General features: G+C 72.0%; 51 protein-coding genes, 1 tRNA gene and 1 pseudogene (1 of these 53 only partly in view). 26 read left to right on the forward strand and 27 right to left on the reverse strand.

The features are described from left to right. From ACH35V_RS35225 to ACH35V_RS35235, 3 genes are all read left to right on the forward strand, one after another. A protein-coding gene (locus ACH35V_RS35225; RefSeq protein ID WP_395979192.1) for an arpA protein crosses the window boundary here: on the forward strand, positions 1–664 show its 3' portion. 200 nt of this gene lie to the left of the window's left edge; 664 of the gene's 864 nt are visible here — the last part of the coding sequence; its start codon lies beyond the left edge, outside the window; it ends in the stop codon at positions 662–664. A 73-nt stretch (positions 665–737) separates the two neighbouring features. After that, positions 738–1,550 carry a class I SAM-dependent methyltransferase gene (locus ACH35V_RS35230; RefSeq protein WP_395979193.1) on the forward strand — a complete coding sequence of 271 codons (813 nt, stop codon included), beginning with the start codon at positions 738–740 and terminating at the stop codon, positions 1,548–1,550. Positions 1,551–1,585: 35 nt separating this feature from the next. Next, positions 1,586–3,385, forward strand: coding sequence for a choline/carnitine O-acyltransferase (locus ACH35V_RS35235; protein ID WP_395979194.1), 1,800 nt, complete (start codon positions 1,586–1,588; stop codon positions 3,383–3,385). Between the two features lie 15 nt (positions 3,386–3,400). Here ACH35V_RS35235 and ACH35V_RS35240 read toward each other — a convergent pair whose 3' ends face one another. Genes ACH35V_RS35240 through ACH35V_RS35260 form a run of 5 tightly spaced genes read right to left on the reverse strand, consistent with a single transcriptional unit; the run spans position 3,401 to position 7,563 of the window. Beyond that, positions 3,401–3,976, reverse strand: a complete 576-nt coding sequence (locus ACH35V_RS35240) for an antibiotic biosynthesis monooxygenase (protein WP_395979195.1) — start codon at positions 3,974–3,976, stop codon at positions 3,401–3,403. 38 nt (positions 3,977–4,014) lie between these two features. Further along, positions 4,015–5,190 (reverse strand): ABC transporter permease, encoded by a 1,176-nt coding sequence (locus ACH35V_RS35245; RefSeq protein ID WP_395979244.1) that lies wholly within the window; start codon positions 5,188–5,190, stop codon positions 4,015–4,017. A gap of 50 nt (positions 5,191–5,240) precedes the next feature. Next, positions 5,241–5,921 (reverse strand): ABC transporter ATP-binding protein, encoded by a 681-nt coding sequence (locus ACH35V_RS35250; RefSeq protein ID WP_395979196.1) that lies wholly within the window; start codon positions 5,919–5,921, stop codon positions 5,241–5,243. Continuing rightward, positions 5,918–7,048 (reverse strand): peptidoglycan-binding protein, encoded by a 1,131-nt coding sequence (locus tag ACH35V_RS35255; protein ID WP_395979197.1) that lies wholly within the window; start codon positions 7,046–7,048, stop codon positions 5,918–5,920. The genes ACH35V_RS35250 and ACH35V_RS35255 overlap by 4 nt, the downstream gene beginning before the upstream one ends. After that, a complete protein-coding gene (locus tag ACH35V_RS35260; protein ID WP_395979198.1) occupies positions 7,045–7,563 on the reverse strand; it encodes a hypothetical protein in 519 nt (172 codons plus the stop codon). Before ACH35V_RS35260 ends, ACH35V_RS35255 begins: the two co-directional genes overlap by 4 nt. A 182-nt stretch (positions 7,564–7,745) precedes the next feature. Here ACH35V_RS35260 and ACH35V_RS35265 point away from each other — a divergent pair, with 182 nt between their 5' ends. From ACH35V_RS35265 to ACH35V_RS35280, 4 genes are all read left to right on the forward strand, one after another. Next, entirely contained in the window at positions 7,746–8,402 is a 657-nt protein-coding gene (locus tag ACH35V_RS35265) for a response regulator transcription factor (RefSeq protein WP_395979199.1), read from the forward strand. After that, positions 8,399–9,634: a sensor histidine kinase gene (locus tag ACH35V_RS35270; protein WP_395979200.1), complete on the forward strand. Its 1,236-nt coding sequence runs from the start codon at positions 8,399–8,401 to the stop codon at positions 9,632–9,634. The genes ACH35V_RS35265 and ACH35V_RS35270 overlap by 4 nt, the downstream gene beginning before the upstream one ends. A 232-nt stretch (positions 9,635–9,866) precedes the next feature. Beyond that, positions 9,867–10,439 (forward strand): papain-like cysteine protease family protein, encoded by a 573-nt coding sequence (locus ACH35V_RS35275; RefSeq protein WP_395979201.1) that lies wholly within the window; start codon positions 9,867–9,869, stop codon positions 10,437–10,439. 1 nt (position 10,440) lies between these two features. Beyond that, the gene (locus ACH35V_RS35280) at positions 10,441–11,238 is read left to right on the forward strand and encodes a hypothetical protein (protein WP_395979202.1); all 798 of its coding nucleotides are present in this window, start codon (positions 10,441–10,443) and stop codon (positions 11,236–11,238) included. On the opposite strand, the gene ACH35V_RS35285 is transcribed toward ACH35V_RS35280, so the two are convergent. Together ACH35V_RS35285 and ACH35V_RS35290 are read right to left on the reverse strand one after the other, a co-directional pair. Next, positions 11,235–12,278 (reverse strand): LysR substrate-binding domain-containing protein, encoded by a 1,044-nt coding sequence (locus tag ACH35V_RS35285; RefSeq protein ID WP_395979203.1) that lies wholly within the window; start codon positions 12,276–12,278, stop codon positions 11,235–11,237. The genes ACH35V_RS35280 and ACH35V_RS35285 overlap by 4 nt on opposite strands. 139 nt (positions 12,279–12,417) lie before the next feature. After that, complete coding sequence (locus tag ACH35V_RS35290) at positions 12,418–13,290, reverse strand: helix-turn-helix domain-containing protein (RefSeq protein WP_395979204.1); 873 nt, start codon at positions 13,288–13,290, stop codon at positions 12,418–12,420. A gap of 283 nt (positions 13,291–13,573) precedes the next feature. Here ACH35V_RS35290 and ACH35V_RS35295 point away from each other — a divergent pair, with 283 nt between their 5' ends. The 5 genes from ACH35V_RS35295 to ACH35V_RS35315 are packed head-to-tail and all read left to right on the forward strand — an operon-like array spanning position 13,574 to position 17,501. Continuing rightward, positions 13,574–14,926: an ATP-binding protein gene (locus ACH35V_RS35295; RefSeq protein WP_395979205.1), complete on the forward strand. Its 1,353-nt coding sequence runs from the start codon at positions 13,574–13,576 to the stop codon at positions 14,924–14,926. Between the two features lie 20 nt (positions 14,927–14,946). Continuing rightward, positions 14,947–15,357: a roadblock/LC7 domain-containing protein gene (locus ACH35V_RS35300; protein ID WP_395979206.1), complete on the forward strand. Its 411-nt coding sequence runs from the start codon at positions 14,947–14,949 to the stop codon at positions 15,355–15,357. Next, a complete protein-coding gene (locus ACH35V_RS35305) occupies positions 15,354–15,710 on the forward strand; it encodes a DUF742 domain-containing protein (protein WP_395979207.1) in 357 nt (118 codons plus the stop codon). The genes ACH35V_RS35300 and ACH35V_RS35305 overlap by 4 nt, the downstream gene beginning before the upstream one ends. Continuing rightward, positions 15,688–16,287 carry a GTP-binding protein gene (locus ACH35V_RS35310; protein WP_395979208.1) on the forward strand — a complete coding sequence of 200 codons (600 nt, stop codon included), beginning with the start codon at positions 15,688–15,690 and terminating at the stop codon, positions 16,285–16,287. Before ACH35V_RS35305 ends, ACH35V_RS35310 begins: the two co-directional genes overlap by 23 nt. Next, positions 16,284–17,501, forward strand: coding sequence for a cytochrome P450 (locus ACH35V_RS35315; protein WP_395979209.1), 1,218 nt, complete (start codon positions 16,284–16,286; stop codon positions 17,499–17,501). Before ACH35V_RS35310 ends, ACH35V_RS35315 begins: the two co-directional genes overlap by 4 nt. Here the strand turns inward: ACH35V_RS35315 and ACH35V_RS35320 are convergent. Further along, positions 17,470–18,888, reverse strand: a complete 1,419-nt coding sequence (locus ACH35V_RS35320) for an SPFH domain-containing protein (RefSeq protein WP_395979210.1) — start codon at positions 18,886–18,888, stop codon at positions 17,470–17,472. The genes ACH35V_RS35315 and ACH35V_RS35320 overlap by 32 nt on opposite strands. 494 nt (positions 18,889–19,382) lie before the next feature. Here ACH35V_RS35320 and ACH35V_RS35325 point away from each other — a divergent pair. Next, positions 19,383–20,711, forward strand: a pseudogene (locus tag ACH35V_RS35325) (cytochrome c oxidase assembly protein); the annotation flags it as partial. A 53-nt stretch (positions 20,712–20,764) separates the two neighbouring features. Here ACH35V_RS35325 and ACH35V_RS35330 read toward each other — a convergent pair. The 5 genes from ACH35V_RS35330 to ACH35V_RS35350 form a co-directional block, all read right to left on the reverse strand. Beyond that, complete coding sequence (locus tag ACH35V_RS35330) at positions 20,765–22,114, reverse strand: HD-GYP domain-containing protein (protein ID WP_395979211.1); 1,350 nt, start codon at positions 22,112–22,114, stop codon at positions 20,765–20,767. A gap of 39 nt (positions 22,115–22,153) precedes the next feature. Then, entirely contained in the window at positions 22,154–23,518 is a 1,365-nt protein-coding gene (locus tag ACH35V_RS35335; RefSeq protein WP_395979212.1) for an HD-GYP domain-containing protein, read from the reverse strand. A 589-nt stretch (positions 23,519–24,107) separates the two neighbouring features. Then, positions 24,108–25,037 carry an NAD-dependent epimerase/dehydratase family protein gene (locus ACH35V_RS35340; RefSeq protein WP_395979213.1) on the reverse strand — a complete coding sequence of 310 codons (930 nt, stop codon included), beginning with the start codon at positions 25,035–25,037 and terminating at the stop codon, positions 24,108–24,110. 19 nt (positions 25,038–25,056) lie between these two features. Beyond that, positions 25,057–25,359: a mycothiol system anti-sigma-R factor gene (gene rsrA / locus ACH35V_RS35345; RefSeq protein WP_395979214.1), complete on the reverse strand. Its 303-nt coding sequence runs from the start codon at positions 25,357–25,359 to the stop codon at positions 25,057–25,059. Next, entirely contained in the window at positions 25,356–26,111 is a 756-nt protein-coding gene (locus ACH35V_RS35350; RefSeq protein WP_395979215.1) for a sigma-70 family RNA polymerase sigma factor, read from the reverse strand. Before ACH35V_RS35350 ends, rsrA begins: the two co-directional genes overlap by 4 nt. Before the next feature lie 178 nt (positions 26,112–26,289). Here ACH35V_RS35350 and ACH35V_RS35355 point away from each other — a divergent pair, with 178 nt between their 5' ends. After that, positions 26,290–27,060 carry a class I SAM-dependent methyltransferase gene (locus tag ACH35V_RS35355; RefSeq protein WP_395979216.1) on the forward strand — a complete coding sequence of 257 codons (771 nt, stop codon included), beginning with the start codon at positions 26,290–26,292 and terminating at the stop codon, positions 27,058–27,060. Here the strand turns inward: ACH35V_RS35355 and ACH35V_RS35360 are convergent. Then, entirely contained in the window at positions 27,057–27,392 is a 336-nt protein-coding gene (locus ACH35V_RS35360) for a TraR/DksA family transcriptional regulator (RefSeq protein WP_395979217.1), read from the reverse strand. The two genes, ACH35V_RS35355 and ACH35V_RS35360, sit on opposite strands and share 4 nt — an antisense overlap. Positions 27,393–27,472: 80 nt before the next feature. Continuing rightward, positions 27,473–28,324, reverse strand: coding sequence for an SOS response-associated peptidase (locus ACH35V_RS35365; RefSeq protein WP_395979218.1), 852 nt, complete (start codon positions 28,322–28,324; stop codon positions 27,473–27,475). Here ACH35V_RS35365 and ACH35V_RS35370 point away from each other — a divergent pair. The 7 genes from ACH35V_RS35370 to ACH35V_RS35400 all read left to right on the forward strand — a co-directional run bounded on the left by ACH35V_RS35370 (position 28,323) and on the right by ACH35V_RS35400 (position 36,051). Next, entirely contained in the window at positions 28,323–29,141 is an 819-nt protein-coding gene (locus ACH35V_RS35370) for a DoxX family membrane protein (RefSeq protein ID WP_395979219.1), read from the forward strand. The genes ACH35V_RS35365 and ACH35V_RS35370 overlap by 2 nt on opposite strands. Positions 29,142–29,261: 120 nt before the next feature. Beyond that, positions 29,262–29,864, forward strand: a complete 603-nt coding sequence (locus ACH35V_RS35375; RefSeq protein ID WP_395979220.1) for a sigma-70 family RNA polymerase sigma factor — start codon at positions 29,262–29,264, stop codon at positions 29,862–29,864. Beyond that, positions 29,861–30,556, forward strand: a complete 696-nt coding sequence (locus ACH35V_RS35380) for a zf-HC2 domain-containing protein (RefSeq protein WP_395979221.1) — start codon at positions 29,861–29,863, stop codon at positions 30,554–30,556. The genes ACH35V_RS35375 and ACH35V_RS35380 overlap by 4 nt, the downstream gene beginning before the upstream one ends. Before the next feature lie 48 nt (positions 30,557–30,604). After that, positions 30,605–31,888 (forward strand): 3-phosphoshikimate 1-carboxyvinyltransferase, encoded by a 1,284-nt coding sequence (gene aroA, locus ACH35V_RS35385; protein WP_395979222.1) that lies wholly within the window; start codon positions 30,605–30,607, stop codon positions 31,886–31,888. Positions 31,889–31,905: 17 nt separating this feature from the next. Then, the gene (gene rsgA / locus ACH35V_RS35390; RefSeq protein WP_395979245.1) at positions 31,906–32,913 is read left to right on the forward strand and encodes a ribosome small subunit-dependent GTPase A; all 1,008 of its coding nucleotides are present in this window, start codon (positions 31,906–31,908) and stop codon (positions 32,911–32,913) included. 59 nt (positions 32,914–32,972) lie between these two features. Then, positions 32,973–34,547, forward strand: a complete 1,575-nt coding sequence (locus tag ACH35V_RS35395; protein WP_395979223.1) for a serine/threonine-protein kinase — start codon at positions 32,973–32,975, stop codon at positions 34,545–34,547. A gap of 4 nt (positions 34,548–34,551) precedes the next feature. Beyond that, a complete protein-coding gene (locus tag ACH35V_RS35400; RefSeq protein ID WP_395979224.1) occupies positions 34,552–36,051 on the forward strand; it encodes an FAD-binding oxidoreductase in 1,500 nt (499 codons plus the stop codon). Positions 36,052–36,074: 23 nt separating this feature from the next. Here the strand turns inward: ACH35V_RS35400 and ACH35V_RS35405 are convergent, their stop codons facing one another. Continuing rightward, on the reverse strand, positions 36,075–36,926 hold the full coding sequence (locus ACH35V_RS35405) for a hypothetical protein (RefSeq protein ID WP_395979225.1): 852 nt from the start codon (positions 36,924–36,926) through the stop codon (positions 36,075–36,077). 134 nt (positions 36,927–37,060) lie between these two features. On the opposite strand from ACH35V_RS35405, the gene hisN reads away from it, so the two are divergent. The 3 genes from hisN (at position 37,061) to lhgO (ending at position 39,389) form a co-directional block, all read left to right on the forward strand. Next, entirely contained in the window at positions 37,061–37,864 is an 804-nt protein-coding gene (gene hisN, locus ACH35V_RS35410) for a histidinol-phosphatase (protein ID WP_395979226.1), read from the forward strand. 123 nt (positions 37,865–37,987) lie between these two features. Then, the gene (locus ACH35V_RS35415; RefSeq protein ID WP_131963353.1) at positions 37,988–38,179 is read left to right on the forward strand and encodes a hypothetical protein; all 192 of its coding nucleotides are present in this window, start codon (positions 37,988–37,990) and stop codon (positions 38,177–38,179) included. Positions 38,180–38,201: 22 nt separating this feature from the next. Beyond that, on the forward strand, positions 38,202–39,389 hold the full coding sequence (gene lhgO / locus ACH35V_RS35420; RefSeq protein WP_395979227.1) for an L-2-hydroxyglutarate oxidase: 1,188 nt from the start codon (positions 38,202–38,204) through the stop codon (positions 39,387–39,389). 4 nt (positions 39,390–39,393) lie between these two features. On the opposite strand, the gene ACH35V_RS35425 is transcribed toward lhgO, so the two are convergent. The 8 genes from ACH35V_RS35425 to ACH35V_RS35460 all read right to left on the reverse strand — a co-directional run bounded on the left by ACH35V_RS35425 (position 39,394) and on the right by ACH35V_RS35460 (position 49,260). After that, positions 39,394–40,842 carry a carboxylesterase/lipase family protein gene (locus ACH35V_RS35425; RefSeq protein ID WP_395979228.1) on the reverse strand — a complete coding sequence of 483 codons (1,449 nt, stop codon included), beginning with the start codon at positions 40,840–40,842 and terminating at the stop codon, positions 39,394–39,396. A gap of 91 nt (positions 40,843–40,933) precedes the next feature. Next, positions 40,934–41,737, reverse strand: a complete 804-nt coding sequence (locus tag ACH35V_RS35430; protein ID WP_395979229.1) for an SDR family oxidoreductase — start codon at positions 41,735–41,737, stop codon at positions 40,934–40,936. Next, on the reverse strand, positions 41,737–43,092 hold the full coding sequence (locus tag ACH35V_RS35435; RefSeq protein WP_395979230.1) for a cytochrome P450: 1,356 nt from the start codon (positions 43,090–43,092) through the stop codon (positions 41,737–41,739). The genes ACH35V_RS35430 and ACH35V_RS35435 overlap by 1 nt, the downstream gene beginning before the upstream one ends. 105 nt (positions 43,093–43,197) lie before the next feature. Next, the gene (locus ACH35V_RS35440; protein ID WP_395979231.1) at positions 43,198–46,152 is read right to left on the reverse strand and encodes an AMP-binding protein; all 2,955 of its coding nucleotides are present in this window, start codon (positions 46,150–46,152) and stop codon (positions 43,198–43,200) included. 74 nt (positions 46,153–46,226) lie between these two features. Beyond that, positions 46,227–47,876: an AMP-binding protein gene (locus ACH35V_RS35445; RefSeq protein WP_395979232.1), complete on the reverse strand. Its 1,650-nt coding sequence runs from the start codon at positions 47,874–47,876 to the stop codon at positions 46,227–46,229. A gap of 92 nt (positions 47,877–47,968) precedes the next feature. Continuing rightward, positions 47,969–48,322 (reverse strand): DUF3054 domain-containing protein, encoded by a 354-nt coding sequence (locus ACH35V_RS35450; RefSeq protein WP_395979233.1) that lies wholly within the window; start codon positions 48,320–48,322, stop codon positions 47,969–47,971. A gap of 188 nt (positions 48,323–48,510) precedes the next feature. Then, positions 48,511–48,584, reverse strand: a tRNA-Met gene (locus ACH35V_RS35455). Further along, complete coding sequence (locus ACH35V_RS35460; RefSeq protein WP_395979234.1) at positions 48,562–49,260, reverse strand: TetR/AcrR family transcriptional regulator; 699 nt, start codon at positions 49,258–49,260, stop codon at positions 48,562–48,564. Before ACH35V_RS35460 ends, ACH35V_RS35455 begins: the two co-directional genes overlap by 23 nt. Before the next feature lie 57 nt (positions 49,261–49,317). On the opposite strand from ACH35V_RS35460, the gene ACH35V_RS35465 reads away from it, so the two are divergent. Then, complete coding sequence (locus ACH35V_RS35465; protein ID WP_395979235.1) at positions 49,318–50,526, forward strand: cytochrome P450; 1,209 nt, start codon at positions 49,318–49,320, stop codon at positions 50,524–50,526. Here the strand turns inward: ACH35V_RS35465 and pruA are convergent. Both pruA and ACH35V_RS35475 read right to left on the reverse strand, forming a co-directional pair. Further along, the gene (gene pruA / locus ACH35V_RS35470; protein WP_395979236.1) at positions 50,523–52,154 is read right to left on the reverse strand and encodes an L-glutamate gamma-semialdehyde dehydrogenase; all 1,632 of its coding nucleotides are present in this window, start codon (positions 52,152–52,154) and stop codon (positions 50,523–50,525) included. The two genes, ACH35V_RS35465 and pruA, sit on opposite strands and share 4 nt — an antisense overlap. 16 nt (positions 52,155–52,170) lie before the next feature. Then, a complete protein-coding gene (locus ACH35V_RS35475) occupies positions 52,171–53,079 on the reverse strand; it encodes a proline dehydrogenase family protein (RefSeq protein ID WP_395979237.1) in 909 nt (302 codons plus the stop codon). A gap of 117 nt (positions 53,080–53,196) precedes the next feature. On the opposite strand from ACH35V_RS35475, the gene ACH35V_RS35480 reads away from it, so the two are divergent. After that, complete coding sequence (locus ACH35V_RS35480) at positions 53,197–54,297, forward strand: PucR family transcriptional regulator (RefSeq protein ID WP_395979238.1); 1,101 nt, start codon at positions 53,197–53,199, stop codon at positions 54,295–54,297. Here the strand turns inward: ACH35V_RS35480 and ACH35V_RS35485 are convergent, their stop codons facing one another. Next, positions 54,298–55,872 carry an acyl-CoA synthetase gene (locus ACH35V_RS35485; protein ID WP_395979239.1) on the reverse strand — a complete coding sequence of 525 codons (1,575 nt, stop codon included), beginning with the start codon at positions 55,870–55,872 and terminating at the stop codon, positions 54,298–54,300. It lies immediately after the preceding gene. Positions 55,873–56,027: the final 155 nt, after the last annotated feature.

The raw sequence follows: 56,027 nt of genomic DNA on the forward strand, positions 1-56,027 counted from the left end.
CGCGCATTATGACGTCGAAACCGTCAACGCCTACAACATCGACGTCCGGACGCCATTGCCGGACGATCACCCGGGCCGGATCACGGCCGAGCGGGGCAACGCGTTCGTCCCCCGCGACCGCATCGGCGCGGACCTCATCGTCCACCAGCTGTATTCGAACGGGCTCTTCCAGCGGTTCGTGGCGGACTGCTTCGGGCTGCCGCGCGTGCACGAGCTCGCCGACCCGCTGTCGGGGCTGTGCCTCAACGTCGTCAACCCGGGGATGGAGCATCCCTGGCATTTCGACACCAACGAGTTCACGGTGAGCCTGCTGACGCAGGAGGCCGAGGACGGCGGCGCCTTCGAGTACTGCCCCGGCATCCGGACGGCCGAGTCGGAGAACTTCGGCGACGTCCGCCGGGTGCTGACCGGGCAGGGCGGCGACCTGATCCAGCGGCTCACGCTCCGGCCCGGTGACCTGCAGCTTTTCCAGGGAAGGTACGCACTGCACCGGGTGAGCACCGTCACCGGGCGGACCGCGCGGCACACGGCGATCTTCGCCTACAGCGAGCGCCCCGGGGTCGTCGGGAGCGTCGCCCGGACGCGGCAGCTGTTCGGCCGCGTCCTGCCCGAGCATCTGGCGGCGGAGGGACGCGCCGTCCGGGTCGACCGGCTGCTCGACTAGCCCGGGGCCCGACCGGGCCGACCGCCCGACCAGCAGCAGGACCGGCTCGACCCAACCGACTCGGAGGACCTCCGTGCGCGTCGACACGACCGGGAAGATCTCGCTCGGCCACATCTACACGCGGCCCGATCCCCGCGCCTACTTCTCCACGCTCCGCGACCTCGACTACAACATCCCGGAACTGGCCAAACCGCACTTCCGCGGGCTCATCGCCGAATACCGGGAGGCGCATCGGGTACCGGTCCCGACCGTTCTGGATATCGGCTGCTCCTATGGCATCAATGCGGCCCTGGTGAAATACGGCATCACCATGGGCGACCTGTACGATCGCTACGGCGGCCGCGACGCCCATCGGCACACGCGCGGAACGCTGCTGGCCCGCGACCGGGAGTTGGTCCGTTCCGTTGAAGGTGAAAAGCGTGTGCGGTTCCTCGGCCTGGACGCCTCGGAGGAAGCACTTTCCTATGCGCTCGAAGCCGGATTCCTGGACGGCGCCGTCCACGCCGATCTGGAGAACGGCGACCCGACCGACGAACAGCGCGCGCAACTCGCCGGGACCGACCTGGTCATCTCCACCGGCTGCCTCGGATACGTCACCGAGCGCACCATTTCCCGGGTCGTCGGCGCGCACGGGCGACGGCGCCCGTGGATGGCGCATTTCGTGCTGCGGATGTTCCCGTTCGACGCGGTCGCCGAGACCCTCGCCGCCGCCGGGTACGAGACCGTCCGGCGGGGCGGGCTGTTCAGGCAGCGGCGGTTCGCGACGCCGGAGGAGCAGTCGCTCGTCCTGGACCGCCTGGCGGACGTCGGCGTCGACCCGTCGGGCCTGGAGACCGGCGGCTGGTTCTACGCCCGGCTCTACATCTCACGGCCGACCGACAAGTGAACGACGCCGACCAATCAGTGACAACGAGGATTGATTTGAACGCCAGCGAAGAACTCTCGTCCCGCACCTTCGGCAACGAGGCCGATCTGCCGCGCGTGCCGCTGCCCACGCTCGACGCGACGTGCCGGCGGTTCATGGAGTGGTGCGCGCCGCTGCTGACCGAGGACGAGCGGACCCGGACCGAGGCGGCGCTGGCCGACTTCGCCCGCCCGGACGGGCCGGGCCGCAAGCTGCACGCGGCGCTGGAGCGCTACGACGCGTCCGAGGGCGTGCAGAGCTGGCTCGACACGTTCTGGCCGTACCGCTACCTGGGCCGCCGCGACCGGATCGCGCTGAACGCGAACTTCTTCTTCCTGTTCAAGGAGACGGCCGAAGACCAGGTCGAGCGCGCCGCCGGGCTCATCGCCGGCGCGCTGGACTACAAGCTCCGGCTGGACGACGAGGACGTCCCGCCCGTCGTGCAGCGCGGCCGCCCGCTGTCGATGGCGCAGAACAGGTTCCTGTTCTCCACGACGCGCGTCCCGGGCGTCCGGCAGGACACCGTCCGCGCCCCGTACACCGACGAGTGGCCGGGCCCGTCGGAGGCCCGGCACATCGTGGTGTTCTACCGGAACAACGTGATCCGGATGGACGTGCTCGGCCCCGGCGGGCGCCCCCACACGCTGGACGAGCTGACCGCCGGCCTCGGCACGATCATGAAGGCGGAGGCGGCGCCCGAGCCGTCCGCCGGGCACCTCACCACCAAGGCCCGCGCCGCGTGGGCGGAGAGCCGCGCGGCGCTCCTCGCCGCCGACCCCCGCAACGCGGAGGCGCTCGACGACGTCGAGACGGCGCTGTTCTGCGTCTGCCTGGAGGACTTCACGCCCAAGAACACCCTCGACGCCTGCGATCACCTCCTGCACGGCGACAGCGGCAACCGGTGGTTCGACAAGGCGGTGTCGTTCGTCGTCTTCGCGGACGGGACGGCCGGGATCAACGTCGAGCACTGCGAGCTGGACGGCACCACGATCCTCAGCTTCGTCGACGCGCTGCTCGGCACGCCGCCCGCCGTCCTCTCGCAGCGGTCGGGCGCGAAGTCGCAGGGGCTCCCCTTCATCGAGCCCATCGAGTTCGTCCTGGACGACGATCTGCGCCGCGACATCCGCGACGCCGCGTCCTCGTTCGCCGCGTACGGGGCCGCGACCGCCACGACGACCGTGTCGTTCGACGGCTTCGGCGCCGAGGCGATCAAGCGGCTGAAGATGTCGCCGGACGCGTTCGTCCAGATGGCCTACCAGCTCGCCCACAAGCGCGCGAAGGGCTTCGTCGGCGCCACCTACGAGTCGATCGCGACCCGCCAGTACCGCAACGGGCGCACCGAGGCCATGCGCGTCGTCACGCCCGAGGTGCTGCACTTCGCCGAGATCATGGACGATCCCGGCAGCGGCCGCACGATCCGCCGGGACGCGTTCCGCGCCGCCGCCGACGCCCATGTCAGGCGCGCGAAGGAGTGCCAGGCCGGGCAGGCGCCCGAGCAGCACCTGTGGGAGCTGCGGCTGATCCACGAGCGGCGCGGCGCGGAGCTCGGCGGCGCCGGGCCGCTGCCGCTGTTCGAGTCGCCCGGCTGGCTCGTCATGCGCAACGACTACCTGAGCACCAGCTCGGCGCCGTCCGCCAACATCCGGTACTTCGGGTTCGGCGCGACGAGCGAGCGGTGCATCGGCGTCGCCTACGTCCTGCTCCCGGACCGCTTCAACGTCTACCTCAGCACCCCGTGCCCGGTGTCGGACGCGATGACCGTGTTCGCCGACCGGCTCCGGGAGGCCGTCCGCGAGCTGGCCGACCTGCTCGCCTGATCGGCGAAGGCCCGGTCAGCGACCGGGCTTCGCGGGACGGTGGGTCCGCTTGACCGGGTACAGCCAGCGCCGGAACAGCCTGCTGAGCGCCGGCATGACGACCACGGTGAGCAGCGGGATCACGATGACCGGGAACGTCAGCGCCTTCAGCGGCAGCGGCCACGACGTCGCCAGCGGCGTGACGAACGCCTGCAGCAGGAGGCTCATCGGGTACACGGCGACGAACGTGACGGCGATCATCTTCAGCCTGGACGGCGCCGGCACCGACTCGCCCGGCAGGTTGAACCACGTCTCCAGGCCGGTGGTGTCCCGGTAGTGCTCGGAGGCGATCCCGTGGACCCGGTCGATCCACTCCGCGCGTTCCTCGGACGTCATCCACCGGTCGAGCCTCTCCTGGTCGGCGAAGTTCACCACGGTGTAGTACCGGTGCCGCGACCCTTCCGCGCGCAGCCATGTCGCGCCCCGGTGCCCCGGGTAGCGGGTCGCGGCCCGGTGGAGGCCCTCCGCCCATTCCTCGAAGTCGCGTTCCCGTCCCGGCTTGACGTCCCAGGTGACCACGGTCGTGACGGGCTCGCCGTCCCCTTCCTCCATAGGACGGACTCTCACCCGTTCCACCGACTCCATTCACGCTAGGTCGTGGCGAGCGCCTCGGTGGGGCTGAGGCGGGACGCCCTGATCGCCGGGTATAGCCCCGCCATCGCGCCGATGACCAGGGTGGCCGCCACGCCGCCGGCCACCGCCCACGCCGGGATCACGACCGGCCAGCCTTGGTAGAGCGCGTAGATGCTCGTCACCAGCGCCCCTATGACCGCGCCGCCCAGGCCGCCCAGCGCGGACAGCAGCAGCGACTCGGCGAGGAACTGGGTGCGGATCTGGCCGCGGGTCGCGCCGAGCGAGCGGCGCAGCCCGATCTCCGAGCGGCGCTCCAGCACCGAGATGACCATGGTGTTCGCCACCCCGACGCCGCCGACGAGCAGCGCCACCGCGCCGAGCCCGAGCAGCAGCCCGGTGAACGCCTCGCCCGCGGCCTTCCGCGCGGCCAGCGCGTCCGACGGGCGGGACACCTCGACCTCGTTCGGCGCCTCCGGGTTCGCGGTCGCGCCGAGCACGTCCCGGACGTCCTCGACGCTCGCGTCCTGCGACCGTGTGTAGATCGTCGTCGGATGCCCGTCGAAGCCGAGCCCGGCCTGCGCCGCGGGCCAGCCGACCAGCGCGGCGGTGTCCAGCTCGGGGGCGAGCGGGGCCGGGTCGAGGATGCCGATGACGGTGAACCAGCGTCCGCCGATGAGGACCTGGACGTCGGGCCCCGCATGGCCGATCCCGAGCCGTTCCGCGGCGGCCGACCCGAGGACGGTCGCCGGAAAGCTGCCGGTCGCGGCGTTCAGCCAGACGCCGCTGCGCAGCTCCGCGCCGATCGCCTCGCGCAGGTCGGTGCGGGCCGCGTAGGCGGCGATCCCCTTGGTCTCGGTCTCGGGCATCTTGCCGGTGCGGTACACCTTCGCGTCGTCCAGGAGGCCGATGGACGAGACCTCCCGGATCGGCGCGATCCGTCCGACCATCGCCTCCGATTCGAGCGGGAGCTGCGCCTCCTCGCCGGTCAGCGTGCTGCCGGGCGAGACGGTCAGCAGGTTCGTGCCGAGCGCGGCGAGCGCCCGGTCGAGGTCGGCGCGCGACGACGAGGACACCCCGACGACCGCGACCATCGCCGCGATCCCGATCGCGATGCCGAGCGCGGACAGGAACGCCCGCATCGGACGCGTCCGCAGCCCGACCGCGCCGACCTTGACGACGTCGCCCGGCCACATCCGGGCCGGCTGCAGCGGCGTGGCGCGCGTCGGAGCGCCGGGCCCGGCGGTCACAGCGCCGCCCCGGTGAGCGCCGTGTCATCCACGACGAGGCCGTCGCGCATGCGGACCTGGCGGGGCAGGCTGCCCGCGATCTCCCGGTCATGGGTGATCACCACGACGGTCGTCCCGGCGGCGTGCAGTTCGCGGAGCAGCGCCATCACGCCCTCGCCGGACGCCGAGTCGAGCGCGCCGGTCGGCTCGTCCGCGAGGAGCAGCGCCGGTTCCCCGGCCACGGCCCGCGCGATCGCGACGCGCTGCCGCTCGCCGCCGGACAGCTCGTGCGGCTCGTGGTCCAGCCGGTGGCCGAGGCCGACGCGCTCCAGCGCCGCCGCGGCCTTCCGGCGCCGCACCGCCGGACGCAGGCCGGTGTAGAGCAGGCCGTCCGCGACGTTGTCGATCGCGAGCGTCCCGGCGGCCAGGTGGAAGAGCTGGAAGACGAACCCGATGCGGGTCGCCCGCAGCGCCGAGAGCTTCGCGTCCGGCAGCCGCCCGACGTCGTGCCCGTCGATGTGGACGGTCCCCGACGTCGGCCGGTCCAGCGTGCCGAGGACGTTCAGCATCGTCGACTTGCCCGACCCGGACGGCCCGACGATCGCGACCAGCTCGCCCGCGCCGATGTGCAGCGACACCCCGGCCAGCGCGCGGACGCCGCCCGCGTACTCCTTCGTCACGTCCCGCAGCGTGATCATTTCGGCACCCCCACGAGGACGCCCTCGGCGATCCCCTGCCCGGAGACCTCGACCTTCCCGTCCGCGAACAGGCCGGTCTCGACCGGGACGTACGACGACGCGCCGCCCTTGACGACCTCGACGCCGAACCCGCCCTCCCGCAGCGCGACCAGCGCGGACACCGGCACGGTCAGCACGCCCTCGCGCTCCCCGGCGGTGAACGTGACGTCGACGGACGCGAGCGCGTACCCGGCGGCGGCCTTCTTCGCCTTGGCGGAGCTCAGCCAGATCGTGACCTCCACCTTCGTCGTCGGGTCCTCGCCCTGCTCCCCCGGCTCGATCACGGTCGTGACCTCGTCGATCTTCGCGGTCACGGCCTGGTTCTCCGGCAGCGTCACCTCGACGGCGGAGCCCTCCTTCGCCATCCGCTGGTCGGCGGTGTCGAGCTCGACCGTCACGGCCTTCGCCGTGCCGGTGTAGTCGAGGACCTTCTTGCCCGGCGCCGCCGGCTCGCCCGGATTCGCCTGGACGGTGTCGACCCGGACGGCCCCGTCCGCGTACGCGACCCGTCCGAGCTCCACGATCCCGGTCTCCGCCACGCCGATGTCGTCCTGCCATTCTCGGACGGCGTCGGCCGTGTCCTCGGTGTACTCGTCGTCCACGGTGAAGCCGTCGTAGCCGAGCGCGCTGAGGTTCGCCTCGAACCGCTTCACGTCGGAGCCCTCCGTGCCGGACCGCAGCGGCCGGTACGACGGCTTCGACCCGTACATCAGCACGACCGGGGCGCCGTCCACCTCGTACAGCTCGTGCCCCCGGGTGATCTCGTCGCCGCTCTCGGGGAGCTTGGTCAGCGTGCCCTTCGCCTGGCTCGTCACTGTGTGCGCCGGGCCGTAGCCGAGCTGGCCGTCCTCGGTCTGGGCGTCCTTGAGCGTCTGCTTGGTCACCTTCGCGGTGGCGGGCGGCAGGCCGGTCGCCGTCCCGCCGCCGGAGCCCCCGGCGTCGCCGAACGCCGCCACGGCGCCAACGCCGCCCGCCGCGACCAGCACCGCGATGCTGAGCGCGATCTTCAGCCGGGGCCGGCGGCGGCGCGCCCGCCGCTCCCGATCCTGCTTGGGCGGGGCGGGCTCCACGGTGACGTCGCCCGTCACTTCCGCCCGCCCTGGAGGATGTCCTGGCACTTCTGCTGCGCCGGCTCCAGGTCCGGGTCGTCCCCGACCGTCTTCTTGTCGATCATGATGCCGCGCTGGCCGGGCTTGGGGTCAGGGAACTTCTCGACGCCGTTCTGCCGCATGCACTCGGCGAACTTGCGGCCCCGCTCCTGCTGCTGCGGGTCCGGCGCCCCGGTGGCGTTGGCCTGCGGGTTGTACTGCCGGCACGCCTCCATCGCCTTGTCCACGGTCTCCTTCGGGACGTTCTTGATCCTGAGCTGGATGCCCTGGCCGGGCTTGGGGTCGTCCATCTGGACGCCGTTCTCGCGCATGCACTGGGCGAACTTCACGCCCATCGCGTCCAGGTCCGGCTTCGCGCCGCCGCCCCCGGCCGCGCCGGTCTGCTTCGCGCCGCCCGCCGACGCCACCCCCGAGCCGTCGCCGTCGTCGCCGCCGCACCCGGTCAGCGCCAGGGTCATCGCGAGCGGCAGCGCCGCCAGTATCCGCAGTCGCATGGACGTTCTCCTCGTCTCCGCGGCCGGAGCGGTCTCCGGCCGACGATGAGCGATGCAACCCGCCCGCGCGTTTCCCCTCCGTTTCCCCGATCCGGCCGGGCCGTCCGGCCGCGATCACTAACGGAAACGAAACAGCCGATAAGGCACCATCGCGAGCGGGACAGGTGCGGGAGGGAGCAAATATGCGGGTGCTGGTGGTGGAGGACGAGCGGCTCCTCGCCGACGCGATCGCCGAATGGCTGCGGGACGACGCGCACGCCGTCGACCTCGCCTACGACGGGGCCTCGGCGCTGGAGCGCGTCGGCGTCAACGACTACGACGTGGTCGTCCTGGACCGGGACCTCCCGCTCGTCCACGGCGACGACGTCTGCCGCGAGATCGTGGGCGGCGAGACGACGGCGCGGGTCCTGATGCTGACCGCCGCGGCGGAGATCACCGACCGGGTCGACGGCCTCGGGCTCGGCGCGGACGACTATCTGACCAAGCCGTTCGCGTTCCCCGAGCTGGCCGCCCGCGTCCACGCCCTGGCCCGGCGGTGCCGTCCCGCCGCGCCGCCGGCCCTGCACCGCGCGGGCATCACCCTCGACCCGGCGCGCCGCGAGGTGTTCCGCGACGGGCGCTACGTCCCGCTCGCGAAGAAGGAGTTCGCCGTCCTCACCGAGCTGCTCCTCGCGGACGGCGCCGTCGTGTCCGCCGAGCGGCTGCTGGAGAAGGCGTGGGACGAGCACGCCGACCCGTTCACCGGGGCGGTGCGGCTGACCGTCCTCAAGCTGCGCCGCAAGCTCGCCGACCCGCCCGTCGTCGAGACCGTCAAAGGAGCGGGGTACCGGATCCCATGAGGCTGTCGCTGCGCGCCCGCCTGACCCTCACCTACGGCGTCCTGTTCCTCGTCGCCGGGGTGGTGCTCCTCGGCGTCACCTACGCGCTGTTCAACCAGGACCTGGCCCGTTCGGGCACGAAGATCCTCACCTCCCGCGTGAACCAGCCCCCGCCGGGCAACGCCGCCGCCACCCCGACGCCCAGGACGACGCCGCCGCAGGGCCAGGGCGCACTGCCCGGGGACGCGGCGCTGATGGGCGAGGCGGAACGGCTGGCGAGGAAGCAGCGCGAAGAGCTGCACGACGCGGCCGTCACCTCGCTGATCACCCAGGGGTCCATCGCGCTCGGCGTCGTCGGCGGCGCCGCGGCCGCGTTCGGCTGGCTCATCGCCGGACGCGTCCTCGCCCCGCTCCACCGCGTCACCGAGACCGCCCGCCGCATCGCCGGCTCGCCCGCCGCCGACCGCGTCCTGCACGAGCGCATCGCCCTCGAAGGCCCGCGCGACGAGGTCAAGGAGCTCGCCGACACCTTCGACACGATGGTCGAGCGGCTCGACCGGTCCTTCGACGGGCAGCGCCGGTTCGTCGCCAACGCGTCCCACGAGCTGCGCACGCCCCTCACCCTGGGCCGCGCGCTGGTCGAGGTCGCGATGCACCGCGAGTCGGCGTCGCCGGACGTCCGCCGGCTCGGCGAGACGCTGCTGCAGATCAACTCGCGGCACGAGCGGCTCATCAGCGGCCTGCTGCTGCTCGCCCGCTCCGAGAACGAGATCACCGCCCGCGCGCCCGTCGACCTCGCGGACATCGTGGGGCATGTGACGTCCCAGACCGCCGTGGAGGCCAAGGACGCCGGCGTCGCCGTCGAGGCGGACGCCGCCGAGGCCGTGACGACCGGCGACGCCCTCCTCCTCGAACGCGTGGTGCAGAACCTCCTGGAGAACGGCCTGCGCCACAACACCGAGTCCGGCTGGGTCAGGGTGGCGTGCCGGACGCGGGACGACCGGGCCGTCCTGGAGGTGTCGAACTCGGGACCCGTCGTCCCGCCCTACGAGATCCCCGCCCTGTTCGAGCCGTTCCGCCGCCTCGACAACGACCGCATCGTCACCGCCAAGGGCGCGGGGCTCGGCCTGTCGATCGTCCAGTCGATCGTCCGCGCCCACCACGGCACGGTCACCGCCACGTCCCGGGAGACCGGCGGCCTCCACATCACCGTCGCCCTCCCCTTGGCCGCAGAACCTCTAATAGAGCCATAGAGCTTTGTTATGACCTGTTGGCATTACCCGGATTCGGCCACGAGTGAGACTTTTACTGCGTTCCCTTTGCCTCTCACGCGGGGTTCCCAGCCCGGAGTTCCCCCGGCACCGGTAGGGACCGCTCGATGCGCAGCATCCCCGCAGCGGCAGTGCACCGCTCCAGCCAGGGGATGACGGCGCACTCGCTCGCGTGAGAGGTGCACGGCATTGCCGGGAGAAAAGGCGGAAGCCAATGAGAACGCGTACCCGTCCCGCCCGGGCGCGCAGGCGATTCGCGGTCGGCGCCGCAGGCGTGGCAGCAGCCACGCTCGCGATGTCGGGCAGTGTCGCCTCGGCAGGAGAACTGCAGATCACGCAGTTGGTCCAGGAGCAGAACCAGTGGTGCTGGGCCGCCAGCGGCCTGACGATCGCCAAGTTCCACGGAAAGGGCAACGTCAGCCAGAACGAGTTCTGCAACATGGCACGGAACCGGCAGTCGGGCACCCAGTGCCCCAACCAGCCCGGTTACCTGCAGTGGGACCAGACGGCCTTCCAGAAGCTGGGGCTCTCCCCCGGCACCGTCACCGGTCCGCTGTCGTACCAGGCCGTGGTCACCGAGATCGACGCGAAGCGTCCGATCGAGACCGGCATCTACTGGACCGCCGGCGGCGGCCACGCCCAGGTGATCTACGGCTACAACGGCCAGACGCTCTCCTACGGCGACCCGTGGCCGTCCAGCCCCAGGTACGGGCAGATGAGCCACAGCAGCTACCAGAGCAACGGCCAGTTCCGCTGGGGCGAGGCCCTGTCCAAGGTTGGAGCCTGACATGCGCACTACTGCAAAGGTCACGGCTGCCACTCTGATCGGCGGCACGGTCCTGCTCGGCGGCAACGCGGCGATGGCCGCCGGACCGCCGTCGTCCGACGAGGCCGCGGCGGCCCAGGTCGCGTCGTCCCCCGCCACGAAGCAGTGGCTCGGGTCGTTCTTCGTCAACCTCGACCAGCACCAAAAGGGTCAGACGACGAGCCAGGGCGTCTCGAAGGCCGCGGCCGCGGCGAAGGCGCCGCAGCTGCAGGGCGACGTCCAGCGCGTGTACTCGCTGAACCCGGCGTTCGTGAAGGGCGCGCAGAACGCTCCCGTCGCGACGTTCGTCTACATGGCGGTCGGCGCGAAGTCGGCGTCCGGCCAGCAGGCGACGGTGTGGCTGACGAAGTCCGGCAAGGGCTGGGCCGCCTCGAACGTCATCTCCGGCAACGACGAGGCCGCCTACCCGGCGATGGCGGACGGCGGCACGGTGTTCACCGAGCCGCAGATCCGCGCCTGGTACCGGCTGAAGGACGGCCGCGTGACGGGCCTGAACGACGCGGCGAAGACGTCCGTCGGGCAGGGCGTGACGGTCGGGTCGTACCAGAAGCTCGTCAACCTCCGGTACGGAGACAAGCTCCCTGGCTCCGAGTACCAGCGGTCCGGGAAGCTCGGCGGCTACTCGCCCACCACCGGCGTCAGTGATCGGGCGCCGGACAGGGGCCCGGCGCCCGCGCTGATGGCGCTCGGCGCCGGCGGCGCGGTGATCGCCGCCGCCGGCGTCACCGTGGCGCTGCGGCGCCGCATGGGCAGCTACTAGCCGCCCGCGAGCGGGTTCCGGGAACCGCCCCCCTTTCCGGAACCCGCCTCCCGGCCCGCGGCGACCGGTCCCGCTCCGATCGGTCCCGCGGTGACCGGGAGCCCGGGGTGCGCCTCGGGATGGCCGTCCCACCAGTCGCGGAAGACGGGTTGAGCCCGGACGAGGTCCAGATAGATGTCGCTGAACACGACGCGCAGCCGTTCCGCCGCCTGCTCGGCCTCGGGACGCCACACCAGCACGACGCGCTGCACGATCGGGTCGCCGGTGATGCGCCGGAACACGATCCCCTCGCGCGCGCTCGCGGACGGCTGGTACAGGCCGATGGCGCGTCCCGACCGGATGAGGGAGGACGAGATCTGCCAGTCGCTCGACCAGAACCGCACCCGCGGCTGGAACCCGGCCCCGGCGCACACCCCGCGCACGTAGGCGGGCCACGGGCCGTCGTCGAGCGGGTCGTCGAGCCAGTCCTGGTCGGCGAGGTCCGCCAGGTCGACGGTGTCGTGGGCGGCGAGCGGGCTCGACGACGACACGCCGACGAGGATCGGCTCGCGGTCCACGATGACGAGCCGTTCGAGCTCGTCGCGCGCGTCGCGGGGCCGCGGAACGTGGTCGACCGGCTCCTGGAACAGGCCGACGTCGAGGGCGCCTGAGGCGAGGAGCGCGGGAATGCGCCCCCCGCCCTGGTCGACGCGCAGCTGCAGCCGCGACACCGGCGACAGCGCGCCGAGATGGTCGCTCAGCCGGGTCAGCGCCGGGCACGCCTGCACCCCGAGGCGCAGCAGCGGCATCGCGGACGGGTCGCGGATCCGGTGCGCGAGCGCGGCGTTCAGGTCGTCGATGCTGGCCAGGGCCGCGCGGGCGCGGGTGGCGACCTCCGCCCCGACCGGGGTCGGCGTGACGCCCTCCGGCGACCGGACGAACAGCTGAACGCCCAGATGGCTCTCGACGCGGCGGAGCATCGTGCTGACCGCCGGCTGGGTGAGGCCGAGCCGGGCCGCGGCCTTGCTGATGCTGCCGGTCGCGGCGATCGCCTCGATCATTCTGAGATGGTGGGGCCCGAGGTCCACGAAGCGCTCCTGACCGTCATCGCCCCGTTGCAGTGATCTCGACGCATGGTAACCCCGGGATCGGTCCCGGCTGAATGGAAATCCGTGCCAACCGAATCCGGTGGCCCCGCGTCTAGTGGCCCCGCGCCGCCCGCCTGCGCTCCCGCTCCCGCAGCTCACGGGGGCTGACGCCGAACCGCTGCCGGAACGCGTGGCTGAGCGCGCTCGCCGAGGAGAAGCCCGTCGCGTGCGCCAGGTCGGTGATCGTGTGCCGGTCGAACGGGTCGCGCAGCCGGTCCCGGACGAGCCGGAGCCGCTCCTCGCGGATCAGCTCGCGCGGCGTGGTCCCGGCGCGCTGCAGCGCGAGCTGGATCTGCCGCAGCGACCAGCCGAGGACCTTCGCCATCGCCGCGCCGGTGAGGCCCGGGTCGGTGGCGTGCTCGCGGACGTGCCGCCGCACGACCGCCTCCACCTCGGCGAGATGGCCGGGCGCGGGCGGCCGCTCGCGCGCCGCGCCGCCGAAGTCGGCGACGACGATGCACAGCAGCTCGGTGATCCGGTCGCAGGCGGCGTCGAACTCCCGCGCGGTGAGGGTCTCGCGCTCCTCGCCGACGGCCCGGACCATGTCGGCGACGACGCGGCCGAGCCCGGCGGACAGGTCGAGGTCGGCGGCGAACGGCGCGGCCGGGGAGGCGGGACGGCGCAGCCGCCGGTCCACCTCGTGCGCGGGGATCGTCAGGACGAGGGCGCGGGCGGGCCGGTGCGGGACGAGCCGGACCGGCGCGGTCAGCGAGATGAGCCCGCCCGTCCCCGGCCGCAGCCGCGCTTCGGAGCCGTCCCGGAGCAGGAGCATCTCGCCGTGCAGCGGCAGCAGGAACCGGTACGCGCCGTCCCGCAGGTCGGGGCCGGGCGCGTCCGCGCGGTCGGGGGCGCGGTCTGACCGGTAGTGGACGAGCCGGTAGGCGGCACTGCTCTGACGGACGGTCCCGCCGAGGAAGTCGTCCACCGCAAGGCCCTCCGCCGATCCGTCCAGCGCAGGTGAGCGTATACGATCACGGGCCCTTTTATCAGGCGAATCCTGCGTAAGGTGACGCGGTTCGGACGGCGCGTGATCATGGGATGCGTCCGGCGGCAAGTTTCCTTGCGCGCATGCACAAGCGCGCACGTGCATTCCCGTCCTACGGTGCCGAAACCGCGGCGTTTCCACACCCGCCCGGAATTCCACCCCACCCGGCCACGAGACGGCCATGCCGGTCCGTCTCGCCCAAAACGTGTGCACCGAGGATCTGATGGAGCCATTCCTCCTGGCGACGGCGTTCGTCATCGTGGCGGGCGCGGGCGCCGCCGCCGCGGTCCTGCTGGTCCGCGAGCGGCGGGAGGCCGCCGCCCTCCGCGCCCGCAACGCCGTCCTGACCCGCGGCGTCGACGTGCGCGAGTGGGAGCTGCGGCACCTGGCGGACGTCCGGCTGCCCGAGCTCATGGAATCCCTGACGAACCCGGGCATGGACGTCGCCGGCCCCCTGTACGACCTGACCCGCGAGGCCCCCGCGTACGACAAGGCACTGCGGACCGTGATGGAGCTGTTCGCCGGGGCCGCCGAGGGCGTCCGGGAACGCTCCGACCAGTCCGCGAAGTCGACGCTGCGCGCGATGATGCGCACCGTGCAGAGCCTCGCGAACGAGCAGCAGCTCGCCATCTCCGCCATGCAGGAGCGCCACGACGACCCGGACGTGCTGGAGGGCCTGCTCCGCATCGACCACATGAACGCGCAGCTCGGCCGGCGCGCCCAGGCCACCGCGGTGCTGTGCGGGTCGTGGCCGGGGCAGCAGCGGTCGGCGTCCTCGCTGAGCGACGTGGTCCGCGGCGCGACGTCCCGCATCCGCGACTACCTGCGCGTCAACCTGGAGGGGGCGATCGGCGGCGCGGTGACGAGCCGGGCGGTGGAGCCGGTCGTGCTGACGCTGGCGGAGCTGCTCGACAACGCGGCGCGGCACTCGCGTCCCGACACCATCGTCGAGGTCAACTTCCGGGCCGCGCACAACGGCGTCGCGATCATGATCGACGACGCGGGCGTCGCGATGGACGCCGAGGAGCTGCAGCGCGCGGCGGAGCTGCTGTCCGGGGAGACGTCGGTGGACGTCCACCGGCTCGGCGACCCGCCGCAGATCGGGTTCGCGGTGGCGGGCGTCCTCGCGGCCCGCTACGGGTTCCGCGTGTCGGTCGACTCCCGCTCCCCCTACGGCGGCGTGCGGGCCGTGGTGTTCGTGCCGAGCGCGCTGCTCACCACCGTCCCGGACGACCGGCGTCCCGAACCGGCTCCCGAACCGGCTCCCGCTCCGGTGCCGTCCCGGCCGTCCGAGACCACGGGCCCCGAGCCGAGCGCCTCCGCGACGGACGGCGCGTCCACCGCCGGCGGCCTGCCCAAACGCAGCCGTGTCGCGTCCCGCAGGCGTCCGGGCAGAACGACCGGCGGGGACGGCGGGGCGGAACCGGCCGCCCGGCCGGCGCGGGAGACCGCGGCGGGGCTCGGCGCCTGGCAGCGCGGGACGCGGTCCGGCCGCGCCGCGACACCGCCCGACGACACGGCCCCCGCCACCGACGACACGGACTCCGCCACCGACGACGGGGACCAGCGGCCATGACAAAGGGGCGGAAGAGCGCGATGGACGACGGTACGAACCGGCTCGGCTGGATGCTGGACGACGCGCTGCGGATGCCGGAGACGCGCTACGCGATCCTGCTGTCGGCCGACGGCCTGCTCATGGCGCACTCCGAGCGGATCGACAGGGACGACGCGGAGCGGCAGGCCGCGGGCATGTCCGGCCTGCAGTCGCTGGCCCGCAGCACCGCCGAGTTCTGCGGCGACCCGGGCACCACCTGGCGGCAGACGGTGAACGAGTTCGACGACGGGTACGTGTTCCTCGTCGCCGCGGGCCCCGGCGCGTACCTGGCGGTGTCGGCGACGCAGCACGTCGACATGGAGGCGGTGTCGTTCCGGCTCCAGGAACTGGTGCAGCGGCTGGGCAAGGAGATGACCAGCCCGCCGCGTCCGGGCGCGGGCCGTCCGGCATGACGGCCCGCCGGAACGAGCGGGCGCTGGTCCGGCCGCATGTCGTCACCGGCGGGCGGGCGCGGCCGTCCCGGAACGTCTTCGACGTCGTCACCCTCGTCCTAGCCACCGGCGACCCGCCGCGCACGCGCCTCACCCCCGAGCAGGTCCAGATCGTGGAGCTGTGCTTAGGCGGGGCGCTGTCGGTCGCCGAGATCTCCGGGCATCTCGGCCTGCCCGTCGGGATCACCAGGGTGCTGCTGTCGGATCTCGTCGACAGCGGCCATCTCACCACCCGGGCCGGCGCACCCGCCGCCCCGACACCCAAGGTCAGGCTCCTTCAGGAGGTGCTCGATGGACTCCGCGCTCGCCTCTGAGCCGCCGCCCCACCTGCCCGACACCGTCCGGACGTCGGTCAAGATCCTCATCGTCGGGCACTTCGCGGTCGGCAAGACCACCTACATCGGGACGCTGTCGGAGATCCGCCCGCTGCGCACCGAGGAGCGGATGACGCAGGCCGGCGTCGCCGTCGACGACCTCGCCGGGATCAAGGACAAGACGACCACCACGGTCGCGATGGACTTCGGCCGCCTCACGCTGACCGACGACATCGTCCTCTACCTGTTCGGGACGCCGGGCCAGGAGCGCTTCAGCCGGCTCTGGGACGACCTGGCGCGCGGCGCGCTCGGCGCGCTGATCCTCGTGGACACGGCCCGGCTGGAGCAGTCGTTCGCCGTCATGGACACCGTGGAGAAGCAGGGCCTGCCGTACGCGGTGGCCGTCAACCGGTTCGACGAGTCGCCGTCCCACCCGGAGGAGGAGGTCCGCGAGGCCCTGGACCTCGCGCCGGAGACCCCGCTGGTCACCCTGGACGCCCGCGACCGCACGTCGTCCACCGAGGCGCTGATCTCGCTCGTCGACCACCTCCTCACCCTCGACACGGAGCAGCAGTGACGACCGCACCAGAGCAGCAGCACGTTCCCGCGGAGCCGGAGCGGTTCCCGCTGTACGGGCCGGAGTTCACCAGGACGCCCGACCGCGTGTACGACCGGATGCGCGCGCACGGCGACCTCGTGCCCGTCGAACTGGTCCCGGGCGTCCCGGCGACGCTGGTCCTGGGCTACGACGCGGCGCTGGAGATCCTGCGCGACCCGGACCGGTTCCCGCGCTGCAGCGAGGTGTGGGAGGAGGAGGTGGGGCCGGACTGCCCGGTGCTGCCGATGCTGCAGGCCCGGCCGAACGCGCTGTTCACCAACGGCACCGTGCACGCCCGCTTCCGGTCGGTGATCGTCGACAGCCTCGGCCGCGTCCACCCGGCCGCGCTGCGCCGGTACGCCGAGAACGCCGCGGACGGCCTCATCGACGCGTTCGCCGGCGACGGCGAGGCCGACCTCATCGAGCAGTACACCCGCCCGATCCCGCTGCTGGTGTTCACCGAGCTGTTCGGCTGCCCCCAGGAGATCGCGGGCCGGCTCGAAAAGGGCATGACCGGCATGCTCGAAGGCGTCGACGATCCCGCGGAGTCGCTCGCCACGCTGGTGCAGGCCGGCCGGGACCTGGTGGCGCTCAAGCGCGCGAAGCCGGGCGCGGACATCGCGTCCTGGATGCTGCGGCACCCCGCCGGGCTGGACGACGAGGAGGTGATGAACCAGGTCGGGCTGCTGCTCGCGTCCGGCACCGAGCCGGAGAACTCGCTGATCGCCAACGGCATCCGGCTGCTGCTGTCGGACGACCGGTTCGGCGGCGACCTGTCCGGCGGCAGCCTCCCCGTCGAGGACGCGCTGGACGAGACCCTCTGGACCGACCCGCCGATCTCCAACTACGGCCCGACGTTCCCCCGCCAGGACGTCAACTTCCACGGCTACCGGCTGCCCGCCCACCAGCCCGTCATCATCAGCTACACCGCCGCGAACACCGACCCGTCCCGGTCGTCGGCGAACCGGAAGGGCAACCGGGCGCATCTGGCGTTCGCGGGCGGTCCGCACACCTGCCCGGCCAAGAACCACGCCCGGCTGATCGCGTCGGTGGCGATCGAGAAGCTCCTCGACCGCCTCCCCGACGTGGAGCTCGCCGTCGCGCCCGAGGACCTGGAGTGGCGGCCGGGCGCGTTCCACCGCGCCCTGACCGCCCTCCCCGTCACCTTCCCGCCGGCCCCCGGCCGTCCTTAGCCGTGCCGTCGGCGGCGGCGCGGAGGGCGCCGACGACCGCGGTGAGCTGCGTGATCAGGCCCGCCACGCTGGTCTGGTCGGCGCCGTTGACGGTGACGGTGCGCAGCTCGTCCGGCTTCGGCAGCTGCGCCATGATGTCGGGCAGCGAGGCGATGAGCCGGGTCTGCACGGCGGCGGGCGTCCGGTCGTTCTCGATCGCGGCGCGGGCGCCCTCCCGCTCCAGGTCCAGCAGCGCCTGGTCGTGCCGGGACCTGGCGCGCATCTCGGCGAGCGCGTTCTCGCCCTCCGCGCGGAGCCGGGCCAGCTCGTGGTCGCGTTCGGCGCGGAGCCGTCCCGTCTCGGCCTCCTCCTCGTGCCGCTCCCGCTCCATCCGCAGCGCGTGCCGCGTCGTCTCGGTCTGCAGCTCGGCGACCTCGCGGGAGTCGTCGTGCTCCCGCTTGGTGCGGCGCAGCTTCTCGGCCGCCTCGGTGTCGAACAGCTGCGACTCGTTGCGGGCCCGCAGCTCCGCCAGCTCCCGCTCGTGCTCCAGCCGCTGCGTCTCCTTGATCCGCGCGGCCGCCATCTCCCGCTGCGCGACGGCCTCCTCCGCCTCCAGCTCCGCCAGCCGCGCGATCTGCCCCTGCTCCGCCCGGTACGGCTTCTGCAGGTTCTCCCAGAGCCGGGACGAGCTGACCACGGCCTCCTTGATCTGCACCGTGACGATCCGGAGCCCGAGCCCCTGGTCGCCGTTGTCCTCGCCTTCAGCCACGGCGCGGAGGCGGGCGGTCAGCTCCTCGATGATGGGCTGCTTGTCGCTGAGGACGTCCCGCACCCCCATCGTGGACACCTTGTCCTTGATCGCGGCCTCCGCCTGCTCGCGGAGCTGCAGGTTGACCAGGCGCATCGGGTCGTCCGCGGCGGCGAAGTCGAGCTTGCGGTAGGCGGTCCCGAAGTCCTGGATGATCCACTGGACGTAGCCCTGGACGAGCACGCCCTGCAGCTCCCGGCAGATGCAGTACGCGTTGATCAGGATCGTCTGCGCCGCGCCCGGCACCACGAGGAACGAGTCGGTGGACGGGTTGAACCGGAACGACACCCCGAGCCCGATGTGCAGCGGCTCGGCCCGCCCGCGCCGGGTGTGCACGACGAACGCGTTCGGCGGGACGAGCACGTTCTTCCACCGCCAGAAGCCGCTGATGCGCACGTCCACCGGGCCGGGCGCGGGCCCGTCCCCGGCGGGCGCGCCGGCGAGGGCCTGGTGGCGCTTGGCGATCGGTCCGGGCGGCGGCGGGGCGATGCCCGCCGGGGCGGGCGGCGCGGAACGCCTGGACCGCAGATCGTCCTCCAGCACGGCCTGCTGCGCGACGACCTTCTCCAGATACGTGTTGCCCTGGTCGGAACCGCTCATCTCGCTCCCTCACGCCCTGATCGAATGGCCGTACCTTATTGCCGGTCTGAACCTTCCGGACGGGTTTATTCGTATCTCCGGCCGTGACGACACGTGTGCGGCAGGCTCCCCCGGCCGAGCGGCAGGCACCCGCGACGGACCGGCCGATGCTCGCGATCGGCGCCGCCGCGATCGCGCTGGTCGTCCTCGCGCTGGCGGTGCGGCTCGGCGGCGCGTTCGGCCCCGCGGCCGCGCCGGGGCTTTCGCAGGCCGGGGCGCTGACGAAGGCCGGCCTGTCGGTCGCGAAGCTCGGCGTGAACGTCGCGGCGGTGCTGACGGTCGGGTGGCTGCTGGTCGCGGCGGTGTTCGTCCGTCCGCCGTCGCCCACGGCGGGACGCTGCCTGCGCGCCGTGTCGCTGACCGCGCTGGCGTGGGCGGGGTGCACGCTCGCGCTGATCGTGTTCTCCGTCCTCGACCTGTTCGGGACGGGCCTCTCCGGCGTCACCGGCGACATGATGCGGACGTTCCTCATCGAGCTTCCGCAGGGCCGGGCGCTGCTGCTCGTCCTCGCGGTCGCGGTCGCGCTCTCGGTGGCGGCGAGCCTGCCGCGCGCCGAGAACAGCGCTGGACACCTGCTGGCGGGCGCGCTTCTCGGGCTGCTGCCGCCGCTGTTCACCGGCCACGCGGCGAACGCCGCGAACCACGCGCTCGCCGTGCACAGCCTGGTCGCGCATGTCGTCGGCGTCTCGCTGTGGATCGGCGGGCTCGTCGCGCTGATCACCGTCGCGCCGGACGTCCCCGGCAGGCTCCCGCAGGTCGTCAGGCGCTACAGCGGGCTGGCGCTGGCGTCGTTCGCCGTCGTCGGAGTGAGCGGGGCGGTGAACGCGTGGGTGCGGCTCGGCGGCGTCCAGCTCGGGTCGCGGTACGGGATGCTGGTCATGGCGAAGATCGCGGCGCTGACCGTCCTCGGTGCGCTCGGATGGTGGCACCGCCGCGCCACCATACCCGCCTTGCGAGACGGACGAGGAATGCGGCCTTTCCTACGGCTAGGCACCGTCGAGGTCCTCATCATGGCGGGGACGATGGCGCTCGCGACCGGGCTCGCCCGCACGCCGCCGCCCGAGAACCCGCCGGGCACGCTCGACGTCGTCGCGCTGCGCCTCGGCTTCCCGCTGCCCGGCCCGGCCGGTCCGGGCCCCTACCTGCGCGACTGGTGGATCGACCCGCTGTTCCTCGTGCTGATCGCGGCGGGCGCCGTCCTGTACGGGGTGGGCGTCGCGCGCGTACGAGGCTGGCCGTGGCGCCGCAGCGCGTCCTGGGCCGCCGGGCTGCTGGTCGTCCTGCTCGCCACCGGCAGCGGTATTTCCCGGTACAGCATGGTCCTGTTCAGCGCCCACGCCCTTCAGCACATCCTCGTCGGGCTGGTCGCCCCGCTATTGCTCCTCTACGGCGCGCCGCTGCGCCTAGCGCTACGAGCCATGCGGGGCGAAGGTGCAGAGTTGCTGGCCGCCGCAGCAAGCAGCCGCGGGCTCCGCGCGCTGTCGCATCCGGTCGTCGCGTCCGCGCTGCTCCTGCTGAGCCTTTACGCCTGGTACGTGTCGCCGCTGTTCGGAGCGTCCCTCGCCAACCATGCGCTGCACTCGCTCGCGATGCTCTGCTTCCTGGTCATCGGGCTGGCGTACTTCCACGGGACGGCCGGGACGCTCATCCCGGTCGCCGTCCTGCCGCTGCACGTGATCGCCGGGGTGGCGCTCATGCGGGACGGGACCGTCCACGGCAACTGGTACGAAGACCTCGGCAGGCGATGGGGCCCCTCACCCCTGGACGACCAGCACCTAGGCGCGCTGCTCCTCTGGACCGCGACCGCCGCCGTCACGCTGGCCGCCGCGCTCTGGGATCACTGGCGGGGACGCCGGTCCACGACGCGGCTCAGCGCCTCCACGACGGTCGGGTCGTACTCGGCGGCGGAGTCGAGCCTGAGCCGCTCCAGCACGGCGGCGCCGCGGTCCCGGTCGGAGGAGTCGCCGACCAGGTCGTCGTAGGCGTTGGCGACCTTGATGATGCGTCCGGCGAGCGGCGGCGGAGCGGGCCTGTCCGGGGTGGCGGAGTCGCCGGCGGGGTCGTCGGCGTGGGGCTCGCGTCCCGTCCGGTAGGGGTGGGACGACAGCTGGACGATGTGCGCCACCCGGTCCAGCACCCCGGTCTGCTTGATCACCTCGGCGCCGAGCTCGGCGATGCGGCGCTGCTCGGCCGGGGACGCCAGGACGGTCGCGCCGCCGGGGATCGGGTCGCCGAGCGAGAGCTGACCGATGTCGTGCATCAGCGCCGCGTACTCCAGTTCGAGGAGCTCCTCCTCGGACATGCCGAGCTCGCGTCCCATCGCGACCGCGAGCTGCGACACCCGGTGCGAGTGCCCCGTCTCGACATAGCCGCCGACCTCGGTGACCCGGGACAGCGCCCGGACGGTCTGCAGGTACGTGGCGCGGATCCCGGCGTAGCGGCGGAACGCGAACTGCGTCACCAGGATCGGCACCGTGAAGATCAGCAGCGCGGCCTCGCCCATCGCGGTCGTCGCCACCGCGATCAGCATGGCTGTGGCGCTGGTCGCGGCGCACAGCGCCATCTTGGCCTCGACCTCGTCCCGCAGCGCGATGCCGAACCGCGCCCGGACGGCCTCGGCCCGGATCACCGCGGCGATCAGCACGTCGGTGAAGCACGACGCGATCACGACGACGCCCATCACGGCCAGCACCAGCTGCCAGGGCGTGTCGAACGACAGCACGGGGCGGAAGCACAGCGCGACGACCGTGACGTTGAACAGCCGCCGCGCCATCGCGTCCGGGCGCGGCGACCGGCCGACCGCGATGTGCGGCAGCGACCCGATCAGCATCCCGACCGCGGTGACGGCGACGACCTGCAGCGCCGAGTGGTCGGCCGCGACGACGCCGAGCCGCGCGTCCGGCGGCGCGCCCGCGGGGCCGACGCCGACGAGCAGCGCGTACCCCATCGCGCCGGCGCTGGCGATCGGCGCGACCTCCCGGTTGCCCGGCATCACCATGCGGAACAGCTCGCCGAGCGCGATCAGCACCCCGAAGATGATCGCGATGTTGGGCTGCCGGAGCCCGACCGTGGCGACGTGCGCGATGGCGACGACGACGAACAGCCCGGCCGTCGCGATCAGCAGGAGCTGGCCGGAGTCGATCGTCTGCCACGCGGCCCGCTCCCGGGCGCGGCCGTGCCCGCTCATGTCTGACCGCTCATGTCTGGTTGCTCATGGGACGTCCCGTCACCGACGCACTTCGTCGCTCGGCCGGACCCCGTCCCCGGCGACGCGGAGGGGCGCGCTCGGGTCGTCGTGGTCCTGCTGGGTGGTCTCGACGACGTCGTCGTCCGGCAGGACGACCGGGTCGGGCGGCACCCACGGGTCGCGGTCGAGCGCCCGCAGGAACGCCTCGACGATCTCCGGGTCGAAGTGGTCGCCCATGCAGCGGCGCAGCTCGTTCACGGCCTCGTCGACGCTGCGGGCGGGCCGGTAGGAGCGGGTGGACGTCATCGAGTCGAACGCGTCGGCGACGGCGATGACCCGGGCGAACTCGGGGATCTCGTCCCCGGCGAGGCCCATCGGGTAGCCGCGTCCGTTCATCTTCTCGTGGTGGTGCATGATGCCGGCGAGCGCCTCGTCCAGGAACCCGATCTCGCGGACGATCTCCAGCCCGCGCATCGGGTGCAGCTGGATCGCGGCGAACTCCTCCTCGGTCATCGGCCCGTTCTTCTGCAGCACCTTCGTCGGGACGCCGAGCTTGCCGACGTCGTGCAGCATCCCCGCGTAGCGGATCGCCTCGACCCGGTCGGCGCGCATCCCGATCTCCTGCGCGATCATCACGGAGCCGCGGGAGACCCGCTCGGAGTGGCCGCGGGTGTAGTAGTCCTTGGTCTCGACGGCCTGGCACAGCGCGGCGAGGGTGGCGGCGTGCGCCTGCTGCTGCACGTACGCCTGGTCCATCGCCCACCGGGCGATCAGCAGCGGCAGCAGGACGAGGACGGCGGCGAACGGCCCGACGCGCGGCCACAGCCCGGCGATCAGCAGGCCGACCATGCCGTAGCCGAGGCAGCCGACGGCGAGCCGGCCGCTCTCGTGCAGCAGCTCGCGCGGCGTCGCCTGCCGGGCGAGCAGCAGCACGCCGCCCATGAGGGTCAGGTTGACCAGGACGAAGGTGACGAGCGCGCCGAGGAACGGGCCGATGACGTTCTCGACCCAGCGGGCCTGCTCGGGATGGAACCGGTCGCCGCCGAGGAGCTCGAAGACCGTCCCGGCGATGAAGCCGCAGAGCGCGAGCTGCCCGCCGTTGAAGAGGCGCTTGACCGGCGCGAAGAACCGCTGGCCGGTGACGACGGCGCAGAAGCCGAGCAGGGCCGCGCCGGACGGGCCGAGCAGCACCACCGAGGCGAGGCTGGCGGCGAAGCTCATCGACACCCTCGCGCGCGCGACGTTCAGCCGGGCGGGCGCGGAGTCGCAGATGAGGAACAGCAGGGCCAGGACCGCGAGCTGGTCCCAGTCGATGTCCGCGAATGACGACGTGGCGATGAGGCCGGCCGCGAGGGCGACCACGCCACAGACGTACGCCCAGGCAGCGAGAGGTAGACCACGCATTGCCGCCCCTCAGGGAGGGAACACGCCCCATCCGGCCTGTCCGCGACGGCGCGTCCCGTGCGGGCGGGCCGGGGACGAGGAGTGTTCAGTGACGAAATGGCGGGCCGTCACCGGGCCGGCGCGTGCCTCTCGGCACCCGCGCCTACACCCAGGACACGCCCTCGGACATCATCAGCGACGACGCCGAGGCGCACCGGCGCCGGACGTGTCCCGCCGGCGTCACGCGCTTGAGCATGGCTCCTTGCCTCCCCCCGCGATCCGGGCCGTCCGGCCTCGCGGCCGGTCGCCGGGACCGGGACGGTCCAGGCTTCCGGCCGAGCACATACCCCGAATTCACTGGTATGCACGTGCTCCCGTCGCTGATTTCGGCACAAGCCTAACGTGGACTGCCCAGGCCACACAGGCATGCGAGGAAACGTGAGCAAAGCGTGAACCTATCGTCACCTTAGGTGATCATTTGACCGGCCCGAATGCACGTTTCGTATGCGGACAATATTGGGCGACACCGGCAATGCACGTGCAGCCGCAATTCCATCCGAATATGCATGCGGAAAGCGCACGAAACGGTGAGACCCGGCGAGCGCGGCATTCAGCGTCGAGCCGGGGCGTTCCGCTCCCGCGCCCACGCGACCGTCTCGGCGACGCCCTCCCGCAGGCCCACCTCGGGGTTCCAGCCGAGCGCCTCACCCGTGAGGCGCGGGTCGACGGACATCGCGGGCAGGTCCCCCAGCCGGGGCGGCGCGAACTCCGGGTCGTCCGGGGCGCCCGCAGCCTCCGCGACCAGGGTGTGCAGGTCGCGGTCCGTGGTCTCCAGGCCGGTGCCCACGTTGAGCCGGAGCCCGCCGCCCTTGTCGCCGGCCGCGCGGGCGAACGCGTCCACCACGTCCAGCACGTACACGTAGTCGCGGGTCTGCGTGCCGTCGCCGTACACCTTGGTCGGACGGCCCGCCAGCAGCGCGTCCGTGAAGATCGAGACGACGCCCGCCTCGCCCTCGGGGGTCTGTCTCGGGCCGTACACGTTCGCCAGCGTCAGCGTCGTGAAGCCGATGCCGTGCAGGGCCATGTACGTCTGCGCGTACACCTCGCCGGACACCTTGGACGCCGCGTACGGGGACGCTGGCCGCAGCTCGGCGTCCGCCGGGACGGGCAGCGCGTCCGGCACCCCGTACACCGCGCAGCTCGACGTGAACACGACCTTGCGCCCGCCCGCGGCCCGCGCCGCCTCCAGGACGTTCGCCGTCCCGACCACGTTCGTCCGGGCGTCGTGCAGGGGGTCGGCCACGCTGGCGCGGACGCTGACCTGGGCGGCGAGATGGCAGATCACCTCGGGGCGCCGCACCGCGGCCTTCTCCACGAGCGCCGGGTCGGCGACGTCCATCTCCCACAGCTCCGCGCCGGGACGGACGTTCGCGCCGGACGACAGGTCGTCCACGCCGATGACCTCGTGACCGTCGGCGACCAGCCGGTCGACGAGATGGGAACCGATGAAGCCGGCCGCGCCGGTGACGAGAACGAGCACCCGCAGAACGATACCGGGGTCAGGCGCTTCCGGACGTCTCGGACTTCTCCGCCGTCCCGGCCTTGATCTCGCCGCAGATCTCCTCGATGCGGCCGAGCACCTTCTCGCGCAGGTCGCCCGGCGCCGGCTCGCAGCCGCAGGACTTGTTCACCAGCTTCTTGACGGCCTCTTCGAGCCCGTACTCGCGCAGGCACGGGCCGCACTCGTCGAGGTGCTCGCGCACCTCGCCGCACCCGCCCTGGTCGAGCTCGCCGTCGAGATAGGTGTAGACCCGCGCCAGCACCTCGTCGCAGGGAGTCTCGTGGTGGTTGCCGCAGCTCATTGGGTGGAACCTCCGCTCGCCCTGGTCAGGCCCCGGTCCTGAGCGTAGTCCTCCAGCATGCCGCGCAGCTGCCGCCGGCCGCGGTGCAGCCGCGACATCACCGTGCCGATGGGCGTGCCCATGATCTCGGCGATCTCCTTGTAGGCGAAGCCCTCGACGTCGGCGAGGTAGACGGCGATGCGGAACTCCTCCGGCAGCTCCTGCAGCGCCCGCTTCACGTCGGTGTCGGGCAGGTGCTCCAGCGCCTCGGCCTCGGCGGACTTCAGCCCGCTGGAGGTGTGCGACTCCGCGCGGGCGATCTGCCAGTCCTCGATGTCCTCGGTGGCGGCCTGCTGCGGCTGGCGCTGCTTCTTGCGGTAGGAGTTGATGAACGTGTTGGTCAGGATCCGGTAGAGCCACGCCTTGAGATTGGTGCCTTCCTTGAACTGGTGGAAGGACGCGAACGCCTTGGCGAACGTCTCCTGGACGAGATCCTCGGCGTCCGCCGGGTTGCGCGTCATGCGCAGCGCGGCCGAATACAGCTGGTCCAAGAACGGGAGCACGTCGCGCTGGAACCGCTCCTGGCGCTGCTCCACGGTCTCCGTGGTGCCCTGTACCTGACCCACCCCCTCGGCTGTGGCGCCAGTGGCCTTGATCCGGCCGTCGGCGTCGTTCCCCACAGACGATATCGGCCCGCGCGGCCTGCTCAGGCGCGCGGGTGCCGACGCGTCGCCGCGCGGTGTCCGCTGCAGATCGGCAACGGCTGTGGTCATCGGTGTGCACCTCCGCTGTACTTGCCTGTGAGACGGTGCAACACCGCAACGTCCCCGCCGATTCCCCGTCAGGAAGTGACGAAACGAACCGCCCCCGCGGACCCCCGTCCTGCACGGAGGGTGATGATCTCCCCGGACGGGGAAGACCAGACATATACGGCGAGAACAGGAGCAAGCGGTGCAACCGGTGCTACCGGCGCAACCTTCCGAGCCCACCATCGCCAGCCTGCGTGACGTCTCCGGGGACTCCCTGGCGCGCTACTGGACGTTCTACTGGGCGGTCGCGTCCGCCCAGCTCGCCCGGTGGCTGCCGCGCAGACCCTCCCGCCTGCTTGACGTCTCGGGCGGACGCTGCGCGGCGCAGGCGGCCGAGGCGGGCCACACCGTCCTCGAAGTGCGCGATCCGGGGCGGGCCGACGCGGGGGAACGTCCGGCCAAGGGCGCCGCCATCCCGCTGATCGGCGACCCCGGCACGCTCGCCTTCCTCGCCGACGCCTGCGTGGACGGCGTGATCGCGGAGAACCGCGTCCTGTCCCGGCACCTCGCCACCGAGTCCACGGTCGCCGAGATCGCCCGCGTGCTGCGGCCCGGCGGACGCGTCCTGCTGTGCGTCGACTCCCTCACCCTGGGCATGGCGCTGCTGGCCGAGCGGAACTACTGGGCGCACCTGTCCGACGTCCCGAGCGCCGAGGTCGTCCTCGTCCCCTGGCCGGACGGGACGATCACGCGCTCGTTCTCGGCCCACCAGCTCCGCGAGCTCCTCGCCGACGCGGGCCTCGAAGTCGAGTGGGTCAGGCCGCGCACGGTCCTGTCCCCCTCGATGGTCGAACACGTCCTCGCCGACTCCCCACGCGCGCTGGCACGGCTCGTCCGCACCGAACTGAACGCCCCGAATCCGGACGAGTCCCTAGGAATCCACCTGCTGGCGAGTGCGCGCCGCCGCGCCTAACCGCGCGTGCTGCGGTCGTGGGCGGACTGGCAGGTGATGCAGCGGGCGGCGTCCGGGCGGGCCTCCAGGCGGCCTTCGGGGACGGGGCGGCCGCAGCCGACGCACCGGCCGTAGGTGCCGGCGCCGACCCGTTCCAGCGCCTCGGCGACGGCGCGGCGGTGGCGTTCGAGGGAGTCCAGGGCGGCCTCCACGCGGTCGTGGGCGGTGAGCCCGGCGCCGGCGTCGGCGGACGAGTTGTCGCGCTCGGGGCTCTCCCCCCGGAGAATGGCGATGGAACGGTCCAGGTCGTCCAGCATGGACTCCAGGCGGGAGCGGGCTACGGCGGTGTCCACGATGCTGCGAACTCCTCCCGGTGGGGGGATTCCGGGCGATGCGAGGGTCGGGGCTCCGACCGCCGCCGCAGCGGCCGCGGTCAGAACAAACTGCCGGAATGGTTCCCAGAACTATCCCCAGAAGTCTCCGGTTCTATGAGTTCCGGGCCGTTGTTTCTCACGCTGTTGACGGCCTTCGACACCGGATAGGCGTCCATTGTCCCGGCCATCGCGGGCACCAGCAGGCCGCGGACCTGCTCGGCGTCGGTGAGCGCGGGGTCGAGCCAGGCGTCCCAGCGGTCCGGTTCCACGATCATCGGCATCCGGTCGTGGATGCGGCCGAGGTCGTCCGGCGCGTCGGTGGTGATCACCGTGCACGTCCAGAGCCATTCGTCCTCGGGCGACTTCCACAGTTCGTAGAGGCCCGCCATCGCCATGATCGCGCCGTCGTTGGGACGGATGAAGAACGGCTGCTTCTGCGGCTTCTTCTTCTTGGCCTTCTTCTCGCCCTCGGCCGGATCGGGCGTGTCGCCCTGGTCCTGCAGCGTGTACCACTCGAAGTAGCCGTCGGCCGGCAGCAGGCAGCGCCGCCGCGCGAACGCGCGGCGGAACGACGGCTTCTCGTGCACCGTCTCGAACCGCGCGTTGATCATGCGCGAGCCGATCGACATGTCCTTCGCCCAGGACGGGACGAGCCCCCAGCGGACCGTCCGCAGCTGCCGGACGGCGGGCTCCTCCTCCGGCGCGTCCTTCGGGCGCCGGTTCAGGACGACCGGGACCTGCTTGGTCGGGGCGACGTTGTAATCGGGCTGGATGTCCCCGTCGACGGCGTCGAGCTGGACCTGGAACTCGTCCAGCAGCTCCTGACGCGCGCGGGTGGTGGCATAGCGTCCGCACATGGCTCCCATCCTGCCGCGCTTGAGGCGCGGCGCGCTGGGCATGTAGCGGGTCATGCGACCCTTCACGACTCTGGCCCGCCCGTTCGTGGCGGCCCCTTTCATCATGAACGGCCTGGACGCGGTCCGGGATCCGCGCGAGCGCGCCGAGCGGGTCGGCCCGGCGGTCAAGCCGGTCGCGGACCGGATCGACTGGCTGCCGAAGGACGCCGAGACGCTCGTCCGGATGGAGGGCGCGCTCAGCCTCGGCACCGGGGCGCTGCTGCTGACGGGCAGGTTCCGGCGGCTCACCACGCTGCTGCTCGCGGCGCAGCTGGTGCCCGCGCTCGCGACCGAGCACCGCTACTGGACCGAGGACGACCCCGAGCGCCGCGCCAGCGAGCGGTCCCATCTGCTGAAGAACGCCGGGCTGTTCGGCGCGCTGCTGATGGTGGCGTCCGAGCCGCGCCGCGCGCCGCGGACGGCCGAGGTGCGGCGGCAGGCCAGGGAGGCGCAGATCAAGAGCGCGGCGGAGGCCAAGGCGCTGCGCCGCGAGGCGGCCATCACGCTGCGGGACGCGCGCCGCGAGGCGGCGCGGCAGGTGCGCACCGCCCGCGCCGAGGGCGGGCGCAAGGCCGCGCGGACGGCGAAGTCGGCGAAGGGCGCCAAGGCGCGCGGCGCGTTCGCGGTAGGGAAGGCGGGCGGCGCGGTGAAGAACGCCGGCAGCGCGTTCCGGGTGGGCCGGGCGTCCAAGCCGGGCCGGGCGGCGCGGGCGGGCAAGACCGTCAAGGCCGGCACGGCGACGCAGGCGGCCAGGGCGATGAAGGCCGGACGGACGGTGAAGGCGGGAACGGCCGTCCAGGCGGGCCGGGTCCGGCAGGCGGTCAAACGCTGACGCACCCGCCGACTTCCCGAAGAGAACCTTAAGAGAGCCTCAAATCCGTTGAACCGCGGCCCCGGACGGTCCCGTACTGCCAGTTGACCCCGACCGACCAGCAACGGAGACGCCAGGGCCATGGCAGTTCCCGGATCGACCGGTCGCCAGACCGGCGGGTTGCGGAGCCTGCTCCGCCGACCCGGCGCGGCGCGGCACGCCGAGCACGACAGGGCGGTGCGCGACGAGGACATCGTCGCCGAGCTCTACCGCGAGTACCACCGGCCGCTCCTCGCGTTCGTCCTCCGGCTGACCGGCGGCGACCGCCCGTGGGCCGAGGACGTGGTGCAGGAGACCATGATCCGGGCCTGGCGCAGCGCGGACCGGCTCGACGACCGCACGTCCTCGCTGATGCCCTGGCTGGCCACGGTCTCCCGGCGTATCGTGATCGACCACCGGCGGCATCGCGAGGTCCGGCCGCCGGAGGTCGGCGACGGCCCCCTGGAGAACCTGCCGATGGCGGACGAGCTGGACGGACTGCTGCGCAAGGTCGTCGTGACGGAGGCGCTGGAGTCGCTCTCCCCCGCGCACCGGCAGGCGCTGACGGAGACGGTGCTGCGCGACCGGACGGTCAACCAGGCCGCCGAGCACCTCGGCATCCCGGTGGGGACGGTCAAGTCGCGCGTCTACTACGCGTTGCGCGCGTTGCGCGTCGCCTTGGAGGAGAGGGGGGTGACCTCATGAGCTCCCAGGTCGAGCACACCGACGTCGGCGCGTACGCGCTTGGCCTTCTCGAAGAGGGCGACCGGCGGGCGTTCGAGGCGCATCTGCGCGGGTGCGGGACGTGCCAGGCCGAGCTGCGGGAGATGTCGGGGACGGCGGGCGTCCTCACCGCGCTCGGGGCCGCGGAGCCGGAGGAGGAGGAACCGTCCACACCCCCGGCACCGGTGATCGACATGATGCGGCGCAGGCGGCGGGCCGATCGGCGTTCGCGCCGTGCCGCCCTCGTGATCGGCACCGCTGCCGCCGCCGGCGCGCTGGTCGCGGGAATCGGCGTGGGGACGGTCCTGAACGACGAGGGCACCGCCCCGAAGACGCCGCCCGCGCCGCCCGTCGCCGGGGAGCAGTTCAGGGGGACGAACCCGAGCACGGGCGCGTCCGGCATGGTCGGCCTGGTCGACAAGGGCTGGGGGACGCAGGTCAGCCTGGAACTGCGCGGCATCAAGGGCCCGCTGAGGTGCCATCTGGAGGCCGTGTCCAGGGACGGCGAGCGCACCGTCGTCGCGGGGTGGCGCGTCCCGGACAAGGGGTACGGGGTGCCGGGGCAGCCGAAGCCGCTCGTCATGCAGGGCGGGACGGGCCTCACGCGTCCGGAGATCAGCCGCTTCGAGGTGCGCCTCGACGACGGCGGGACCCTGCTGACGATCCCGCTCTGACCCGCTCTGATCATCGGGGTGAGGGGCCCGGCCGGATAGCCTTGGGGCATGCCCTCTCCGCACTGGTCCGCCCCGGTCGCCCATGCCCCGGTGGACGCCGTCGTCCCGCTGCCCGGGTCGAAGTCGATGACGAACCGGGCGCTGATCCTGGCCGCGCTCGCCGACGGGCCGTCCACGATCACCCGGCCGCTGCACAGCCGCGACACCGAGCTGATGGCGGACGCGCTCCGCGCGCTGGGCGCAGGCATCGGCGAGGACTTCGCCGACTGGCAGGTCCTCCCGGGCGAGCTGGCGGGCCCGGCGCGGGTGGACGTCGGCCTCGCCGGGACGGTGATGCGGTTCCTGCCGCCCGTCGCGGCGCTGGCGTCCGGCGAGGTGGCGGTGGACGGCGACCCGCGCGCCCGGGAGCGTCCGATGGGCCCGATCATCACCGCGCTGCGGGCGCTCGGCGCGGACATCGACGACGGCGGGCGCGGCGCGCTCCCGTTCACCGTGCGCGGGACCGGGGCGGTGAACGGCGGGCAGGTCGTGATCGACGCGTCCGGGTCGTCGCAGCTGGTGTCGGGGCTGCTGCTGGCCGCGCCGCGCTTCGAGAAGGGCGTGGAGGTCAGGCACGAAGGCCCGCCGGTGCCGTCGGCACCGCATCTGGCGATGACCGTCCAGATGCTGCGGGACGCGGGCGCGACCGTCGAGACGGAGCACAACGTGTGGCGTGTCGCGCCTGGCCCGCTGCGCGGCGGCGAGCGGGTGATCGAGCCGGACCTGTCGAACGCGGCGCAGTTCCTCGGCGCCGCGCTCGTCACCGGCGGCCGCGTCACCGTGCCGGACTGGCCGTCCGAGACGACGCAGCCCGGCGACGCGCTGCGCGAGTTGCTCGCCCAGATGGGCGCGGAGGTCACCCACGGCGCGGACGGCCTCACCGTGCGCGGCACCGGCGGCTTCCCGGGCGGCTTCCAGGGCCTGGACGCCGACCTGCATGAAGTCGGCGAGCTGACTCCGGTGCTCGCCGCCCTCGCCGCGCTGGCGGGCTCCCCGTCCAGGCTGACGGGGATCGCGCACCTGCGCGGCCACGAGACCGACCGGCTCGCGGCGCTGGTCACCGAGATCAACGGGCTGGGCGGCGACGTCCGGGAGCTGCCGGACGGCCTGGAGATCAACCCGCGCCCGCTGCGCGGCGGCGTGTTCCGCACCTACGACGACCACCGGATGGTGATGGCGGCGGCCGTGCTCGGATTGGCCGTTCCCGGCATCGAGGTGGAGAACCCGGGCACCGTGGGCAAGACTCTTCCGAACTTCACCGAGCTGTGGGCGTCGACGGCGGCGCCCGCCTGAGCGCAGGGACCGGATCACTGGCACGACGAGTACAGGACTATGACGAGGACGACGTCCGGGTGCGGCCCGGCCGCCGCGGGTCGCGTCCGCGCACCCGCCGCCGTCCCGCGCACGAGGACGCCTCGTCCGGGTTCGTGACCGCGGTGGACCGGGGCCGGTACCGCTGCCTCGTCGCCCCGGGCACCGCCGAGGAGCGCGGCGTGACCGCGATGCGCGCCCGCGAGCTGGGCCGCAAGGGCGTCGTCGTGGGCGACCGGGTGGCGCTGGTCGGGGACGTGTCAGGCGACCCCGACACCCTGGCCCGGATCGTCCGGGTCGAGCCGCGGACGTCGTCGCTGCGCCGCACCGCCGACGACACCGACCCGTTCGAGCGGATCGTCGTCGCGAACGCCGACCAGCTCGCGATCGTCACCGCCCTCGCCGACCCCGAGCCCCGCCCCCGGATGATCGACCGGCAGCTCGTCGCCGCCTACGACGCCGGGATGGACCCGCTGCTCTGCCTCACCAAGGCCGACCTCGCGGGCGCCGCCGACCTGGTCGCCGAGTACGCGCCGCTCGGCGTCCCGTACGTCGTGACGAGCCGCGGCGGCGACCTGGACGAGCTGCGCGGCCACCTGTCCGGGCGGACGAGCGTGCTGGTCGGGCATTCGGGCGTCGGCAAGTCGACACTGGTGAACGCGCTCGTCCCGGACGCGGAGCGGGCCGTCAGCGAGGTCAACGCGGTCACCGGGCGCGGGCGGCACACGTCCTCGTCGGCGATCGCGCTGGAGCTGCCCGGCGGGGACGGCTGGATCATCGACACCCCCGGCGTGCGGAGCTTCGGCCTCGCGCACGTCGACCCGAAGAACGTGATCAACGCGTTCGAGGACCTGGCGGACGGCGCCGCCGAACGCTGCCCGCCGCACTGCGGCCATCTGCAGGAGAACTGCGGGCTCGACGGGTGGGTGGACGAGGGCCGCGCCAGCCGCGCCCGCCTCGACTCGCTGCGCCGCCTCCTGGCGAGCCGCGAGGGCGACGCCGAATAGCCCGGCATAGCCGGGCATAGGCCGCACCTCGCCGGGCTCGCGTCGGTATCGTCGCCCTCATGGTCCAGACGATCGCAGCGCGCTACGAGCTGGTGGAGGTGCTCGGGCGCGGCGGGATGGGCGCCGTGTGGCGGGCCCGCGACCGCACGCTCGACCGCGAGGTGGCGGTCAAGGAGGTGGCGCTGCCGCAGGGCCTGGACGCGGCACAGGTCGAGCGGACGTACGCGCGGACGTTCCGAGAGGCGAGGTCGGCGGCGCGGCTGGACCATCCGGGGATCGTGACCGTCCACGACGTGGTCGAGGAGGACGGGCGGCCCTGGATCGTGATGCAGCTCGTCCGGGCCGAGAGCCTCGACAAGGCCATCGCGCGGGAGGGGCGGCTGCCGCCGGGCCGGGTCGCGGCGATCGGCGCCGACCTGCTGGACGCGCTGTGCGCCGCGCACGCCGCCGGGGTCGTGCACCGCGACGTCAAGCCAGGGAACGTCCTGCTGCCACAGGGACGGGCCGTGCTCACCGACTTCGGCATCGCGACCGTCGCCGGGGACGAGACCCTCACCCAGGCCGGCGCCGTCGTCGGGTCGCCCGCCTACCTGGCGCCCGAGCAGGCCCGCCACCAGAAGGCCACGCCCGCGTCCGACCTGTGGTCGCTGGGCGCGACGCTGTACGCCGCCGTGGAGGGCCGTCCCCCGTACAAGCGGCCTGACGTGTGGGGCGTGATGGCCGCGCTGCTGTCCGACGACCCGGACCCGCTGCAGCTCGCCGGGCCGCTCACGCCGGTCCTGCACGGCCTGCTCCGCAAGGACCCGGATCAGCGGATGAGCCCCGACGAGGCCGGACGGCTCCTCCGCCAGATCGCGCAGACCGCCGCCGCGCCCGCCAGCCACACCCCACCTCCCCTTCCGCAGGCGACACCGCCGCACAACCTGACGCTGCAGCCGCCGCCCGCCGCGCCGACGATCGAGTCCCCGTCGTGGCCGACGCAGCCTCCGCCCGGCGGTCCGGCGCGCCCGCCGCGGCGCCCGCCCTGGCCCCTGATCATCCCCGGCGGGATCTTCGCGGCGGCGCTGGCCGTCGCCGTCATCGCGGTCGTGGTGTTCACCAGCAGCGGCGATGAGGGCGGCAACGCCTCCCCGACGTCTTCGGCGGGGACGTCATCGTCGCCGTCGTCGACGAACGCCGCCGCGCCCTCCGGGTACCGCCTGTACCGGGGGTCGGCGTTCGTCGCGGCGGTCCCGCAGGGCTGGAAGGACGAGAGCTCCGGCGACGACGTCTCGTTCACGGACCCGGCCCAGGGGGTGCGGCGGGGCCTGGTGATCCAGCGCGTCTCGAACACGGACTTCGCCGACCCGGGGAACGGCCTCGCGGACGCGATGGGCAAGATGAAGGCGGACACCGCCGAGTACCCCGAGTTCAAGCAGGAGAGCCTCGACCGCAACGTCGCCTACCTCGGGGGCACGGCCGCCGAAGCCCAGTTCACCTTCGTCAAGAACGACATCCCCGGCCGGGTCCGCATCCGGGTGTTCAAGTTCGACGGCGCCATCTACCAGGTCGTCCTGGCTGCGGGGCAGGCGCACTGGGACGGGGCCGTCCCGGCCTACGAGACGTTCCTCAGCACGCTGCGAAGCACGTCCTGACGCCATGGACCGGCGAAAGTTACTCAAGGCGACGGTCCTCGGCCCGCTGGCCGCCGCCGGGTGCTCCGACGAGAAGCCGTCCGGTGGCGGCCCGCCCGACGATCGCCCCTCCCGGCCGCCGCGTCCGACCGGCCCGGCCGACTGGAACGCGCTCGAACGCGGCCTGGACGGGACGCTGATCCGTCCGTCCGACGCCTCCTACGCCCAGGCCCGCCGCCTCTACATCCCGCGCTACGACGCCATCGAGCCCGCAGGCATCGCGTACTGCGAGACGCCGCAGGACGTGTCCGAATGCATAGCGTTCGCGACGCTGCAGCGGATACCAGTCGCGGTGCGCTGCGGCGGCCACAGCTACGCGGGCTGGTCGACGGGCACGGGCCTCGTCATCGACGTCTCCCCGATGGACACGGTGAAGCGCGACGGCGGCAACGCGGTCGTCGGCGCCGGGACGCGCCTTATCGACCTGTACGCCGGGCTCGCCAAAGACGGCGTGGGCGTCCCGTCCGGCAGTTGCCCGACGGTCGGCGTGGCGGGGCTGACGCTGGGCGGCGGGATCGGCGTGACGTCCCGCGCGTACGGGCTGTCCTGCGACGCGCTGGTGTCGGTCCAGGTCGCCACGGCGGACGGACGCGTCCTGACCTGCGACGACAAGCAGAACCCCGACCTGTTCTGGGCCTGTAGGGGCGGGGGCGGCGGCAACTTCGGCGCCGTGATCTCGTTCACGTTCCGCGCGCACGAGATCGCGGAGGTCACGCCGTTCAGCCTGCGCTGGCCCTGGTCCGACGCGGCCGACGTGATCCGCGGCTGGCAGCGCTGGGCCCCGTCCGCGCCCGACGCGGCCTGGACGAGCCTCCGCCTCGACACGCGGCCCGGCCAGGCGACCCCGAGCATCGAGGTCATAGGCGTGGCGCTCGCGGACGCCGCCCGCCACATGAACGCGCTTACAGCCGCGACGGGGACGGACCCGACGTCGTCCACCTCCCAGAGCCAGCCCTACCTGGACGCCATGAAATTCATGGGCGGATGCGCGGGACAGACCGTCGAGCAATGCCACGTCCAAGGCACACTGCCCGGCCAGCGCCCCGCCGGCGCCTTCCCCAGGACGAACTACGCCGGTAAATCCCACATCGCCTACAAGCCCCTGCCCGACAACGCCATCAGCGCTCTTCTGGACCGCTTCGACAAGGGCAACGACGTCCAGAACCGCTCCGTCCTGATGGACGCCCTGGGCGGCGCGATAGGCCGCGTGGGTCCGGGCGACACCGCCTTCCCGCACAGGAAGGCTCTGTTCTGCGTCCAGTACCTGGCCCCTGACAACGCTTGGCTTCGCGCCACGCACGCGGCGATGGAGCCGTCCATGGGCGGCACCGCCTACGTGAACTACATCGACCCGGATCTCAAGGGCTGGACGACCGCCTACTACGGCCCCAACCTAGATCGGCTCAAGAAGACCAAAGCGGCCCACGACCCCGAAAGACTGTTCCGCTTCCCGCAAGCGCTCTGACGCGTCAGCCGCTCCACGACCCGTCAGCCGCTCGACGGCTCCTCGAACAGGCTGCGCGCCCTGGCCTCGGCCTCGTTCAGCGCCTTGACGTGCTCGGGCGCGAGTTCCTCCACGCAGCGGGTCATCTCCTCGGTGACCCAGCTGAACGCGCTCTCCTCCGCGCCGCGCAGCGCCGCCCGCACGCTCGCGGAGCGGGCGCCGAGCGCGGCCCACTCCAGCTCCAGCCGCGCGACGGCCTCGTCGAACGCGCGGGCCGTCTCGGCTCCGGCGTCCTTCAGCTCGTCCGGGACCGGTCCCCGTCCCGCCTTGCGGGCCTGGCCGGACAGCGTCGAGATGCGGCCCGCCAGCGCCAGCCCCTCCCGGGCCAGCGGCAGGACCTCGTGGATCAGGTCGGTGACCGCCTTCGCCAGCTCCTCGACGCGGGTCAGCAGCGTCTGCGTCGCGGCCTCCAGCGCCGTGGACGTGCGCTCGGCGACCCGTTCGGCGACGTCCTGCTGCCGCTTGGACAGCACCGGGACGATGTCACGGTCCAGCTTGCGGCGCACCTCGCGCTCCCGCGCGCCGCGCTCGGCGGGCCCGGCTCGTCCGGCCCAGTCGGCCACGACGCGCTCGATGCGCTCCTCCCCGGACGCGGCGATCTCCGCCGTGATCTCCTCCATGGCCTCGCCCACGCGGGCCTTCAGCCGTTCCACGCGCCCGTAGAGGGCCTCGCGCTTGAACGGGTCGTTGAGCTCGTTGAGCTGCGCCTGCAGACGGCGGGACACGTCGATCGCGTGCTCGGCCAGCGGGACGAGGCGGTCGGCGAGCTCGTCGAGCGTCTCGGCCCGGCGCGGGTCGGTCAGCTCGGCCACCCATGCGGGAAGGTCGTGCGCCATGGGGCCATGCTGCCATCACCAGGGCCGCGATACCGCCGGTAACGTCCCGGCGCGCCCCAGCCGGACGACCGAAAAGCCGGAACGGCCGGGTAAGTGTGTCTGGACGGGGCGTGATCAGGGTAGCGTTGCACGCCGTGGCGGGCTATTCCGATGACCTGCGTCTCGCTCATGTGCTGGCGGACGGGGCCGACGACATCACGTCCAGGCGTTTCCGTGCCCTCGATCTCGGCGTCGAGACCAAGCCGGACCTGACGCCGGTCAGCGACGCCGACCGCAGCGTCGAGGAGCAGATCCGCGGCACGCTGAAGCGGGCCCGCCCGCGCGACGCGGTGCTCGGGGAGGAGTACGGCCGGACCGGGTTCGGGAACCGCTGCTGGATCATCGACCCGATCGACGCGACGAAGAACTTCGTCCGGGGCGTCCCGGTGTGGGCCACGCTGATCGCGCTGATGGAGAACGAGGAGATCGTCGTCGGGGTCGTGTCGGCGCCCGCGCTGCAGCGGCGCTGGTGGGCGGCGCGCGGCGGCGGCTCGTGGACGGGCCGCAGCCTGACCCGCGCGTCCCGGATGACCGTGTCGTCGGTGACGTCGATGGCGGACGCGTCCCTGTCGTTCTCCAGCCTCAGCGGCTGGGAGGAGCAGGGCCGCCTCAGCCGGTTCATCGACCTGACCCGCGAGGTGTGGCGGACGCGGGCGTTCGGCGACTTCTGGTCGCACATGATGGTCGCGGAGGGCGCGATCGACATCTCCGCCGAGCCGGAGGTGTCGCTGTGGGATCTCGCCGCGCTCCAGGTCATCGTGGAGGAGGCGGGCGGGATGTTCACCGACCTGTCGGGCGTGCCGGGCCCGGACGGCGGCAGCGTCGTCTGCACGAACGGCAAGCTGCACGCCGAGGTCCTGCGCACGCTCGGCGGCGGCCAGCTCTCCCTGCGCATCTGAGCCCCTTGCGGGAATGACCCGGCTCGGATCATGGTTCCATCGGGCGCACTCGCGACATATCGTGGAACAGCGGTCGCGGGGCGGCCGTTGTCCATATAGGCGGCCCGTCTACGGAGGTACCGGATGTCGACCCAGACCAAGTTCGTGATCGGCGGCGTCGTCGTCGGCCTGCTGACCCTGTTCATCTTCCCCTGGTGGCTGACCGCGCTGATCATCCTCGGCGTCCTCGGGGCGCCGGTCGCCGGCTACCTGATGCTGGACCCGTCCCAGCGCAAGCGCGTCCGCGCGCAGGGCCGCAAGCGCCTGGGGAGCTGAGCCCTCCCGCTAGGGTGCGGGTGTGGCGGAGGTGCGGGTCGGCGTCGTGGGCGCGGGAATCCTCGGGCTGGCGATCGCCCGCCGCCTGGCGGAGACGCGCCCGGACGTGAAGGTCACGGTCCTCGACAAGGAGGACCGTGTCGCCGCGCACCAGACGGGCCGCAACAGCGGCGTCGCCCACGCGGGCCTGTACTACGCGCCGGGTTCCCTGAAGGCGACCCTGTGCCGGCGCGGCATCGGTCTGCTCAAGGAATATTGCACTGACCGGAATCTCCCCTACGAGGAGTGCGGCAAGGTCGTCGTGGCGCGCGACGCCGCGGAGACGGCCGCCCTGGACGAGATCGAGCGCCGCGCGACCGCCAACGGCGTCCCGGGCCTGCGGCGGCTGACGGGCCCCGAACTACGCGAGATCGAGCCGCACGCCGCCGGGGTCGCCGCGCTCCACTCCCCCACCACCGCGATCGTCGACTTCCCGGCGGTGGCGCGCGCGTTCGCCAACGACGTCGTGAAGGCGGGCGGCGAGGTCAGGCCCGGCTTCGAGGTCGTCCGGCTGGGACGCTCAGGCGAGCGTGTCACGGTCGCCTCACCGGACGCGGAACTGGCCTTCGACCGGCTGGTGGTGTGCGCGGGCCTGCACTCAGACCGGGTCGCCCGCCTGGCGGGCGACTCTCCCGAACCGGCGATCGTCCCGTTCCGGGGCGAGTACTACCGGCTGGTCCCGTCCCGGACGGATCTCGTCCGCGGGCTGATCTATCCCGTGCCCGACCCGCGCTACCCGTTCCTCGGCGTGCACTTCACACGCCGCGTGGACGGCGGGGTGGACATCGGCCCGAACGCCGTCCTGGCCCTGGCAAGGGAGGGGTACCGGTGGCGCGACGTCCGTCCGGCGGACGTGTGGGAGACCGTCCGCTGGCCCGGTTTCCGCCGCCTGGCCCGCCAGCACTGGCGGACGGGCGCGAAAGAACTCTACGGATCGGCGCTGAAACGGGCGTTCGTCGCCGAGGCGCGGAGCTTCGTCCCCGAACTGACCGCGGCGGACGTCGTCGCCGCGCCCGCAGGCGTCCGGGCGCAGGCCGTCGACCCCGACGGCTCCCTCGTGGACGACTTCCGCATCGGACGCGTCGGCCCGGTGGTGACCGTCCGGAATGCCCCGTCTCCGGCCGCGACGTCCTCTCTCGCGATCGCGGAGCACGTCACCGGCGGGTTCTGAGGGCCTAGTCCCAGAGCTTGCGGTCGTCGCCGTGAGGGTCGTGGACGACGTCGTCCCCCGGGGCGTCGAACGTCTTGACGGCGCGGGCGGACGGGTCGAACCGCGCCCAGCCGGGGTCGCCGTGCACGGCGAAGTCGACCCAGGCGCGGTGCATCCGGTCGGCGAGCCCCTGCGGCGGGTTCGGCCCGGCGAGGCCCTCGGGGTCGCCGGTGAGGTTGTCGAACACGAAGCCGAGCTCCAGCGCGTGGCAGGCGCCGAGGTCGTGGTTGGGCGACCGCCAGGCGAACTCGTACATCCAGGTCCGGCCGCCGGACAGGGCGTGCGCGGCGGCGGCCCGGTCGGCCGGGATGCGGAACATGCCGTCGGTGATGATCGCCGCCATCAGCTCGCCCGGCGTCATCGCGGGATGGTGGTCGCGGTACCCGGCGGGCACCCCGGGCGGGAGGCCCATGCCCGCCGCGACGAGGCCGATCAGGTCCTCGGTGAACTCGGCGGCGAGCCCGGACGGCATCAGGAAGAACCGGAACTCCTCGGACGTGTAGCCCATGAGCAGGTCCACGTCGCGTCCGGCGCCGTCCGCGATGGCGTCCTCGGGCCGCTGACGCAGCAGGTCGCCGTCCAGGACCGGGATGAGCGACATCCCGCTGGCGGCGGTGGTCGCGCCCCACCGGCCGGGGTCGGGCAGCGCGGTGACCTCGGTCGCGACCGCCGACTGGACGGGCAGGATCGCGGCCGGCTCCAGCGCCGCGAACCCCTGGGCGGTCGGCTCCACGCCGAGCCGCGCGGCCATCTCCCGGGTGACGAGCATGGCGTCTTCCGGGTCCTGCGCGACGGCGCCCGCGCCGCTCTGCGCGATCGCGCGGCCGAAGAGCCCGAGGTCGAGGGAGAGCAGGGTGGTGACGCTCATCGCCCCGGCCGACTCGCCGAACACGGTGACGCGGTCCGGGTCGCCGCCGAACGCCGCGATGTCGGCGCGGACCCACTCCAGCGCGGCGACCTGGTCGCGCAGGCCCCGGTTCGGCGGCGCGCCGGGCAGATGGGCGAAGCCCTCCACGCCGAGCCGGTAGTTGATCGTCACGCAGACGACGCCGTCGCGGGCGAAGTTGTGGCCGTCGTAGACGGGCAGCGCGCCCGACCCGTTGCGGAACGCGCCGCCGTGGATCCACACCATGACCGGCAGGCCGGACCCGCCGGGCGTCCAGACGTTCAGGTTGAGGCAGTCGTCGCCGGGGATGTCGGGGTCGTCCAGGAGGCGGACGTAGGGGTGCGGGTAGCCGGGCTTGGGCGCGGTCGGGCCATACTCGACGGCGTCGCGTATCCCGTCCCATGGCTCCGGGGGGCGCGGCGGCTGGAAGCGGTTCGGCCCGAACGGCGGCGCGGCATAGGGGATGCCGAGAAACGCGGTGATGCCGTCCCGCGTCGCACCGCGGACTTTTCCATAGGTCGTCTGCACGACCGTTCCCCGTCGCATGCGACCCCCCGGTTCTAGAACGAAGTTCGACCCGGAGAGCCTACGGGACGCGGACGCGTGCGGACGCGCCCCGCTACGTCCGGATGCGGGCGTCGTAGGCCTTCCGCGCGTCCGGATCGAAGTCGAGGAAGATCCGGTCAAGCCCGTAGCGGCGCGCGATGGCCTGCCTGACCCGGTCCGGGAGCAGCGCGCCGAGCCTGACCTGCCGGGCGAGCTTCGCCGGGACGACGACCTGCGGCCGCGGCCGCCCGATCAGCTCCACCACGGCGGCGGCGATGTCCTCGGGCTCGCAGTTCTTCATGCCCTTGGGGCTGCGCGTCCCGGCGACCAGCTCGGTGTTGGTGAACGTCGGCAGGACGGCGCTGACGTGGACGCCCCGGTCCTGCACCTCCAGCCGCGTCGCCTCGGTGAACGCGACGACGGCGGCCTTGCTGGCGTTGTAGAGCGCCAGGCCGGGCGTGAACGTGACGCCGGCCAGCGACGCCATGTTGATGACGTGCCCCCCGCCGCGCGGCAGCATCCGGTCAAGGGCGAGCTTGGTGCCGAGCATCACGCCGTGCACGTTGATGTCGACACAGCGGCGGGCGTCGGCGTCGCTCTCGTCCGTGACCGGCCCGATCGGCATGATCCCGGCGTTGTTGACCACCATGTCGAGCGGCCCGGCGGCCTCCTCGGCGCGGTCGAGGAACGCGGCGAACGACTCGCGGGACGTCACGTCCACGACGAGGCCGGTCACGCCGAGCGACTCCGCCGCCTCCGCGACGGCCGCCTCGTCGATGTCGCCGATGACGACCACGGCTCCCTTGGCCTTCAGCGCGCGGGCGGTGGCGAGCCCGATGCCGCGCGCGGCCCCGGTGATCGCGACGACTTTGCTCATCAGCACGGCTCCAGACGGTCGAGGCGGACGGGAAGGCCGTCCTTCGGCGACGGCAGGGATGTGGTGTCCAGGGGCAGCTCGTACCGTCCCGGGACGCTCCAGCGGTATCTCAGCAGCACCTGGTGCAGGATCGACTTCACCTGCATCCCGGCGAAGTACATCCCGATGCACTTGTGCGCGCCGCCGCCGAACGGCGACCACGCGTACTTGTGGACCTTGTCCTCGCGGCGCTCCGCCGAGAATCGCCCCGGGTCGAACGTGTCCGGGTCGGGCCACCAGTCGGCCATGCGGTGGTTGCTGAGCATCGGGACGACGACGATCGTCCCGGCGGGGATGTGGAAGCCGAGCACGGAGGTGTCCTTGACGACCTTGCGCGGCAGCGCCGGGACGGGCGCGATCAGCCGCAGCGACTCCTTCATCACCAGGTCCATGCCGGTGAGGGCGTCCAGGTCGGCGTAGTCGAGTTCGGCCTTGCCGAGCGCGAGGGACTCGTCCCGGAGCCGCTCCTGCCATTCGGGGAACTTGGCGAGGTAGTACGCCATCGACGTCAGCGTGATGGTCGTCGTGTCGTGCGCGGCCATCAGCGCGAAGATCATGTGGTTGACGACGTCCTCGTCGGTGAACCGCTGCCCGTCGTCGGACTCGGCCGCGCAGAGCGCGGCGAACAGGTCGTCGCCGCCGTCGCGGCGCTTGGCGGGCAGATGCCGGTAGAAGAACTCCTCCAGCACTTTGCGGGCTCGCAGGCCGCGGTGCCAGCGCAGCCCGGGGACGGGGAAGCGCACGTACGCCGTCCCGGCCCGGACGGCGTCGATGAACGCGCCGTTGACCCGCGCGCGCTCGGCGTCCCCCAGCTCGACGCCCATGAACACGTCCGCGGCGAGGTCGAGCGTGAGCTGCTTGACGTGGTCGTACACCTTGAAGGCGTCGCCCGGCCGCCACTCCTCGACGCCCTTGACGATGCCGGGCGCCATCGCGTCCATGTAGGCGCGCAGGCGCGGGCGGGTGAACGCCTGCTGCATGATGCGCCGGTGGTGCAGATGCTCCTCGAAGTCCAGGAGCATGATGCCGCGGTTGAAGAACGGCCCGATGTAGTAGCTCCACGCGGGCCCGCTCGCGAACGCCTTGTCGCGGTTGACCAGGATGACCTCGGCGCCCTCCGGCCCGTGGACGGTGACCGTCCGCTGCCCGAGCAGCCATCCCCAGGAGACCTGCCCGTGCTCGGCGTACCGCTTGCGGGCCGTCCCGATCGGGTTCCGCATCACGGCGATGGTGCTGCCGATGTACGGGACGCCTCCCACCCCGGGGACCGCCTTCAGTCCGCTGCCCGCCGGCGGCGGCGCGAGGACGTTCGTCATGACCCCTCCGGACGCGTGCGACAGATGATGCTCTCTGTCGCTTCGTTGTAACGTAGCGAATGCCAGTAAGTCCAGACTTATCGCTCGTGACTTGTGACTCCCCGGTCACCGCGCCTCGCGGGCCGCCGGCGCCTTGAGCAGCCGCCTGCGGGCCGCGTCCGTCAGCGGCCGGTAGGCACCCGCCTTGTCCCGGTAATAGGCCATGCCCTCCCCTGCGGAAGGGACGCCTTCTTCGCGCAGCGGCGCCGTCCGCAGCCGTCCCCCGGGCGTGACGGGCACCTCGTCCACGACCCGGACGATCGCGGGCCGCAGCCCCGGCTCCACCCGCAGCAGCGCCTCCGAGAGATCCAGCGGCTTCAATTCAGCGACGTCCCGCAGGCTGACCGCGGCAGCCGCCAATTCCGTCTCCCCCACCGGAATCCCATAGACGGCGACGGTGTCGACATAGGGCAGATCGCCGAGCGCGTCCCGAATCGGGCCCGGCGGGACGATCCCCTCCGCCGTCCGGATCAGCTCGGCCTCCCGTCCGGCCAGCCAGAAGTCTCCGTCCGCGTCCCGGCGGAAGAGGTCACCGGTGATCGTCCAGGCGTCCTCCGGCGCGAACACGCCCCGCACGCACCGCCCCGCCGTCCCGACGGCGGAGAGCCGCACGCGCGCGAGCAGCATCCCGATCTCCCCCGGCTCGCACTCGACGGCCAACCCGTCCGGGCCAACGTCCAGGCGCCCGTTCTCCAGGTCGTACCTGGCGAGGCGCACCTCGGCGCTGCCGGGCAGGGGCCGTCCCAGCGACCCTGGCTTCTTGCCGCTCAGGTTGACCAGGACCGACTCGCCCTCCGTCGAGGCGTAGAACTCCAGCACCCGCGCGGGCGCGAACCGGTCCTCCACCCGCCGCCACAGCCCGCGCGGCATGCCCGACCCGATGAACAGCCGCACGGCATGATGCCGCTCCGCCGGATCGGGCGGCGCCTCGACCAGGTCACGCAGCAGCATCCACGTATAGGACGCGACGGTCACGCCGTAACGGCGCGCCTCGTCCCAGAAGGTCTCCGGGTCGTACGCACTGGCAAGAGCCAGCCGAGCACCCCCCGCAACAGCGCCACCGAGGCTCATCAACAACGCGGACGGATGATGGATCGGCGTGATGCTGTACACGGTGTCGGACGGCGACAGCGCCGCGGACGACGCCGTCCCGAACGCCGACAGCGCCCACCGCCGGTTGGTGATCCGGTGCGCGCGGAGCAGCTCCCCCTCGCCCCTGAACACGACGAACGCGAGGTCACCGGCCCGTCCAGGGTTCGCCCGGAACCACCCCGGCACCTCGACGAGCTCCGGATCGATGGTCTCCATGTCCATGAGCGACCCGCGCTCACCACGCCCCGCACCGCCCAGCAGATACGCCTCGACACCCTCCATCCCGTCCACCCGGGCCGCATGCTCCGGATCGACGATCACCCGGCCCACCCGGCTCAGCCGCGCCTCGGCCGCCGGGTCGCCGTCAGGCCGAAGCAGCACCGCGACAGCGCCCAGCCGGCTCAACGCCGCCACAAGCGCGAGCGCAGTGGGCCGCGTGCCCATCAGCACACCGACCGAGTCGCCCCGCCGCACCCCTATGTGGATCAGCCCGCGGACAACAGCGTCGACACGACTCTTGGCCGCGTCATGCGTATAAGGCCGCCCCTTGTACAGAAAGAAAACTTCATCGGGCATCCGCTGGGCCTGCTCGTCCAGGAGCAGCCCCATGGACATGCGGGTGTCCGACTGGATGCGCTCCAGCCGCGCCAGCCGGGGCAGGTTCTGCGCCGCCTCGCCGCCGAGCTGCCGCGTCCCGTGAATCGCCCGCGAGGCCGTCCGGTAGGCAGACCGCGCCGCGCTGCCGCCGACACCCATCACGAGCTGAAGCCCATATCCAGCCGAACCCCCCGGCAGCCCGGCAGGCTCAGCCTCCTCATCACCGGCGACGGGCGCGACGATCTCCGGAAGCCCGCCCTCACCGGCCCGCCATTTCGCCCATTCCGCCACGGCCGGCCAGGTCCGCGCGATCGCGAGGCTCCCGACGACGAGCCCGAAATGCCCGGCGCGCAGGGACGCCTCGTACACCTGGGCGCGCGGCGCGGCCCGCCGGATCCCGCGCACCATCGGCGGCGGCGCGATCTCGTCCACCTCCCCGACGAACGTCAGCACCGGGCAGGTGATGTCGGCGAGCGTGACGAGCCGGTCCCCGATGACGAACCCGCCGGTCAGCATGCGGTTGTGCTGGACGAACTGCCGGACGAACTCCGCCAGCGCGGGCCCGGGCCACGACACCCACCCCTCCCGCTCCAGGAACCGCCGCTGCCGCTCCCTCGGCGCGAGCCGCTCCCGGTCGTGCAGCTGCAGGATGAAATCGACCCGCGACCGCACCGACTTCACCGGGCTCAGCATCTGGAATCCGAGCCGCGTCACCCACCCCGGAACCGCGAACCCGCCGAGCACCCAGTCGGGCACCCGTCCCACACCTTCGGACGCGAGCCACCCAGGCAACCCGAACGGAAGCGCGACGCTCGTATCGGTCGGACTGCCGAAAGTCACTACCGACTCGATGCCCTCACTGCGCCGGTACGCCGCTGCCTGGTAGACGAACATTCCGCCCTGCGAATACCCGGCAAGGTGGACGTCCCGCCCGGTGGCCTTCCGGACCCGATCCACCGCGTCACTGACGGCCAGCACATGATCGGTGATGGTCCGCTCAAGCCCCCCAGGCTCCCGCTCGGGCGCCCCGAAGTCGACGACCCAAGGATCGACGCCATGATCCCGCAGCACCCGGACGGCGCTGACCCGCGAGGAGATGTCGTACACCTCCGCGGTGATCATCAGCGGCGGGACGAGCAGCATCACCGGCCCGTCCCCGCCGTCCGGGAAGTAGTGCCGCAGCCGGTACACCCGCTGCTCGGTCACCACCTCGAACGGAGAGGCGTCCTCGTCGGTGTCGAACCCGCCGAACCGGGCGACCTCCAGGGCGTTCTGGGCGGTGGACCCCAGGCGTGCGCCCAGGCGGAACAGCGTCTTCGCAACAGCCGGCATCGTCGACCTCTCACGGCGTCAACGGCCATCGTGTCCTGTTGTCACCGGCATTAGCAATCCGGTGATCTCGCCGATCAGGAGGGGACGACACGCGCTCCGTCCATCTGCCCCGCCCGCAGCCGCTCCCACATGTACCTGCGGCGCGGCTTGCCGCTGGACGTCCGGTGGATCAGCCCCGTGCCCACCACGATCGTCAGCTCCACGTCGCCGCCGAGCCTCCGGCGCAGCATCTCGCGGATGTCGCCCGTCCACGACTCGTCCTGCGTCTCGGCGAACAGCGCGAGCCCCTTGCGTCCGGCGCCGGGCACGCCCACCACAACGATGCGCCCCTTCCCGAGCCCGCTCGCCTCGGCGATCTTCGCCTCAAGGTCCTCGACGTACACGGACCGCCCGCGAACCTTGATGCTGTCGCCCATCCGCCCGAGGACGAACAGCTGCCCGGAGTGGAAGAACCCGGCGTCCCCGGTGAAGACTTTCCCGTCCGCGAACCGGGTCGACTTCCCCTCGGCCCCCGCGTAATACCCCGGACAGGCAGAAGGGCCTCCCACAACAATCTCCCCGAGCAGCTCTTCTCCCAGCTCTCGCCCGTCGTCGTCCACGATCGCCACGGGCACGCCCGCCTCCGGCGTGCCGCACCCGACGACCCACCCGGCCTTCGCACCGCGCGACTCCGCCCCGAGCGTGTGCTCCTCCAGAATCCGGACGGGCTCCCCGAAGGAGAGACCCTCGGGATCGGGCCGCACCGCCAGCGGGTCGCGGCGCTCCGCGTCCATCGTGACCAGCAAGGTCGTCTCGGCCATCCCGAAGGCGGGCTTGAACGCGGACCGCGAGAACCCGAACGGCTCCACGAGCTGCGCGAACACCTCCAGCGCGTGCGGGTCGATGGGCTCGGCGCCGACGATCGCCGTCCGCCACCCGGACAGGTCGACCCCCTCCAGCTGCTCCGGCTTGACCCGCCGCGCGCAATAGGAATAGGCGAACGGCGGCGCCGCGGTATGCGCGGCCTCCCCGAAGCACCGAATCCACCGCGCGGGATCCCGGATGAAGTGATCGGGCCGCATGAGTCTCAGCGTGGCCTGCCGCGCGATAGGCGTCAGGAAGCACCCGATCAGCCCCATGTCGTGGTACAGCGGCAGCCACGACGCAACCGAGTCGTCATCCGCGAACCCAGCCGCCCGCGCAATCAACTCGGTATTAGCTTGGAGATTCTCCCAAGTGACCATCACCCCACGGGGAGCCCCGCTCGACCCCGACGTGAACTGCAGCAAGGCCAGCTCCCCGGCCGGCTGCACCGCCGCCGCCTCGCCCGCCTGCCGCGGCTGCCACGGCTCCCCGCTCAGCCCCGCCTGGTCCATGGCGCGCGCGGCGTAGTCGTTCAGGTCCTTGGACGCGATGACGAGCGCGGGCGCCGCCTGCCGCAGGATCGCCGCGACATGCGCCACGTAGTCGTCCCCGTCCTGGAACAACGGCGGCGTGATCAGGCAGACAGTCGCCCCGGCGGCCCACACCCCGAAATACGTCTCAATACACGTGTAGTCAGTAGGCAGGACGACGCAGACCACATCACCGGGCCGCACACCCTCTTCGATCAGCGCCCCGGCCGTGCGTCGCGCGGCGGACGCCAGCTCACCGTACCCGCGGTACTCCCAGCCGTCGTCGGTAGCCAGGTGAACGCCGCGTCCGGTGTTCGGCTCGTCCAGCCAGTCGCGCAGCGCAGATGCCATCCGTGTCCCTTTCACCGACGTGACTCGCCGGTAACTTCATCAGGGACGCCCCGCCACCGTCAATCGCGCCGATCAGCAAAGAGACCGCCCGGTCATTTGGAGACGTCCCACAAGGCCGCCACCCCGCGCCACCCGAGCAGCACCACCCCGAGGAACAAGGACGCCACCCCCACGAACACGACCGCAGTCCCCTGCCCGGAGACCCCTCGCAACACCATCCCCAAGCCCAAGGTAGTCACCCAAACAACAACCCCAACAGGCCAAACCCCTTCAGGCCGCCGCCAGCCCCGACAAAGAACCCACCCAACGCCAACCCCAACAAGAAACGGCCAAGCAGCCTCAACAAACCCGGAGACGCCGTCCCCTTCATCATGCGTAGCCCGTCCAATCGCAACGAAGACGAGCACCCCCACAACATCAAGCCCTGCCGCAGCCACCTTCCGCATAAACGCAGGCTAGCGCCCCACACACAACGACCACCGACACATCACTCAGCGGAGAAGCCGAGCCCGCACGGACCCAGTTTGCCCAGCCAGGGAAGGGGGCCCGGGGCTCCGGGGGGTCGTCCCCCCGGGAAAAGGCGAAAGGTCCGCGGGGAAGGCGCAAAGCGCCGACCACACGGACCCCGGACCAGTAGCGGGGGCAGGATTTGAACCTGCGACCTCTGGGTTATGAGCCCAGCGAGCTACCGAACTGCTCCACCCCGCGGTGATGGGTTAACTGTATGGGGCGGGGGGTGGTTGCGCAAACTGGTTTGCGGTGGTGGTGGGGCTTGGAGTGCGGCGGTGAGCATGGTGGTGAGGTCGGTGGCGAAGGTGTTGTGGTCGAGGAGGGTGTGGTGGGGGGTGGCGGGGTCGAGGCGGCCGGTGCGGTCGGCGAGGGCGGTGGTGAGGAAGGCGATGGCGATGGCGATGCGTTCGAGGGCGAGGGGTTCGGGGAGGGCGGCGCGGCAGGCGGTTTCGAGGAGCTGGAGTTGGCGGGCGAGGGCGGTGCCCTGAAGCAGGGCCGGGGGATGGTGGTCGCGGATTCCGGCGCGTCCGGCGAGTTGGGCGGTGATGCGGAGGAAGTCGCGGCCTTGTTCGGTGTGGAGTTCGCCGGCGGTGGGGTGGACGATGGCGGCGACGATGGCGGGGAGGTCGTGGGGGTCGTCGAGGGCGGGGAGGGTGGCGGCGCGGGCGGGTTCCATGCGGGTGATGCCGGCGCGGAGGATGGCTTCGAGGAGGCCGGTGCGGGAGCCGAAGTGGTAGGTGATGGCGGAGTCGTTGCCTTGTCCGGCGGTGGTGACGATGTCGCGGGTGCGGGCGGCGTCGATGCCGTCGGCGGCGAAGTGGTGGGCGCCGGCGCGCAGGAGGCGTTCGCGGGTGGCTCTTGCGTCTTTCGGCACGCCGGTGATACTAACAGGGGGCGTTAATAACGGTGGCCGTTACAACCGGAGACCCTCATGACGGACGTCTACGACCCGTTCGATCCCGGATTCCAGGCCAACCCCTATCCCGCGTACCGGCGACTCCGCGACGAGGAGCCTGTTCATCGGCATGACGATCCGCCGTTCTGGGCGCTGTCGAGGTTCGAGGACATCTGGGCGGCGACGCGGGACGCCGGGACGTTCTCGTCCGCCCAGGGCCTGACGTTCTATCCGGACGAGATCGGCACGCTGGGCCTGGCCCCGACGATCGTGATGCTGGACCCGCCGCGGCACACCGTCCTGCGGCGTCTGGTCAGCCACGCGTTCACGCCACGCCGGATCGCCGCCCTGGAGGACCTTCTACGCGAATTCGCCCAGTCGAGGATCAGGCTCATGGAGCGTAAGGCGGCAGACGGCGAAACACCCGACATGCACCGGGATTTCGCGTCGCCGCTGCCGACGTTCGCGCTGGCGCGGCTGCTGGGCGTCCCGGAGGCGGACCGGGCGCGGTTCGACCCGTGGGTGTCCGCGCTGACGACCTTGCAGGACGACGGTTTCCACCTGAAGGCGATGAAGGGCGGGGCGGTCGACGCGGTGGCCGAGATGTTCGGCTACTTCACCGAGGTGATCGCCGCGCGCCGTGCCGACCCGTCCGACGACCTGGTCAGCGCCCTGACCGCGGCCGAGGTGGACGGGGAGCGCCTGACCGACTGGGACGTCCTCGGGTTCTGCTTCGTCATGGTCGCGGGCGGCAACGACACGACCGGGAACCTGATCTCGCACGGGGTGGCCCTGCTGGACGGCGACCACGCGCAGCGCGAGCGCCTCGCCGCCGACCGGTCGCTCGTCCCGAACGCGCTGATGGAGTTCCTGCGGCTGGAGGGTTCGGTGCAGGCGCTGGCCCGGACGACGACGCGCCCGGTGACGCTCCACGGCACGGAGATCCCGGAAGGCGAGAAGGTGATGATGCTGTTCGGCGCGGCGAACCGGGATGAGCGCGAGTTCGGCCCGTCCGCAGACGATCTGGATATCACCCGGGAGATCCCGCGCCATCTGGGCTTCTCCAGCGGAGTGCATTTCTGCATCGGCTCGCATCTGGCCAAGCTGCAAGCGCGCGTCGCCCTGGAAGAACTGCTCCACGCACACCCGAACGTAGGCGTAGACCTAGAGAACGCCACACGCATCGCGTCCCCGTTCACGCGTGGCTGGGCATCGCTCCCAGCCACGGGCATAACGGCCGCTTAGCCCATGTGCGGGTACCGGTAGTCGGTCGGCGGGACGAACGTCTCCTTGATGGAGCGCGGCGACGTCCAGCGCAGCAGGTTGAACACGGACCCGGCCTTGTCATTGGTGCCGGACGCGCGCGCGCCGCCGAACGGCTGCTGCCCTACGACCGCCCCAGTGGGTTTGTCGTTGATGTAGAAGTTGCCGGCCGCGTACCGGAGCACCTCGGCGGTGTGCGCCGCGGCGGCCCGGTCGTCCGCGACGACGGCGCCGGTCAGGGCGTACGGGGCGACGGACTCCATCTGCGCGAGCATCTCCTCGTACCGGTCGTCGTCGTACACGTGCAGGCCGAGAATCGGCCCGAAGTACTCGGTGCGGAAGATGTCGTTCTCGGGGTCGCCGGACACCAGCACGGTCGGCCGGACGAAATACCCGACCGAGTCGTCATATGTCCCCCCGGCGACGATCTCGACGTCGGGGTCGGCCTGGGCGCGCTCGATGGCCGCCTTGTTCTTGGCGAAGGCCCGCTCGTCGATGAGAGCGCCCATGAAGTTGGACAGGTCGGCGACGTCCCCCATGGTGAGCCCGTCGACCTCGGCGATCAGCGCGTCCTTGAGCCCGCCGTCCCAGATCGACCGCGGGACGTACGCGCGCGACGCCGCCGAGCACTTCTGCCCCTGATACTCGAACGCGCCGCGCACCAACACCGTCTTCAGGACGGCCGGGTCGGCGGACGGATGCGCCACCACGAAGTCCTTGCCGCCGGTCTCGCCGACGAGACGCGGGTAGCCGCGGAACGTGTCGAGATTGGCCCCGACCGTCTTCCACAGGTGCTTGAAAGTGGCGGTGGACCCGGTGAAATGAATCCCCGCGAGATCAGGATGCTGCAGCGCGACGTCCGAAACAGCGAGTCCATCGCCCGTCACGAGGTTGATGACACCGGGCGGCAGCCCGGCCTCCTCCAGCAGCCTCATGAGCAAAACAGCTGAATACGTCTGCGTCGGCGACGGCTTCCACACGACCACGTTGCCCATCAGCGCAGGCGCGGTCGGCAGGTTCGCGGCGATCGCGGTGAAGTTGAACGGGGTGATCGCGTAGACGAACCCCTCCAGCGGACGGTGGTCGGACCGGTTCCACACCCCCGGGCTGCTGATCGGCTGCTCGGCGAGGATCCGCCGCGCGAAGTGCACGTTGAACCGCCAGAAGTCGACCAGCTCGCACGGACTGTCGATCTCCGCCTGCTGGACGGTCTTGGACTGCCCGAGCATCGTCGCCGCCAGCAGCGTCTCCCGCCACGGCCCGGACAGCAGGTCCGCGGCCCGCAGGAAGATCGCGGCCCGGTCGTCGAACGACAGCGCCCGCCAGGCCGGCGCCGCCTCGAGCGCGGCGGCGATCGCGTCTCGCGCGTCGTCCTCGGTCGCGGTCCCGAACGTCCCGAGGACGGACGCGTGCCGGTGCGGCTGGACGACGGCGACCTTCGCGCCCGCCCCCAGCCGGCGCCGCCCGCCGATCGTCATGGGCAGGTCGATCGGCGCCTCCGCGGTCAGCTCGGCGAGCTTCGCTTCGAGCCTGGCCCGCTCGGCGCTGCCCGGGGCGTACCCGCGCACCGGCTCGTTCGCCGGAGTCGGAACGTTGGTCACGGCGTCCATGAAAGGGACCTCCTGGTCAGCGGGATACGAACGAACGTAGGAAGAACACGAGATTGGCGGGCCGCTCGGCCAGGCGCCGCATGAAGTACCCGTACCAGTCGGCCCCGTACGGGACGTACACGCGCATTTGATGGGCTTCGGCGAGCCGCCGCTGCTCGGCCGTCCGGATCCCGTACAGCATCTGGAATTCGTAGGAGGACGGCGACCGCCCGGCGGCCAGCGCCAGCGCGATCTCGATGATCCGCGGGTCATGACTGCCGACCATCGGATATCCGTCGCCGCGCATGAGCATCCGAAGCCCCCGCACATAAGCACGGTCAACATCAGACTTGCTCTGATAGGCCACCGACGCGGGCTCCGCATAAGCGCCCTTGACGAGCCGCACGCGCGACCCGTCCTCGACCAGTTCCCGGAGATCGCCTTCACTGCGCCGCAGCATGGCCTGAATGGCGACGCCGACCCAAGGGAAATCGACGCGCAACTTCCCGAGGATTTCCAGCGTGGAGTCCACGGTCGTGTGGTCCTCCATATCGAGCGTCACGGTCATGCCGACCCGTCCCGCCGCGGCGCAGATGTCCCGCGCGTGGTCGAGCGCGAGGTCCCCGGGAAGCGCCTGCCCCAGAGCCGACAGCTTCACCGAGGCATCCGCACCCCCGGCGAGCCCCTGCTCCGCGAAAGCGGCGAACAGCTCCAGATAGGCGTCCCGCGTGGCTTCGGCCTGCCCCCGGTCCTTCGTGTCCTCCCCCAAATGATCAAGGGTGACCCGCAGGCCTTCGGCCTCAAGCCCCCTGACCGCGCCGAGCGCCGCGTCCAGATCTTCCCCCGCGACGAACCGGTCGACGACACCCCTGGTCAGCGGCATGGACGTGACGAGACCGCGCATCCGCCGGCTGCGCGCGGCGGCGAGGAGCAATGGACTGAGCATCGGACCCTCCAACGACGAGGAACACCCCGCACGTTAGGAGCACCGACCCGGCACCTCGTATAGTCAAACGTAACTTTCAAGAACCCACTTCTTCATACAAACGTACAAGGGACAACGATGGACCTCCAGGAGATCGCAGAACACGCGGCCGACCTCCTCCGCGCCCCCGCGACCCTGGAGGACCGCGACTTCCACCTGGTCGCCTACGCGCCCCACGGCGACACCATCGACCCCGTCCGGATGGAGTCGATCCTGCACCGCCGCGCCACCGACGCCGTCCGCACCCGCTTCGAGCGCCACGGCATCGCCCGCGCCGCCGGCCCCGTCCGCATCCCCGCCGACACCTCGGTCGGCCAGCTCGGCCGCCTCTGCCTGCCCGTCCGCTGGAACAACGTCACCTACGGCTACCTCTGGCTGCTGGACGACCAGGAGCGCATCACCGCCACCCAGGCGGCCCGCGCCATGCCCCTCTGCGAACGCGCCGGCCTCCTCATGGCCCGCCAGGCCAGGGAACGCGACGACCTCGGCTGGAAGGTCGCCGACCTCCTCTCCGCCCACCCCGACGTCCGCACCCAGGCGGCGACAGAACTCACAGAAGCCGCAGCCCCCGAACCACCATTCACGGTCGCCGTCCTACGAACTCCAAGCCCGGAACCACTCAACCCTTGGCTGCTCCCCCACTCCGCCCTGACAACGGTCTGGCAGCGTGACCACATCTTGGTCCTCCCGCAGCCAGCGGCCCGCACAACCATCGACAGAGCCCGCCGCCTCCTTGAGGAACGCAACGCACCCGTCCAGGCAGGCGTCTACTCCCCGTGCCCCACCCTCGACCACGTCCACGAGGGCTGGCTCCGCGCCCGCGTGGCCGCCCGCACCGCCGCGCCCGGCGAGACCCGCGACTGGACGACCCTGGGCGTCCTCCGCCTCCTCCGCACCGCAGGCGACGACTCCCTAACCCAAACAACCCAAACCAAAGGCACCGAGCAACTCCTCCAACACCCCGACCTGGCCGAAACAGCCCGCACCTACCTGGACCTGGCAGGCAACGTCCAGAAGACAGCCCAATCCCTGAACATCCACCGCCAAACCCTCTACCACCGCCTACGCCGCATAGAAGAACTGACGACCTTGACCCTCACCAACGGCCAAGACCGCCTAACCCTCCACCTGGCCCTAACCCTCGCCCCTCACCTAGACCAACCCACAAGGGACACTTGATCAAGAGGCGGCGAGCCCGCCATGCTGTGCGCGAAGCTCCCGCTTCAGAATCTTGCCGCTCGGATTCTTGGGCAACGATTCAGCGAGCACCACATACTTGGGCCGCTTGTACCCGGCCAGCCGCTCCCGCACATGCGCGCTGACATCGTCCTCACTCAACTCGACGCCCGGCTTGGGCACGACGACGGCGGTGACGGCCTCGATCCACCGCGGATGGCTGATGCCGAACACGGCGACCTCCGCAACCCCGCCCAACCCGTAGATCGCCTCTTCGACCTCCCGGCTGGCGACGTTCTCGCCCCCGGTCTTAATCATGTCCTTCTTCCGGTCGACGACGGAGAGGTACCCGTCCTCGGTCATCACTCCGAGATCGCCCGAATGGAACCACCCGCCGCGAAATGCCTCCGCGGTCTTCTCCTCGTCCCGGTAATACCCGAGCGCCGCGTGCGGGCTCCGATGCACGATCTCCCCGACCTCGCCCGCAGAAACAGGGTTCCCATCGTCATCGACGAGCACGGTCTCGACATTGATGGCCGCTTTCCCAGCACTCCCGGCCCGCTCCAACTGCTCATGCGGACGCAGAATGGTCGCGAGCGGCGACATCTCGGTCTGCCCGTAGAAGTTCCACAGCCGCACCTCGGGCAGCCGCCGCAGAAGCTCCCGCAGCACCTCCACCGGCATCGCCGACGCCCCGTAGTACCCCTTGCGCAGGCTGGACAGATCCCGCCTGTCGAAGTCCGGATGGCGCAGCAAGGCGATCCACACGGTAGGCGGACAGAACAGCTTGGTGACCTTCTCCCGCTCGATGGTCTCCAGGAGCACAGCCGGATCGGGCCCAGGCACGATGATGCTGGTCGCCCCGAGATAGACGTCCACCGAGAAGAAGCAGTCAAGCTGCGCGCAGTGATACATCGGCAGCGAATGGACTTCGACGTCGTCCTCGGTCATCCCACCGTCGACAACACAGCTGACGTACTGCGAGATCAGCGAGCGGCTAGACAACATCACGCCTTTGGGCCGCGCCTCAGTCCCCGACGTGTACATGAGCCGCAACGGATCGTCATCCCCGACAAGAACCTCGGGCGCACTATCCGGCCCGGCACTCCACCAGGCACCGACGTCCTCCCACCCAGCCGCAGGAACGCCCCCGGACAACCCAATCCACCCACGCACCCCACCCTCGACCCCCGCAGCGACCAAAGCCTTCTCCGCTGTGGGAACAAGCGCGTCCTCGGCAACGATCCCGGACGCCCCGGAGTGCCCGAGAATGTAGGCGATCTCGTCCGCGTTCAACATGAAGTTGACCGGCACCAGCACCACCCCGAGCTTCGCGGTGGCGAACACCAGCACCGCGTACTCCCAGCAGTTATGGCTGAGCAACGCGACCCGATCCCCTTTGCCGACGCCCCGCTCCACCAACGCATGCGCCGCCCGGTTCACGGCCGTGTCGAACTCCGCAAACGTGACCCGCCGCTCCCCACTGACCACCGCGACCTTGCCCGGATACCGCCGCGCCGTCCGATGCAAAAGATCGCCAACCGAATGCTGCCGCGCACGAGCAACCGCCTGCTCCATAGGACGCCTCCCCAACCAGAACCCCAGGTGAGCCCACCTTTCGCGCGATCATAACCACGCCCACCGTCCCAAAAACCACCCCCAAACGGGGGCACACACGGACGCAATAGACCTTGAGCGGAAGGGGGCCAGGGGCGGAGCCCCGGGGGTGGGCG

The organism is Actinomadura sp. 1N219 (genome assembly GCF_044326405.1).
Lineage (GTDB): Bacteria > Actinomycetota > Actinomycetes > Streptosporangiales > Streptosporangiaceae > Spirillospora.

Bases quoted from the DNA above. Each gene is read 5' to 3' on its own strand.
- ACH35V_RS35450 (WP_395979233.1), bottom strand. From the start codon at position 48,322: ATGCGGAAGGTGGCTGCGGCAGGGCTTGATGTTGTGGGGGTGCTCGTC.
- ACH35V_RS35475 (WP_395979237.1), bottom strand. From the start codon at position 53,079: ATGCTCAGTCCATTGCTCCTCGCCGCCGCGCGCAGCCGGCGGATGCGC.
- ACH35V_RS35305 (WP_395979207.1), top strand. From the start codon at position 15,354: ATGACGGCCCGCCGGAACGAGCGGGCGCTGGTCCGGCCGCATGTCGTC.
- ACH35V_RS35485 (WP_395979239.1), bottom strand. From the start codon at position 55,872: ATGGAGCAGGCGGTTGCTCGTGCGCGGCAGCATTCGGTTGGCGATCTT.
- pruA (WP_395979236.1), bottom strand. From the start codon at position 52,154: ATGGACGCCGTGACCAACGTTCCGACTCCGGCGAACGAGCCGGTGCGC.
- ACH35V_RS35365 (WP_395979218.1), bottom strand. From the start codon at position 28,324: ATGACCCGCTACATGCCCAGCGCGCCGCGCCTCAAGCGCGGCAGGATG.
- ACH35V_RS35300 (WP_395979206.1), top strand. From the start codon at position 14,947: ATGGACGACGGTACGAACCGGCTCGGCTGGATGCTGGACGACGCGCTG.
- ACH35V_RS35330 (WP_395979211.1), bottom strand. From the start codon at position 22,114: ATGAGCGGGCACGGCCGCGCCCGGGAGCGGGCCGCGTGGCAGACGATC.
- ACH35V_RS35440 (WP_395979231.1), bottom strand. From the start codon at position 46,152: ATGCCGGCTGTTGCGAAGACGCTGTTCCGCCTGGGCGCACGCCTGGGG.
- ACH35V_RS35395 (WP_395979223.1), top strand. From the start codon at position 32,973: ATGGTCCAGACGATCGCAGCGCGCTACGAGCTGGTGGAGGTGCTCGGG.
- ACH35V_RS35445 (WP_395979232.1), bottom strand. From the start codon at position 47,876: ATGGCATCTGCGCTGCGCGACTGGCTGGACGAGCCGAACACCGGACGC.
- ACH35V_RS35435 (WP_395979230.1), bottom strand. From the start codon at position 43,092: ATGACGAACGTCCTCGCGCCGCCGCCGGCGGGCAGCGGACTGAAGGCG.
- ACH35V_RS35465 (WP_395979235.1), top strand. From the start codon at position 49,318: ATGACGGACGTCTACGACCCGTTCGATCCCGGATTCCAGGCCAACCCC.
- ACH35V_RS35380 (WP_395979221.1), top strand. From the start codon at position 29,861: ATGAGCTCCCAGGTCGAGCACACCGACGTCGGCGCGTACGCGCTTGGC.
- ACH35V_RS35405 (WP_395979225.1), bottom strand. From the start codon at position 36,926: ATGGCGCACGACCTTCCCGCATGGGTGGCCGAGCTGACCGACCCGCGC.
- ACH35V_RS35285 (WP_395979203.1), bottom strand. From the start codon at position 12,278: ATGATCGAGGCGATCGCCGCGACCGGCAGCATCAGCAAGGCCGCGGCC.
- ACH35V_RS35270 (WP_395979200.1), top strand. From the start codon at position 8,399: ATGAGGCTGTCGCTGCGCGCCCGCCTGACCCTCACCTACGGCGTCCTG.
- ACH35V_RS35400 (WP_395979224.1), top strand. From the start codon at position 34,552: ATGGACCGGCGAAAGTTACTCAAGGCGACGGTCCTCGGCCCGCTGGCC.
- ACH35V_RS35415 (WP_131963353.1), top strand. From the start codon at position 37,988: ATGTCGACCCAGACCAAGTTCGTGATCGGCGGCGTCGTCGTCGGCCTG.
- ACH35V_RS35320 (WP_395979210.1), bottom strand. From the start codon at position 18,888: ATGAGCGGTTCCGACCAGGGCAACACGTATCTGGAGAAGGTCGTCGCG.
- ACH35V_RS35480 (WP_395979238.1), top strand. From the start codon at position 53,197: ATGGACCTCCAGGAGATCGCAGAACACGCGGCCGACCTCCTCCGCGCC.
- ACH35V_RS35370 (WP_395979219.1), top strand. From the start codon at position 28,323: ATGCGACCCTTCACGACTCTGGCCCGCCCGTTCGTGGCGGCCCCTTTC.
- ACH35V_RS35310 (WP_395979208.1), top strand. From the start codon at position 15,688: ATGGACTCCGCGCTCGCCTCTGAGCCGCCGCCCCACCTGCCCGACACC.
- ACH35V_RS35275 (WP_395979201.1), top strand. From the start codon at position 9,867: ATGAGAACGCGTACCCGTCCCGCCCGGGCGCGCAGGCGATTCGCGGTC.
- ACH35V_RS35250 (WP_395979196.1), bottom strand. From the start codon at position 5,921: ATGATCACGCTGCGGGACGTGACGAAGGAGTACGCGGGCGGCGTCCGC.
- aroA (WP_395979222.1), top strand. From the start codon at position 30,605: ATGCCCTCTCCGCACTGGTCCGCCCCGGTCGCCCATGCCCCGGTGGAC.
- ACH35V_RS35240 (WP_395979195.1), bottom strand. From the start codon at position 3,976: ATGGAGGAAGGGGACGGCGAGCCCGTCACGACCGTGGTCACCTGGGAC.
- ACH35V_RS35350 (WP_395979215.1), bottom strand. From the start codon at position 26,111: ATGACCACAGCCGTTGCCGATCTGCAGCGGACACCGCGCGGCGACGCG.
- ACH35V_RS35295 (WP_395979205.1), top strand. From the start codon at position 13,574: ATGGAGCCATTCCTCCTGGCGACGGCGTTCGTCATCGTGGCGGGCGCG.
- rsrA (WP_395979214.1), bottom strand. From the start codon at position 25,359: ATGAGCTGCGGCAACCACCACGAGACTCCCTGCGACGAGGTGCTGGCG.
- ACH35V_RS35375 (WP_395979220.1), top strand. From the start codon at position 29,262: ATGGCAGTTCCCGGATCGACCGGTCGCCAGACCGGCGGGTTGCGGAGC.
- ACH35V_RS35280 (WP_395979202.1), top strand. From the start codon at position 10,441: ATGCGCACTACTGCAAAGGTCACGGCTGCCACTCTGATCGGCGGCACG.
- ACH35V_RS35335 (WP_395979212.1), bottom strand. From the start codon at position 23,518: ATGCGTGGTCTACCTCTCGCTGCCTGGGCGTACGTCTGTGGCGTGGTC.
- ACH35V_RS35430 (WP_395979229.1), bottom strand. From the start codon at position 41,737: ATGAGCAAAGTCGTCGCGATCACCGGGGCCGCGCGCGGCATCGGGCTC.
- ACH35V_RS35265 (WP_395979199.1), top strand. From the start codon at position 7,746: ATGCGGGTGCTGGTGGTGGAGGACGAGCGGCTCCTCGCCGACGCGATC.
- ACH35V_RS35245 (WP_395979244.1), bottom strand. From the start codon at position 5,190: ATGTGGCCGGGCGACGTCGTCAAGGTCGGCGCGGTCGGGCTGCGGACG.
- ACH35V_RS35260 (WP_395979198.1), bottom strand. From the start codon at position 7,563: ATGCGACTGCGGATACTGGCGGCGCTGCCGCTCGCGATGACCCTGGCG.